Below are 55,420 nucleotides of genomic sequence, written 5' to 3' on the forward strand. Positions count from 1 at the left end.
TTCACGATCGCCTGGGCGAGCACGGTGGCGGTGGTGGTGCCGTCGCCGGCCGCGTCAGCGGACTTGGAGGCGACTTCGCGCACCATCTGCGCGCCCATGTTCTCGAACTTGTCGTCGAGCTCGATCTCCTTGGCGACGGTGACGCCGTCCTTGGTGATGCGGGGAGCGCCGAACGACTTGTCGAGCACAACGTTGCGGCCCTTCGGACCGAGCGTGACCTTCACCGCATTGGCGAGAACGTCGACGCCGCGCAGCATCTTGTCGCGCGCTTCAACCGAGAATTTGACTTCTTTGGCTGCCATCTGGAGTTTTCCTTAGGTGAGTTTGACTGGAGGGGAGGAGAGGGGCTCTTAAGCCGCCTTCTTCTTGGACTCGCTGACTTCGAGAACGCCCATCACGTCGCTCTCCTTCATGATCAGCAGGTCCTGGCCGTCGATCTTGACCTCGGTGCCGGACCACTTGCCGAACAGCACGCGGTCGCCGACCTTCAGGTCGATCGGGATCAGCTTGCCAGCTTCGTCGCGGCCACCGGGACCAACGGCGACGACTTCGCCCTGGGAGGGCTTTTCCTTGGCAGTGTCGGGAATGATGATGCCGCCAGCGGTCTTCTCTTCTGCGTCGATGCGCTTGACCACGACGCGGTCGTGAAGCGGACGGAATTTCATGCAGTCCTCCTAAGCAATTGCACGTGTTGAGGATTTGGAGATTGTTAGCAGTCGTTGCCCGTGAGTGCTAGCACGGGCGAGCCTGAAATAGGACAGGAATTTTGCGGGAGCAAGGGTTTGTAGCAGAAAAATTAGCAGCCGAAAGCGCGGACTGCCAGAAACCCCTCGCCATCGTTAACCGGGCAGCCGTGACCGTATTAGCACGGAGTCGTCTCTGCTGCTAAAGCATTGAATTTCAACAGCTTGTTAAACTTTTGGGCTTGAGATGAGTTGTCAGTTTGCGTCACATTTCTCTCATGTGAGCGCATCGTTTCCGGGTGGCTCCCCGGGGCACGGACCAAGCCACTCGCCGAATGCGCTCCTGCAAAGGAGGTTTGGCATGGGACTGCGCGTTGGGGGCGTTTCCGAGGAATTCCGGAAACAGATGCTGGGCTACGGGCTGACGACGGCACAAATTCTCTATCGGATGCCGGATCATCCCTCGCTGCTCCAGACCTATGTCTGGCAGAACTACGACATGTTTCCGAAATTCCCCGCGCTGACCGATTTCCTGGCGTTCTGGCAGGAGAAGCTCGACGGTCCCCTCCATTCGGTGACGGTGGCCCATTCCAAGCTGATCAAGCCGGCCGAGCTCCGCGCCGTTGACGGCGTGTTCCGCCTGCATTGAGCAGAGCGCCGGACTCGTAGGGTGGGCAAAGGCGCGCTCTTCGCGCGCCGTGCCCACCGTCTGTTTCCGATTGAGAGAAGTCGTGGGCACGCTGCGCTTTGCCCACCCTACGAGATCACGCAATCAGACGCCGCCGCTGCAATAACGCGTCCACATCGCGCGATAGGCCGCGTCCACCGCGCGTGCATATGAGAGGGGGTTGCCCGCGGCCGCGGCGTTGATCGTTGCGGGCAACCCGCGGCGCAACTTGTCGAGCTCGCCGATCTCGGCCGCGCGGCTGGCCGCGATCTCGACATAGGCCTCCTCGCTGTCGGCGACCCAGTCCGGCAGGCCAAGTGCGGTGAGGATGGCGCCGGCAGCGCGGCCGGGCAGGCTGTTGCCGAGCTTCGCCACCACGGGCACACCCATCTGCAGGGCTTCCCATGTGCTGACGCCGCCGTTCTGCGGAAACGGATCGAGAGCAATATCGATGCGATTGAACGATGCCAGATGCTCGTCCCGCAAGGTGGCCCCGAGCAGATCGACGCGTTCGGCCGGCAATCGGCAAGCCGCAAATCGCGCCAGCAGCTCGTCGCGGACCAGCTGGTCGTCGAGCGCCACGTCCTTGATCAACAGTCGCGAGCCCGGCACCCGTTCGAGGATCCTGGACCAGACTGCCGCGGCCTCGTCCGAGATCTTGCTGATGCGGTTGAAGACACCGAAGGTGACGAAGCCGTTCGAGAGCGCCGGCGTCTTGCCCTGCGCAATCCCGGCCGGCAGCGGCGCCAGCGTCACGAAGCACGGCAGGTCGACCACCGTCTCTGCAAACAGATGCCGAACGTCGTGCGGAATCCCGACCGGATCCGAGAACAGATAGTCGATTGTCGGCAACCCGGTGCCGGTGCCATGGCCCCAGCCGTGCGCCTGGATCGGTGCCGGCTTGCGCGCAAATATGCCGAGGCGGTTTCCTCTGGTATGGCCGGACAGATCGATCAGGATATCGATGCGATCGGCGCGAATCTGGGCGGCGAGGCGATCGTCGCTCCATTGCGAGGCGTCACGCCAGCGATCGGCGATGCCTTGAAATTCGCGTGTCGTCGCGTCCTCCTTCGCCGAGCACGAGTAGCACACGATCTCGAACTGGGCGCGGTCATGGTGTTGCAGGACGGGCTTGAAGATGAACGCAGCCGAATGCGCGTTGAAGTCCGACGAGACGTAGCCAAGCACCAGGCGGCGATCCGGATCGCGGCCGTTGTCATGCGGTGCCGCCGCTTCTGAAGCGATTCTCGCGCCGATCCGCTCCCACCATACGCGTCGCGCCTGCTGATGCCGCTCGACGCTGGCGTCCGGCACAAAATCGAGCGTGAAGATCTTGCTCGAGATCGCGCTCTCGAGATCGGGCCTGATATCGAGGGCTCTGTCGAAACTGGCGAGGGCTTCGTCGACCCGGCCTAGTCCGGCAAGACAAAGGCCCAGCACCAGATGAGCCTGATCGGAATCGGGCGCGATCGCGAGCGCCTTCTCGCAATCGGATAGTGCCTGGGCCACCTGCCGGGTCTGAAGCAAGACATTGGCGCGCCAAAGCCATCCGTTCACGTCGTCAGGGGCGAGGGCGATTGCCCGGTTGCAATCCGCCATGGCCTCGTCGAATCGCTGCAGCTCCCGGAGTGCCACGGCGCGGTTCGCCAGCGCCGCCGCATAGTCGGGCTTGATCGCGAGCGCGCGGTTCAGGCTTGCAAGAGCCTTGTCGTAGTTGCGCAGACGGCAGAGCGTGGAGCCGCGGCCGTTGTGGGCTTCGGCGAGGTTTGCGTCGACGGCGAGCGCCCGATCGTAGCTGTCGAGCGCTTCCTGGTAGCGATCCAGGGCCGCGCTCGCGTTCCCGAGATTGGAGAGAGCGAGGGCGTAGTTGGGCCGCAAGGCGAGCGCCTTGCGATAGCTCTCGCGGGCATCAGCGTGACGTTTCAGCCCGTTCAGCGCGACGCCCAGGCTCATATGGGCTTCGGCCGATCGCGGATCGATGACAACCGCCCGGCTCAGCAGGCTCTCGGCCTGCTGATAATTCCCGGCATCGGACTCCAACGCGCCGAGCATATGCAGCGCGATGAATTGATTGGGCGCGATCTGCAAGAGCTGGCGATAGGCAGCCTTGGCCCCGGGCAAGCGTCCCTTCTTGTGCAACTCGAGCGCTTGCCCGAGCAAGGGCAGCACGTCGGCCTTTTGCCGCTTCTGAAGCCGGGCATTTTGAAATGCACGCTTACCGACATTGCTGCCCATGAATCAATTCCCCCGGATGTCCCGGGCGAGACTAGTTCAGCGCGAGAACGAAGACGAGACGACCCCAGCCCGACGCGCCAGCTTGGGGCAAGCTACGATCCGATACGGTGATCGCGTGATTGGCCTCAGCCTCTTACCCTCCAGGGGAGGGTCCTGGAGGGGGAGGGTGACAGCGCGGATGCGGCACTACTCAACACGACCAGCTCTGCGATTGCTGCCTCGCCCACGACTGGATAAGCTGACCTTCAAGCCATACCGCGCGACGGCGGCTCAGAAACAGGGAGGCAGACAATGGCCAAGCAAAAGGCATCGAGGCCCGCATTGAAGACCGCGGTGAAGAAGCGGAGTGGCGCCAAGGCGGCGACGCGATCCTCGGCACGCAAGGCCGTGAAGGCGAAGGCGCGCACTGCCGCTGCGAAAAAGCCCGCACGTCCGAAGCAGCGCATCGCCGTCAGCCATCACCGCGAGGAAGACTTCAAGGCCGACGGCCTGCGCGCCTACGCGAAGTATCGCGATCTCGGCATCGGCGAGGCGACCCATGGCCTCGCGCAGGCGCATGTGATCCGCCTGCAAGGTCCCTGCAACCCGGCCGAGGTGTCCAAGCTCCACTATCACGACGTCGAATTCCAGATGGTCTACGTGCTCAAGGGCTGGGTGAAGACCTATATGGACGGGCAGGGCGAGACCTTGATGCAGCAAGGCAGCGCCTGGACCCAGCCGCCGAAGATCAGACACATGATCCTGGACTATTCGGACGACGTGGAGCTGCTGGAGGTGATCCTCCCCGCTGAGTTCAAGACGGTGGAGCTGAAGGCGTAAGCGCAACTCTCGATCGCTAAAATGCGGTCGATCCGAGAAACCGGGCGGTCAGCAATCGGGATGATTTCGGCCGCCCCGCAAGCCTGGTGCTAACCAGTCGAAAATACCTCTCGCGTCAACTAAAGGCTGTGTCAATGCGGGAAATGCTTTCATGGCGACCAACACTTTTGGCCGACGCGGCACCGTAGCGCCAGCTCCAAGAGCATCGTTTCAAGCCGCCGCCGCGCCGATCGCCATAGAGAAGCCCTCTTCCAGCGAGGAGACGCTTTTTGCCGACAACAAGCTTCTGGCCGACATCCCCTTCCTCACCATCGGCCTGATCTTCGGTCTGCTCCTGATCTTCGTTCTGCAGCGTAGTCTCGCCATCGACATCGCGCGGGACGGCGACATTGATGTGCGCTCGCTGATCGCTCAGGGGGCGTCCGGCTACGATCTCGTCGTCGGGAGGGGAGAGTGGTGGCGAATCGGCCTTGCGCCGCTTCTGCATGGCAGCGGGTGGCACCTCGTGAGCAACTGCGTGGCGCTGTTCATCGTCGGCGTCAGGCTGGAGTCGCTGATCGGCCGCGGCTGGTTTGCTTTGATCTTCGTTGCCAGTGCATTGGCCGGAGAGGCCGGCTCGCTGCTGGGCAACGGTCCCGGCACGGTCGGCGTCGGTGCGTCCGGCGCCATCACCGGGCTGATCGCCGCGCTGTTCGTGGCGAGCTTCGATCCCGAAGCGGACGCCGATCAGACCATATCGAGGCTGAAGACGTCGCTGTTCTTCGGTGTTCCCGCACTGCTGCCAATGGCCTTTGGCGCTTCCGGCAACGTCAACTATTACGCCCACGCAGGCGGTGCGGTGGCCGGCGCCGCGCTCGCCGTCACGCCGTGGCTCGCCTTCTGGTCCTATGACAGCCTGCCGCGGAGCGCGAGCATGACCTTGCTGGCAGGATCCATCGGATCTCTCATCTGCGCCGGCTTCGCCGCCGCGCATTATTCGGCCTACATGGCCGATGCCGCGCACTATATCCGCGCCTCTGAAGTGCCGATGAAGGGCGACGAGATGGCCAGCCGGTCGCTCGATCTCGTTAGCCGCTACCCGAAAGACGCGCGGGCTCACGTCTACCGTGCTGTCTTCTTCCTGGAACAAGCGGATATCAATGCCGCCGAGAGGGAAGCGCAAACCGCCATGTCGCTCGCAGCTTCGGACGTGGCGGGTGGGCCGGTGCGCTCCGGGGCGCAGGGCTTGATGGCGGTGTTGCTGTGGGTGCAGGGGCGAACCAGCGAGGCGAAGGCGATGGCGGCCGAGCCGTGCCGCGCCAAGATGCCTGAGGTGCGTCGCATCCTGCAGAAGTCGAAATTGTGCGGTTGAGGCAAAGATTCTCGCCGCCGTCATTGCGAGGAGCTCTTGCGACGAAGCAATCCAGACTGTCTCCGCGGACGCATGTCTGGATTGCTTCGCTTCGCTCGCAATGACGCGTGGAAAGAGAGCCTACGCCAACACCCCCACCACCGCTCCCATCAGGCACGTCGTGAGCGTCCCCGACACGATCGACTTCAGCCCCAGCGCATTGATCTCCTCGCGCCGCTCCTGCGCCATCACCCCTAAGCCGCCGATCATGATGCCGAGGCTGGCGAAATTGGCGAAGCCGCACATTGCATAGAGCATGATCAGGCGCGAGCGCGGATCGAGCGTATCGGGCGGCAGCTTCGAGAAGTCGACATAGGCGATCAATTCGTTCAGCACGGTCTTGGTGCCCATCAGGCTGCCGGCAGTGATCGCCTGATCCCACGGCAGCCCCATCAGCCAGCACACTGGCGCCATGACGAGGCCGAGCAGCCGCTGCAGCGAGATCGCGGCCCCGCCGACGTGCGGGAGCAGGCCGAGGATTGCGTTGACGAGATAGACCAGCGCCACCAGCACCAGCAGCATCGCGACGATGTTGATCAGCAGCTCGATGCCCGCGCTGGTGCCTTTCACGATCGCGTCCATCGTGCTGGCGACCTCCATTTGCGGATCCTCCAGCGCGCCGCCGGTGCGCTTGTCGGAGGCTTCAGGGACCATGATCAGGCTGATCAGGATCGCCGCCGGCGCGCCGAGCACCGAGGCGATGACAAAATGTGCGGCGGCGTCGGGAATGAGCGGCGCCAGCAGCGTCGCATAGAGCACCAGCACGGTGCCGGCGATGCCCGCCATGCCGCCGGTCATGACCAGGAACAATTCGCTGCGCGTCATCTGTGCCAGATACGGCCGCACGAACAGCGGCGCCTCGACCATGCCGAGGAAGATGTTGGCGGCCGTCGAAAGCCCGACCGCGCCGCCGACGCCGAGGCTGCGCTCCAAGAGCCAGGCCATGCCGCGGACGATCGGCGGCAGCACGCGCCAATAGAACAACAGCGTCGTGAGCACGCTCATGACCAGCACGATCGGCAGTGCCTGGAACGCCAGGATGAAGTCCGCGCCTGGCGCCTTCAGGTCGAAGGGCAGGGGTCCGCCGCCGATATAGCCGAACACGAAGGCGGAGCCGGCCCGCGAGGCCGCCGAGATCGCGCCGACCGCCTCGTTGATGGCGCCGAAGGCATGGGCGACGACCGGCAGCTTCAGCAGCACGAGGGCGGTGACGAAGGTCGCGGCAAGGCCGATCGCCGCCTGGCGCAGCGACACCGCGCGACGATTTTCCGCCAGCGCGAAGGCGATCAGCAGCAATGCGAAAATGCCGAGTGCAGATTGCAGGCGCAGCATGATGTCTCAAGCCCCTCGATGATTATGGCCGCCCATGCGTTGCAAAGGCAATGCCGGGAGCAGCCGGGAACGACCAGTGTTGACAAGCGGGGCCACCTCGGCCACCCCGGGGGCCTTCGATATCGAGGGAAAGAGCGGTCCGAGCGTGACCGAAGAGGCGATGCCAGAGCAGCCAATATCCGGACATCGACCGGTCACCGCCGGTGAGCTCCTCCGCCATCCCGCTTTCCTGTTCTTCCTGCTCTCGCGCAGCCTGTCGCGCTTCTCCAGCCAGATCGCGGCCGTCGCGATCGGCTGGCAGATCTACGATCTCACCGGCTCGGCGTTCGACCTCGGGATGGTTGGTCTCGTCCAGTTCCTGCCCACCGCGCTTCTGGTGTTCGTCGCCGGCCACGTCGCCGATCGCTACGAGCGCAAGCGCGTCGTCCAGCTCTGCCAGCTGGTGGAGGCCGCGACCGCGCTCTATCTCGGGGCCATCACCTATCTCGGCGCGGTCAGCGAAGTGCAGATCTTCATCGCGACTTTCCTGCTCGGAATCGCCGGCGCGTTCGAGAGCCCGACCACGGCGGCGCTGCTGCCGCTGATCGCGCCGCAGGGCTCGCTCCAGCGCGCCACTGCCGTCTCCAGTGGGGCGGCGCAGGTCGCGACCATCACGGGACCTGCGCTCGGCGGCATCGCCTATGCGGTCGCCCCGCACCTTGCCTATGCCGTGATGGTCCTGTTCTGGGTCTTGGGGATGATCTTGACCGGCTTCATCCGGCCGCGCCCGCAGGCGATCGCGAGGGAGGGGATGGACTCGGACAACATCTTCGCCGGCGTCCGCTTCATTCGCAGCAACCCGGCGATCCTCGGGACCATCTCGCTCGATTTGTTCGCCGTGCTGTTCGGCGGCGTCACGGCGCTGCTGCCGATCTATGCCCGCGACATCCTCCAGACCGGCCCGGTCGGGTTAGGCGTGCTGCGCGCCGCGCCTGCGGTCGGTGCCTTGCTGATGACCATGGTGCTGGCGCGCCACGCGATCTCCCGGCATGTGGGCCTCCGCATGTTCCAGGCCGTGATCGTGTTCGGCCTCGCCACCATCGTGTTCGCGCTGTCGTCCTGGATGTGGCTGTCGGTGCTGTCGCTTGCAATCCTCGGTGCGGCCGACACGATCAGCGTCGTGATCCGCTTCTCGCTGGTGCAGCTGTCGACGCCCGATGAGATGCGCGGCCGCGTCGGCGCGGTGAACTTCCTGTTCATCAACGCCTCGAACCAGCTCGGCCAGTTCGAGAGTGGAGTGGCAGCCGCGCTGCTCGGCGCCATGCCCGCCGCTGTGCTCGGCGGCGTCGCCACCGTCGCAGTGGCGCTGCTCTGGATGAAGCTGTTTCCAGCCCTGCGCAAGGTGGAGAGCCTGGAGTAGGCCCTCCGCTCTCTCAACGTCATTGCGAGGAGCTCGCGACAAAATTGCGTAGCAATTTTGCGCTGATGCGACGAAGCAATCCAGAATCTCACCGCGGCGGCAGCCTGGATTGCTTCGCTGCGCTCGCAATGACGATTGTTGAGATGGCGTGGGGACTTAACTCGCGTCACGCCCGCAGCCCGGCAGCAGCAGGCGCCTCTTGACGCCTACTGTGCATGGGGTTGTTTTCGCGCTTTTTGTTCAGCCCCGCCCGACGAACGGCATCTTGGTCGCCATCACCGTCATGGTCAGCACGTTGGCATCGAGCGGCAGGCTGGCCATGTAGGCCACGGCATCGCCGACTGCTTTCGCGTCCATGCGCGGCTCGTGCTTGGTGGTGCCGTCGGGCTGCAGCACGCCGGGGCCGTTGACCATGCGGTCGGTCATCGGGGTTGCGGCATTGCCGATGTCGACCTGGCCGACGGCGATGTCGTACATGCGGCCGTCGAGATTGCTGGCCTTGGTGAGGCCGGTGATGGCGTGCTTGGTCGAGGTGTAGGCCGCCGAGAATGGCCGCGGCGCGTGCGCCGAGATCGAGCCGTTGTTGATGATGCGGCCGCCGCGCGGGGTCTGATCCTTCATGATGCGGAAGGCGTGCTGGGTGCACAGGAACGGGCCGGTGAGGTTGGTGTTCACCACGGCCTGCCATTGCTCGAGGCTGAGATCCTCGAAGTTGACGGCCGGCGCGCCCATGCCGGCATTGTTGAAGAGCACGTCGAGCCGGCCGTAAGTCGCCTTCACCTTGTCGAACAGCGCGGCGATGGAGTCCGGCTTGGTCATGTCGGCGGTGACGCAGAGGCTTTTTCCCGCGGGACCGAGCTTTGCCGTCTCCTCGAGCATGTCGAGCCGGCGGCCTGTGAGCACCACGGTGAAGCCGGTGTTCATCAGCGCCAGCGACGCCGCGCGGCCGACGCCGGTGCCGGCGCCCGTCACCAATGCGATCTTTTTCGCGTCACTCATCGTTTCCTGCCTTTTCTCTTCTGCTGTCAGGTTTTGGGTTCTTTGTCGTTCTTGTAGGGCGGGCGCGGAATGTTCTGATGCGCCGCGCGCAAGGCCGCCGACCAGCGCGAGCGCAGGTCGTGGAAATAGGGCTCGCCTGCCTCGATGCGGTGGTTGAGATCGGCCTCGCAGGCATCGTTGCGCACCACCAGCACGTCGATCGGCAGGCCGACGCCGAGGTTTGAGCGCATCGTCGAATCCATCGAGATCAGGCCCGTCTTCAGCGCCTCGTAGAGCTCGACGTCGTAATGCATGGCACGGTCGAGCACCGGCTTGCCGTATTTGTGCTCGCCGATCTGCAGGTACGGCGTGTCGGTGGTGCACTCGATGAAATTGCCAGCGGTGTAGACCATGAACAGGCGCATCCGCGCGCCCTTGATCTGGCCGCCGAACAGGAAGGAGACGTCGAAGGACACGTCCTCGGATTTCAGCGCCGGCCCTTCGGTGGCATGCACCGCCCGGATCGCCCGGCCGATGCGCTGGGCGGCCTGGAACATGGTCGGCGCGTTCATCAGCGTCTCGATCTCGCCCGTATTGGGATCTTCGAGGCCCTCGGTCAGCGTCGACAGCACCGACTGGCTGATGGCGAGGTTGCCGGCACTGGCGATCGCCATGATGCGCTCGCCGGGCTTGGAGAAGATGTGCAGCTTGCGGAAGGTTGAGACATTGTCGAGGCCGGCATTGGTGCGGGTATCGGCGATCATCACCAGACCGTCCCGAACCAGGATTCCGCAGCAATAGGTCATTTCCAGTCCCCGAACGCGTTTGCGCGGAATTACTAGCCAATTTCAAGGGCCACTCCAACCCCCGATTAAGCCCGTCATTCCGGGGCGCGACGAAGTCGCGAGCCCGGAATCCATTCCTCCACCAACTCTGCGACCAGATGGATTCCGGGTTCGCGCTACGCGCGCCCCGGAATGACGGTGCGAGACGGCAAGCTAGTCAGCTGCGTCGACCAGAAACGCCTCATCAACCGGCACGCCGAGCGCCGTCACCAGCCGGTTGGTCTCCGCGGCCATGCCGACGATGGCGAGCAGCTCCCCATATTCGGCCTCACTCATGCCCTTGGCCCGTGCCGCGGCCGTGTGGGAGTGGATGCAATAGCTGCAGCCATGCGCGATCGACACCGCGACGTAGAGCATTTCCTTGACCTTGGGATCGAGCGCGCCGGGAGCCATCACCTCCTTGATGCTCTCCCAGGTCCGCCGCAGCGTCTTCGGATCGTGCGCCAGCGCGCGCCAGAAATTGTTGACGAAGTCCGATTTCCGCACTTTACGGATGTCGTCGAAAACGGCTCGCGCTTCAGCCGAGAGTTCATCATCCGAAAGTAGTTTCACAGTCGCCATGGCTACCTCGCGGGTCTGATCCGATCCCGCGATTGTAGCATGCCGAATGTGTTCGGCTGGCGGCTCCTAGCTCTGCCGCTGGGATTGCGATTGCGACTGCCCGCCGCGGCCGGCCTGTTCGACCTTCACCGCCACCGTCAGCGTTTCCGTGCCGCCGCCGTAGCGCGTGCCGCGCACCGGGGCCGCGCCGAGATAGTCAAGCCCGATCGCGAGGCGGACATGCGCGTCGGTAGCGCAGATGCTGTTGGCGGGATCGAAGCCGACCCAGCCGAGATCGGGCACGTAGGCCTCTGCCCAGGCATGGCCGGCGTCCTGGTGCACGGTGTCGTCCGCACGCAGGAAATGTCCGGAGACGAAGCGCGCCGGCACGCCGCCGGCGCGGGCGCAGGCGATGAAGATGTGCGCGTAGTCCTGGCAGACCCCGCGCTTGAGCGTGAACGCCTCCGCTGCGGACGTGCCGCTGTTGGTGGGGTCCTCGTCGAACGTCATGTGATCGGTCACCTGCGTCATCAGCGTGTGCAGGAAGCCCAGCGTGTCGCTCTCGGCCTCGCTGCGCAACTGCCGCGCGACCGCCGTCATCGCCGGATTGACCGAGGTGAGGTCGGTGACGCGCAGGAACATGCCGGGGGGAAAGCGCTCATCGCTGCCACGCAGCACGCCGCCGGTGTCGTGGGTCTCGATCAGCCCTTCGGCAATGATCTGGATGTCGCCGACGGGCCCGCAGGACAGCACGTGGGTGACGTTGCCGAACGCGTCCTCATGCATGTCGAGCTTGGTGTCGGTGGAGACGTCGATCTGCCATTCCGCGACGTATTGCCCGTCATGACTGCCCGGCGTCATGCGCAGGATCTGGATCACGCTGGTGGCCGGCGGCTCGTAGCGATAGGTCGTGGTGTGCTGGATTCGCAGGCGCATGGTGGACCGTGTCGTTTGTTGTAAGGCGTGACTGCCGTCGCAAAGAAGCTCGTCATGCCCGGGCTTGTCCCGGGGCATCCACGTTCTTCCTCGTCGCGCAAAAGCAAGAACGTGGATGGCCGGGACATCTAGCGCGAAGACGCGCTTCGCGCTCTTGCCCGGCCATGACAATATCCCCTGTCGTCAGTCGAGCGACATTAGATCAAATACTGCTTCGTGATGATTTCGCCCAGCCTGGAATTGTCCGCGATGAATTCCTGAATGAATTCATGCACGCCATGCTGGAAAATGTCGTTCATGTTGCTGTGTTCCAGCCGGTTGCGGATGCCGCGGGCGTGGCGCTGGGCCGGGCCCTGGCGGCCATAGGCGACGCCGATCTGGTCGAGGTTGCGCACGAGGTTGCCGTAGCAGCTGGCGAGCGAGCGCGGCAGCGTGTCGTTGAGGATCAACAGGTCCGCGATCAGCCAGGGCTTCAGCGTCTCGCGATAGACCCAGTGATAAGCCGTCAGCGCCGAGACCGAGCGCAGGATCGAGCTCCACTGGTAGAAGTCGAGCGGCCCGCCGACATGCTCCTCCTCGGGCAGCAGCACGTGATACTTCACGTCGAGGATGCGCGCGGTGTTGTCGGCGCGCTCCAGGTGCACGCCCATGCGCGAGAACCAATAGGCGTCGTTGCGCAGCATGGTCCGATAGGCCGAGCCGTCGAAGCGCAGCGAGGTCTCCTGCACGAAGCGCAGGAATTTTGCGAGGTCCTCGCGCGTCGAGGTGCCCTTGCTCCACACCGCCTGAAGCTCGATCCAGGCCGAGTTGATGGTGTCCCACATCTCGCTGGTGAGGGCCGTGCGCACCGAGCGTGAGTTCAGCCGCGCCGCTTCGATACAGTTTCGGATCGAGGACGGGTTGTTCTGGGAGAACGAGAGATACTCGACGACGTTGTGCTCGTTGGCTTCCTCATAGGCCTGATAGAAGCTCGCGGCGACCCCGGCCGTGAGCAGCGCCGAATCCCATTCATTGGTCTTGCCGATATAGGCGGCGGGAAGCGCGGTGACGCGCAGCGTCGCATCGATGGTGCGCGCGAGATATTCGGCCCGTTCGACGTAGCGGGCGAGCCAGTAGAGGTTTTCGGCGGTACGCGACAGCATCTCTCTACTCGTCCAGAATCCAGGTGTCCTTGGTGCCGCCGCCCTGGCTCGAGTTCACCACCAGGGAGCCTTCCTTGAGCGCGACGCGGGTGAGCCCGCCCGGCACGATGGTCGTGCTCTTGCTGCCCGTGAGCACGAAGGGGCGAAGATCGACGTGACGTGGAGCGAGGCCCGACGCCGTGCAGGTCGGGCAGGTCGAGAGCGCCAGGGTCGGCTGGGCGATGAAACCTTCCGGCTCGCGCTTGAGCTTGTCGCGGAACGCTTCGATCGTCGCCTTGGTCGCGGCGGGGCCGATCAGCATGCCGTAGCCGCCGGAGCCGTGCACTTCCTTGACGACGAGCTCACTTAGATTGTCCAGCACATAAGCGAGGTCCTTCGGCTCGCGGCAGCGCCAGGTCGGCACGTTCTTTAGGATCGGCTCCTCGCCGAGATAGAATTTCACGATGTCGGGCATGTAGGAGTAGATCGCCTTGTCGTCGGCGATGCCGGTGCCGACGGCGTTGGCGAGCGTGATGTTACCGGCCGCGTAGGCCGACATCAGTCCGGGCACGCCGAGCACCGAATCGGGACGGAAGGTGAGGGGATCGAGGAAGTCGTCGTCGACGCGCCGATAGATCACGTCGACCCGCTTCAGCCCTTCCGTCGTCCGCATGAACACTTCGTTGTTCTTGACGATGAGGTCGCGGCCTTCGACCAGCTCGATGCCGAGCTTGTCGGCGAGGAAGGAGTGCTCGTAATAGGCCGAATTGTAGACGCCCGGGGTGAGCAGCGCCACCGTCGGCTCGCCGGAGGCGCTTTGCGGCGCGACCGAGCGGAGCGCTGCGAGCAGCTCGTCCGGATAGCGCTCGACCGGCGCCACCCGGTGGCGGGCGAACAGATCCGGAAACAGCCGCATCATGATCTCGCGGTTTTCCAGCATGTAGGACACGCCCGACGGCGTGCGGGCGTTGTCCTCCAGCACGATGAAGTCCTCGGCGTCGACCCGGACGATGTCGATGCCGGCGATGTGCACGTAGACATCGTGCGGCACCTGCTGGCCGTTCATCTCGGGCCGGAACACCGGGTTCTGGAAGATCAGATCGTCGGGCACGATGTCGGCGCGGAGGATGTCGCGGCCGTGATAGATGTCGCGCAGGAACATGTTGAGCGCGCGCACGCGTTGCTTCAGGCCCTTCTCCAGCCGCGCCCATTCCTTGCCGGACATGATCCGCGGAATCACGTCGAAGGGAATTAGGCGCTCGGTGGACTCGGAATCGCCGTAGACCGCGAAGGTGATGCCGATCCGGCGAAACAGCAGCTCAGCTTCCTGGCGGCGATATTCGAGCGCCTCGGGAGGCGTCTCCTTGAGCCAGCGCGCCAGCTCCTGATAGGCGGGGCGGAGGTCCCCGCCGGGAATGTTCATTTCGTCAAACGCGACTGCCATAGATCCCGACTTGTCTCCCCAGGCGTTGCGCCATGCGCCAGTTCGCGTCGGCCTTGATGAGACCGCAACGTCCTGTGGCCATGCGTCAACAGTGCATGACTTTCATGTGGTAGCAAGGGCCGGGCCAGCGCGATAAGCATGGAGAGGGGGCATTTGCCGGCGACGGCCGGCGGCGTGCCTGAAAAAATGGCTGAAGACTGCTTATTTCAGAAGCAAAACCGCGTGACTTCAACGCGTTACCTCGGCAAAGTCGGCGTCACAGGTGAGGGACTTAAGGCATGAGCGAGATCGTCACGGCGGGCATTCTGGTCATCGGAGACGAAATCCTGTCCGGCCGGACCAAGGACAAGAATATCGGCTTCATCGCCGAATACCTGACCAATATCGGCATCGACCTGAAGGAGGTCCGCATCGTCTCCGACGACGAGCCGGATATCATCGCTGCACTGGATGCATTGCGGCATCGCTACACCTACGTCTTCACCACCGGCGGCATCGGGCCGACTCATGACGACATCACCGCTGATGCCGTGGCCAAGGCGTTCGGCGTCGGTATCGACCATCACCCGGAGGTCGTCGCCCGCTTCCGCGAGCGCTGGAGCGAGCAGGACCTCAACGAGGCCCGACTACGCATGGCCCGCATCCCCGACGGCGCCGAGCTGATCCAGAGCGCGACCATCCTCGCCCCCGGCTTCAAGATCGGCAACGTCATCGTCATGGCCGGCGTGCCCTCGATCATGCAGGCGATGATGGACATCGTCTCGCCCAAGCTGAAGTCGGGCGTGCGCATGCTGTCGGACTCCGTCCGTGCCAATGCGCGCGAGGGCGACATCGGCGGGCCGCTGCGGGCGATCGCTGCCGCCCATCCCGACACCATCATCGGCAGCTATCCCTTCATGGACGAGGAGCAGAAGCCCAACACCAATCTGGTGGTGCGCTCGCGCGATCCCGAGAAGCTCGCGGCGGCAATGGCCGCGGTGAAGGAAATGCTGGCGGGATTGAACGTCAACCGCTAGCAGGAATTGCCGGACGAGATTGCAGGAGACAGGCGATGGCTGGTGAAGCACCGGAACTGAGTGCGCAGGAGCGGGCGGGCAAGGCCTTCCCCGTCTCGTGGGACCAGTTCCACCGGGATTGCCGGGCGCTGACCTGGCGGCTCAACGAGGTCGGTCCGTTCCATGCGGTGATTGCGATCACCCGCGGCGGCCTGGTGCCCGCCGCGATCGTGGCGCGCGAGTTAGGGGTGCGCGTCATCGATACGGTCTGCGTCGCCAGCTACGACCACAACAAGCAGGGCGAGCTCCAGGTGCTCAAGGGCATTTCCGAGGCGACCATGACGCTCGGCGGCGGCACCGGCAAGGGCCTGTTGATCGTCGATGACCTCGTCGATACCGGCAAGACCGGCAGGATGGTGCGCGAGATGCTGCCCGATGCGCATTTCGCCACCGTCTACGCCAAGCCGATGGGACGCCCGCTGGTCGACACTTTCATCACCGAGGTCTCGCAGGACACCTGGATCTTCTTCCCCTGGGACACCGCGCTGTCCTACCACCCGCCACTGCGCGACGGCGCGGCGTGAGCAGAGCAAATGGCGAGTAGCGAATGGCGAGTAGCACCGTCCCCACTCGCCATTCCCCATTCGCCACTCGCCCTCTCCAAAACCGCGTCACGCCCACCGGCGACATCATCGCCACGCCGCACCGCGGCCTGTTCACCGGCAATCGCGGCATCATCCACGATCCCGCGACGAAGACGCTATTGAAGAAGCGCTGGTCGACGCCGGCCTGGATCACATGCCTGTGCGAATTCCGCGGCTGGCGGCGGCCGGTGATGGCGCGGCGGAGCTGGACCGAGCTGTTCTTCCTCGACGAGGCCACGGCCTTCGCGGCAGGGCACCGCCCTTGCTTCTTCTGCCGCCGCGACGATGCCAACCGTTTTCGCGCGGCGTGGGAGAAGGGCAATGGTGCGAGCGGCATCAGAGCCAGGGCGATGGATGCCGTTTTGCATCGCGAGCGTCTCGATCGCGGTCGCAAGCGATTGCACCCGCTCCCGATGCCGCTGGCGGACCTGCCCGACGGCGCGATGGTGCAGCAGGGCGAAGACAGCTTTCTGGTGATGCAGGGACGGGCGCTGCTGTGGTCGCCGGCGGGCTACGCGTCGCATGCACCCGTGGTCGATCAAGCGATGTTGTTGACGCCGCCTTCGACGCTGCGCGCCATCATGGCTGGCTATCGGCCCGTGCTGCATCCGACGGCGTCCGCCTGAAGCACCGACGTCCTGGAGCATGATCCGGAAAAGTGCGTAGCGGCTTTCCGAAAAGATCATGCTCAAACAATAACCTAAAGCGCGAAGACGATTCATCCTAATCGCATCGCGCTTTAGGGATTACCCCAGCCTCTCGCGCGCCAGCGCCGCGCCGGCGCCGAGCGCCATCAGCTTGGCTTCGGCGATCTCGCGCCGCATCGGCGCCATGCCGCAATTGGTGGTGGCGATGATGTTGCTCTTCGGCACGAATTGCGACACCGCCTCGATCACCTTCACGACGTCCTCGGCCGTCTCCACCGTATCGCTGGCGACGTCGATGACACCGGCCTGCACAATCTTGTTCTTGAGCAGCGCGAGCAGGTCGAGCGGCACCTTGGAATTGCGGCACTCGATTGCGACCTGCTGGATCGGGCTTGCGTCGATGGCCGGAAAGATCTGCTCGTATTGCCGCCATTGGCTGCCGAGCGTCTCCTTCCAGTCCGTATTGGCCTTGATGCCGTAGCCGTAGCAGATGTGCACGGCGGTGGCGCAGGCGAGGCCCTGTGCGGCGCGCTCCAGCGCCTTGATGCCCCAATCGTTGACCTCGTCCATGTAGACGTTGAAGGCGGGCTCGTCGAATTGCACGAGATCGACGCCGTCGGCCTGCAAGGCCCTGGCTTCCTCGTTCAAGAGCTCGGCGAAGGCAAAGGCCATCTTGACCCGGTCGCCATAGTAGCGGTCGGCAATGGTGTCGATGATGGTCATCGGGCCGGGCAGGGTGAATTTCAGCTGCTTCCTGGTGTGCGTGCGCGCGACGCGCGCCTCGAAGGCATGGACGCGATCCTTCAGCCGCAGCGGCGCGACCACCTGCGGCACCATCGCCTTGTAGCGATCTTTCCGGATGCCCATCTCGACCTTGTGGGCGAAATCGATGCCCTCGATCTTCTCCAGGAAACCGTGCACGAAGTGCTGCCGGGCCTGCTCGCCTTCGGTGACGATGTCGATGCCGGCGTCCTCCTGGAGCTTCAGCCAGATCAGCGTCGCATCGCGCTTGGCGCGGAGCAACTCGTCGCCTTCGGACTTCCAGGGCGCCCAGAGCATGTTCGGCTCGGCGAGCCATTCCGGCTTCGGCAAGGAGCCGGCGATCGTGGTTGGAAACAGCATGGCGGCCCTCCCGGCAGATTGTTGCGCCCCTTCCTGCCATGTCCTAACGTCGAGGTACAGAACAACAAAAGTCGTCATTGGCTGGCGGCAGCGATAGGGACGGCGCAAGGGAAGGCCCATGATCGACCTCTATTACGCGCCGACGCCGAACGGCTGGAAAATCTCGATCATGCTGGAGGAGCTCGGGCTTCCCTATCGGGTGATCCCCGTGAATATCCGCGCCGGCGAGCAGTTCAATCCTGAGTTCCTGGCGATCTCTCCGAACAACCGCATTCCCGCGATCGTCGACCACGCGCCCGCTGATGGCGGCGCGCCGTTCTCGGCGTTCGAGACCGGCGCGATCCTGATCTATCTCGCGGAGAAGACCGGCCGCTTCCTGCCCGCCGATTGGCGCGGCCGCTCCAGCACGATCCAATGGGTGATGTGGCAGATGGCGGGCCTCGGGCCGATGCTCGGTCAGCACGGCCATTTCGCGCTCTATGCGGCCGAGAAGATCCCTTACGCAATCGAGCGCTATCGCGACGAGGCGGCGCGGCTCTACGGCGTGCTCGATCGCCAATTGGCCAGGACCGGCGCCTATGTCGCCGGCGACTATTCCATCGCCGACATCGCCTGCTTCCCCTGGACCATGACCCACAAGGCGCAGGGTTTTACGCTCGACGACTATCCCAATGTGAAACGCTGGTATGCCGAGGTCCGGGCAAGGCCGCAGGTGCAGGCGGGGCTTGCGATCGGAAAATTCGTGAAAGAGCCGTTCGACGAGGAATCACGCAAGATCATGTTCGGGCAACGGGCTAAGGAAGTGCTGGGAAGGAAGTGACTCGTCATTCCGGGACGCGCGAAGCGCGAACCCGGAATCCATCAGGCAGCGTACCGAGAGGCGAAATGGATTCCGGGCTCGCGCCAAAGGGGGCGCGCCCCGGAATGACAGCAAAAAGGAACCCCCATGATCGAATTCTTCTTCGACTGCTCCAGCCCCTGGACCTATCTCGCCTTCCACAACATCCAACCCCTCGCCAAGGAGTTCGGAGCCGACATCACCTGGCGGCCGATCCTGGTCGGCGGCATCTTCAATTCGGTCAATCCGAGCGTCTACGCGCAGCGCGAGAAGCCGGTGCCGCTGAAGGCGCGCTACATGAAGAAGGACCTCGCCGACTGGGCACGTTCGGCGGGTCTTGCCATCAAGATGCCACCGACGGTGTTCCCGGTGAACAGCGTCAAGGTGATGCGCGGCTGCCTCTGGCTCGGTCAGGACATGGTGCCGTTCGCGACATCAGTGTTCGAGGCCTATTGGGGCGAGGACAAGGACATCTCGCAGGACGCGGTGCTCGCGGAGATCTGCAGGAAGGTCGGCATCGACGAGCAAAAGTTCTTCGCCGGCATTGCCGAGCAGGGCATCAAGGACCAGCTCAAGGCCAATACCGAGGAGGTCATCGCACGCGGCGGCTTCGGCTCGCCGACGATCTTCGTGAACAAGACCGACATCTATTTCGGCAATGACCGCCTGCCGCTGATCCGCGAAGCGCTTCAGCGCAGCAAGGCGAGCGCGGCCTGATGGTGCGCGCCGTCGTCTGCCGCGAGCTCGGCGCGCCCGAGCGTTTGCTGCTGGAGGAGTTTCCGCCCCGCGCGCTGAAGCCGGGCGAAGTGCGCGTCGCCATCCGCGCCGCCGGGCTGAACTTTCCCGACGTGCTGATGGCCGCCGGCGAATACCAGCTCAAGCCGGAGCTGCCGTTCACGCCGGGCATGGAAGCGGCCGGCGACGTCACCGAGGTGGCATCGGAGGCAAGCGGCGTTGCCGTCGGCGACAAGGTCATCGTGAAGATGCGCTTTGGTGCCTTCACGGATGAAGCGGTGGTCACGCCGTCGCAGCTCACTCCCATGCCGTCCACCTTCGACTATGCGGAGGCTGCCACCTATCTCGCCGGCCACGGCACGGCCTATCATGCGTTGATCGATCGCGGCCGGGTCACGCCCGGCGAGGTGCTGCTGGTCCACGGCGCCGGCGGCGGCGTCGGCCTTGCCGCCGTCGAGATCGGCAAGATGCTGGGCGCGACCGTGATCGCGACCGCCTCCAGCGACGAGAAGCTCAGAATCGCGAAATCGCGCGGCGCCGATCATCTCATCCGCTACGACCGCGAGCCGTTTCGCGAAGCCGTCAAGCGCATCACCGAGGGGCGCGGCGCCGACGTCGTGTTCGACCCCGTCGGTGGCCAGGTCTTCGAAGATTCGATGCGCTGCATCGCCTGGGGCGCGCGGCTCTTGGTGATCGGCTTCACCGGCGGCATCGGCTCGGCCAAGACCAATCTCCTGCTGATCAAGGGCGCCAGCGTGCTCGGCGTACGCGCCGGCGAAGCGGTGCGGAAGAATCCTGCGCTCGGCGAGGTCCGCCTGAAGACGCTTTTGCAATGGGCGGAGGAGGGCAAGCTGCGCCCCAACGTCTCGCACCGCCTGCCGCTTAAGGACTACGCGAAGGCGATGCGGCTGCTGATCGACCGCAAGGCGATCGGACGCGTGGCGCTGGTGATGCAGTGACGGTGCCGTAGGGTGGATTAGCCGAAGGCGTAATCCACCGCTTCTGTAGCGCGGAGACGAAGGAGGTGGGTTACGCCTTCGGCTAACCCCCCTACGAAGTCTCACTTATACTCCCGCTCCGTCCACCACGGGAAGTAATCCGGCATATCGGTCGACACCTTGTTCTTGAAGTGCGCGGGACGCTTCTCCAGGAACGACACCACGCCTTCCTTGACGTCGTCCGAGCGGCCGCGGGCGTAGATGCCGCGGCTGTCGACCTTGTGGGCTTCCATTGGATCGTCGGCGCCCATCATGCGCCACATCATCTGGCGGATCAGCGCGACCGACACCGGCGCGGTCTTTGCCGCAAACTCCTTGGCGAGCGCTCGGGCGGTCGGCAGCAGATCATCGGGGGCCACGACCTTGCTGACGAGGCGGCCCGCAAGCGCTTCCTGCGCCGGGAAGACACGGCCCGAATAGCACCATTCCAGCGCCTGCGAGATGCCGACGATGCGCGGCAAGAACCAGCTCGAGGCCGCCTCGGGCACGATGCCGCGCTGGGAGAACACGAAGCCGAAGCGCGCGGCCTCCGAGGCGATGCGGATGTCCATCGCGAGCTGCATGGTGACGCCGATGCCGACGGCCGGGCCGTTCACCGCCGCGATCACGGGCTTGAGGCATTTGAAGATGCGCAACGTGACCTGGCCCCCGCCGTCACGCACCTGCGGGTCGCTATAGTCGACCTTGCCGTCGGCAAAACGCTTGACCGGCCCGCGCCGCGCGTCGCGATCGAACGTGTCGGCACCGGAGGAGAGATCGGCGCCCGCGCAAAAGCCGCGGCCGGCGCCGGTGACGATGATGGCGCGGACGTTATCATCCTTGTCGGCGGCGTCGAACGCGTCGATCAGCTCTCCTTGCATCTGCGCGTTGAAGGCGTTGAGCTTGTCGGGCCGGTTCAACGTGATGGTGAGGATCTGATCGGCGACCTCGTACTTGATCGTCTCATACGCCATGGTGGTTTCCTCTTCCTTGGTTCTTTGTCCGTCTGTCTAGCACGTCATTCCGGGGCGCGCGAAGCGCGAGCCCGGAATCCATTTCTCCACACTCCTTGCGGATGAATGGATTCCGGGCTTGCGCCAAGAGGGCGCAACCCGGAATGACGACGGTGCGTTATTGGGCCGGCGGCTTCGGCCAGGGCCGCTGCGGGCCGCGCAGACCTTCGAAGGCCTTGGCCATGCCGAGCACGCCGATGTCGTCGAAGCGGCGGCCGACGATCTGCACGCCGATGGGGAAACCCTTGGCGTCGAAGCCGCCGTTGAGGGAGATCGCCGGGTTCTCCGACATATTCCACGGCACGGTATAGGCGATGTGCTCGAACGGCTTCATGGGATCGTTGGTCGGCGACGCCCATTCCGCCGGAAAGTTCACGTTCGGCGCGGTCGGCGAGATCACATAGTCCAGCTCGCAAAAGAGCTTCGCCGCAGCCGCGCGGATCGCCATGGTCTGGTTGAAGCCGCGGATGACGTCGACGCCCGAGAGCTTGGCCCCGGACTCGCCCCACTTGAAGATATAGGGCAGCACCTTGGCCTGCTCGGCCGGCGTCAGCTTGGACAGATCGTCCCACATCCGCGCGCGCCAGAAATTGTCGAGACCGTCGAGCATCTCGCGCGTGAGGATGCCGTCGACCTCGGTGACGACGCTGCCTGCGGACTCGAATGCCTTCGCGGCCTTCACTGCGACCTCGCGCACCGGCTTCTCCAGCGCCAGGCCGCAGCCGGGATCGAGCATCAACCCGATGCGTAGTTTTCGCGGAGATTTCTCCAGCCCCTTCCAGTTCAGCAGCTCGGCCGGCAGGCTCATGCCGTCGCGGCGGTCGGGCTTTGCGATCGCGCTCATCATCAGCGCGCAATCGTCGACCGTGCGGGTCATCGGGCCTGCGACACGGCCGACATAGGTGGGGTCGATCGGCACCCGGCCAAAACTCGGCTTCAGGCCGACGAGGCCGCACCAGCCGGCGGGCAGGCGAACCGAGCCGCCGATATCGGTGCCGAGATGCAAGGGCCCGTAGCCGGCCGCGGCGGCGGCGCCTGCGCCGGCGCTGGAGCCGCCCGGGTTCTTGCTGAGATCCCACGGGTTGCGCGCGAGCGCATGGAACGAGGAGAGCCCGGAGGACAGCATGCCGTAATCGGGCATGGTGGTCTTGGCGAAGATGATGCTGCCGGCCTCACGCAGCCGCGCAGCGGGCGGCGCGTCCTTCTCGGCCGGCACGAGCTTGACGCTGGCTGCCCCCAGCGGCACCGGCACGCCCTTGGTCGCGATGTTGTCCTTCACCGTCACGGGCACGCCGTCGAGCGGCCCGGAGGGCTCGCCGCCGGTCCAGCGCGCGGTCGAGGCCTTTGCGGCCTCGCGCGCGCCATCGGGGTCGAACGCATAGAGCGCCTTCAGATGCGGTTCCCACGCCGCGACATGCGCGAGCACGTCCTCCAGCACCTCGCTCGGCGAGAACTGCTTGGCACGATAACCCGCGATCAGGTCGACCGCGGACAGATCGTGCAGCGAGGTGATCGCTTCCTCGACGCTCTTTTTATGCATTGCCACCCACCGGCATGCGCGTCTCGACGATGCGGGCGAACATGCTGGCACCGATCGGCAGGATCTTGTCGTCGAGCACGAAGCCGGGATTGTGCACGGGCACCGAGCCGTCATGGCCGACCCAGAAGTAAGCGCCGGGAATCGTCTCCAGCATGTCGGCGAAATCCTCGCTGCCCATCTTCGGCTGGATGCGGGTGATCACGTTGGCGGGATCGACGATGGTGCGCGCGACCTCCTCGACCACCTTGGACTGCTCGACCTGGTTGACCAGAACGCCGAACGTGTCGCGGATGTCGGCTTCGATCGTGCACTGATAGGCGGCGGCGATGCCGGCGCAGATGGTGCGGATGCGCTCGGCGATCAGGGCGCGGACTTCGTTCGAGAAGGTGCGGATGGTGCCGCACAGATGCGCATCGCCCGGAATGACGTTGTAAGCCGAGCCGGCATGGATCTGGGTGATCGAGATCACCGCGGCTTGCAGCGGGTCGACGTTGCGGCTGACGATGGTCTGGATCGCCTGCGCCAGTGTGGTCGCAATGACAACCGCGTCCTTGGAGCGCTCGGGCATCGCGCCATGCGCGCCGTAGCCGGTGATGCGCAGGTCGAAGAAGTCGGCACTGGCCATGGCCGGGCCCGGCAGGATCGCGATCTCGCCATGGTTGAGGTCGGGCGCGTTGTGCAGGCCGTAGAGCTCGTCGCAGGGAAATTTCTCGAACAGCCCGTCCTTGATCATGGCGCGGGCGCCGCCGAGGCCTTCCTCGGCCGGCTGGAAGATCAGATGCACGGTGCCGTCGAAATTCCGGGTCTCGGCGAGATAGCGCGCGGTGCCGAGCAGCATGGTGGTGTGGCCGTCATGGCCGCAGCCGTGGAAGCGGCCGGGGATCTTCGAGCTCCACTTCAGATTGGTGTTCTCTTCCATCGGCAGCGCGTCCATGTCGGCGCGCAGCCCGATGCGCTTGCTGCCGGTGCCCTTGCCCTTGATGACGCCGATCACGCCGGTGCCGCCGAGGCCGCGATGCACTTCGATGCCCCAGCTCTTCAGCTTGTCGGCGACGATGCCGGAGGTGCGCACTTCCTCGAAGCCGATCTCGGGATGGGCGTGGAGGTCGCGCCTGATTGCGGTGAGCTCGTCGGCGTAGCCGTCGATGCGATCGATCGTGGGCATGTGGTCCTGTCCGGTTAGCGTGAGGGAGGCGTGAATACGGGGCCGTTCGGCTTGATGCGGATGCCCGGGCGCAGGCGCGTCCAGGGTAGCGAAGCGGTGTCGGCCGGCATCGCACCGGGCGCGGCACAGATCATCAGCTTCTCGGCGATCGGCTCGAAATCGGCGCGGAAATGCACCGAGCTCTTGTTGACCAGGATTTTCTGTTCGGTCGGCTCGATGCCGACATAGCGGTACATCGCCTGGTCGGCGAGCTGGGCCTTGTGCGAAGAGACGACGATGCGGACATCGCCGATGCGCAAGGCTGCGGACGGGCCCATCTCCATCTCGCGGCCGCCGTAATAGGGACCGGGCGCGATGAAGCGGCCGTCCGAGAGCTGCTCGACCACGAAGGTCTCGCGATAGGGCTCGTCGCCGGGGATGCCGGACTTGCCGCCGAGCGACAGCGTCACGGTGGCGCCGACGCCGGCTGCGTGCGCGGCCTTGGCCGATTCCGGATCGTAGATCGCGCCGGTTGCGGCACTCGCCTTGTTGCGCACCAGCGCGCGCAGCATGCCCGTGGTGTCGGAATCGCCGCCGGCGCCCGGATTGTCCTGGGTGTCGGCGATGATGATCGGCTTGCGCGCGCCCTTGGCAAGTTCCATGGCGTGGCGCACGCCGTCGTCGGGCGTCCAGATCTTGCCGTCGAAATCGTTCTCGTGGCTTTCGATCAGCTTCAGAAGCGCGTCGGCCGCACGATCGGCGTCGTGTTGCGTCTTGCCGTAGGCGAACACGCTGGGGCCGCAGTCGCGGAAATCGGCGGCGGGAAAGCCGGGCGCGAAAGAGAGGGTGGGGACGGCATCGCTCTCCAGCGCGGCGAGTCTTTCGTAGATGCCTTTGGTGGGCTGGTCGTTGGTGCATTGCCAGCTGATCGGGATCAGGAACGGCAATTGCCGGAAGGCCTTTGCGAAGCGCTGCTTCGTCTGCAGCAGCAGCGCGAGATGGCGCGCGCAGGCGCGGCCGGTCTCGGCCATGTCGACATGCGGATAGGTGCGGTAGGCGATCAGCGCGTCGGCATGCTCCATCATCTCGGGCGTGACGTTGGCGTGGAGATCGAGGCTGGTGACCAGCGGAACATCCTTACCGATGACGCGGCGCACGCGCGCCAAGATCTCGCCTTCGCCGTCGTCGAGATGCTCGGTCACCATGGCGCCGTGCAGGTCGAGATAGACGGCGTCGATCGGGCCGGCGGCGGCGATGCCGTCGACCATGACCTTCACGATGCGCTCGAATGCGTCTTCGGTGACATGCGCCGACGGGCTCGCGCCGCAGGCGATGGTCGGAATGAGTTCCCAGCGGTTCGCCTCGGCGCTGTCGACGAAACCGGCGAGCCCGACATTGATGCGGCGCATCACCTTCAACACGTCGGCACCTTCAGTCATCGCCGGCCAGCCGCCGCCATGCTGGAAGTCGGCGAATGTCGCCTTCGTCGGAGCGAAGGTGTTGGTCTCGTGCAGGAAGCCGCCGACGGCAATACGTGTCATTCAGTTCAGTCCCAATTGAAAGTGCGCGACGTTAGCCTTGCCCTTGCGAGGAGGGCAAGGTGAGGAAGCACTCGCGACGTGCATAGGGTCAAGACGATTTGGGAATGCTGCGCCCCATACTCCGCCGTCATTCCGGGGCGCGCCCTCTTGGGCGCGAGCCCGGAATCCATCGTGCGACAGAGTCCGCGGCTAAATGGATTCTCAGGTGCGCAATTGCGCACCATAGCTCATCGCTTCGCGATGCCCCGGAATGACAGAGGAGAGAGCTACAGTGTCGCCCCCACGCCCTCGGCCACCGGCCTGAAGTTCGCAAAATCCCAACCCCGCCCGGGCGCCGCATCCAGCAGCGCCTTGGTGTAGGCCTCCTTAGGATGCGTCAGCACTTCGGCGGCCGGTCCCTGTTCGACGACGCGGCCGTGCTGCATCACCACGACCTCGTCGCAGATCTGGGCTGCGACGCGGAGGTCGTGGGTGATGAACAGGATGGCGATGCCGAGCCGCTTCTGGATCTCGTCGAGCAGCTCCAGCACCTGCGCCTGCACCGAGACGTCGAGCGCGGAGACCGCTTCATCCGCGACCAGCACGTCCGGATCGAGCGCGAGTGCCCGGGCGATCGCGATGCGCTGGCGCTGGCCGCCGGAGAATTGGTGCGGATAGCGCGACACCGCATCCGGCGGCAGGCCGACCAGCTCGAGCAACTCGCGCGCCCGCTTCATCGCATCAGTGTGCGCCACGCCGTAATTGACCGGGCCTTCGGCGATGCTCTCGCCGACGGTGACGCGCGGATTGAGCGAACGATAGGGATCCTGGAATACGATCTGGATCTTCTGCCGATGCGGCTGCAACAGGCGGCGCGAGATGTCGGCGATCTCGCGGCCGGCGAGGCGCACGCCGCCGGAGGTCGGATCGATCAGGCGCACGATGCAGCGCGCAACCGTCGACTTGCCCGAGCCGCTTTCGCCGACGATGCCGAGCGTGCGGCCCTTGCGCAGGGTCAACGTGACCTTGTCGGCAGCGACGACCTCGCGGCCTTTGCCGAAGAAGGCGCGCTCCTTGTAGACCTTGCCGAGCTCGTTGGCCTCCAGCACCACGGGCTCGCGGGTTTCCTCGCGCGGCGGGCGCGGCACCAGGCTCGGCACCGAGGAGAGCAGGTTGCGGGTGTATTCCATGGTCGGATTGCGCAGCACGGTCTCGAGCGGACCGGTCTCGACCAGGCGGCCCTGCCGCATCACCGCGACGCGATCGGCAATCTCGGCCACCACGCCCATGTCGTGCGTGATGAACAGCACGGCGGTGCCGTGATCGCGCTGGAGCTCGCGGATCAGGGACAGGATCTGCTTCTGCGTGGTGACGTCGAGCGCGGTGGTCGGCTCGTCGGCAATGAGCAGCTTCGGCTCCAGCACCAGCGCCATCGCGATCATGATGCGCTGGCGCTGGCCGCCGGAGAGACGGTGCGGGTAGGAGGCGAAGATGCGCTCGACCTGGGGCAGGTGGACCTGCTCCATCATGTCGAGAATGCGCTTCCTGCGCGCTTTGGCATCGAGTTTGGTGTGTGCGCGGAGCACCTCGTCGATCTGGCGGCCGACCGGCACCACCGGATTGAGCGCGGTCATCGGCTCCTGGAAGATCATCGCCATCTTGGTCGCGCGGAGCTGGCGCAGGCGGCGGTCGGTGGCGGTGAGCAGCTCCTCGCCGACCAGCTTCACGCTGCCGCCGGTCGGCACCAGGGTGCCCTTCGGCAACAGGCCCATCGTGGTCAGCGAGGTCACCGACTTTCCCGAGCCGCTCTCGCCGACGAGGCACAGCGTCTCGCGCTCGCGCACCTGGATCGAGATGCCGTCGATGATGTTGGCGCCTTTCGGCTGCTTGCCGATGGAGACGACGAGATTGTTGATGTCGAGGATGGTGTCGGTCACGTCAATTCTCTCCGTCATTCCGGGGCGCGACAAAGTCGCGAGCCCGGAATCCATCGGGCCGCAGCACGCGTGGTGAAATGGATTCCGGGCTCGCGCTACGCGCGCCTCGGAATGACAACGCTACTCGCATCACTTCCCCTCCCGCTGCTTCATGCGCGGATCGAGGGCGTCGCGGGCGGCGTCGCCGATCAGGTTGATGCTGAGGATGGCGATGGAGAGCAGCAGGCCCGGCCAGAAGATCAGCGATGGCTTGATCTGGAAGTACTGGCGGCCCTCGGCCATGATGTTGCCCCAGGTCGGCGTCTCCGGCGAGATGCCGGCGCCGAGGAAGGAGAGGATCGCCTCGGTCAGGATGGCGCTGGCGCAGATATAGGTGCCCTGGACGATCAGCGGCGCGATCGTGTTCGGCATCAGGTGGCGCCACATGATCTTCGGCAGGCTCGAGCCGACCGAGATCGCGGCCTCGACGTAAGGCTCCTCGCGCGCCGACAGCACGACCGAGCGGACCAGGCGTGCAACGCGCGGAATCTCGGGGATCGTGATCGCGATCAGCACGGTCCAGAGGCTGGCGCCGGACAGCGACACCACGGCGATCGCGAGCAGGATGCTCGGCATTGCCATCAGGCCGTCCATGACGCGCATCATCACGGAATCGACCAGCTTGAAGAAGCCGGAGACGAGGCCGATCGCCAGCCCGATGGCGATCGACAGGATCGCCGCACCGATGCCGATCAGAAGCGAGATGCGGCCGCCATAGATCACGCGCGACAACACGTCGCGGCCGTAGGCGTCGGTGCCGAGCAGGAACTGTGCGGAAGATGGCTTGAGCCGCTGCGACGGGGCGAGCTGGATCGGATCATGCGGCGCGATCAGCGGCGCGAGGATCGAGACCACCACGATCAGCGCGAGCAGGCACGTCGCGGTGGCGATGATCGGGGTCGAGGTGAGGAATCCGAATCGCGGCCGCAGCGGCGACGTGATCGGAATGGAGGACTGGGGAAGGGTATCGACCGACATTTTGTTCTTGTCCTTGCCTCAGTACCGGATCCGGGGATCGAGCAGGGTGTAGGCGACGTCGATGAGAAGATTGACGACGACGTAGATCAGCGAGGTCAGCAGGATCATCGCCTGGATCACCGGATAGTCGCGCGCCAGCACCGCATCGACGGTGAGACGCCCGATGCCGGGGATGTTGAACACGCTCTCGGTGACGACGACGCCGGAGATCAAGAGCGCAAAGCCGGTGCCGATCACGGTGATCACGGGCACGGCGGCGTTGCGCAGAGCATGGCGCATCATCACCGCAACCTCGTTGATGCCCTTCGCGCGCGCCGTTCGCACGTAGTCTTCGCCGAGCACGTCGAGCATCGCCGCACGCGTCATGCGCGCGATCAGTGCGACGTAGATGAAGGACAGCGCGCAGGTCGGCAGGATCATGCGCTCGAAGAACGGGCCGAAGCCGTTGAAGATGCTACGGAAGCCCTGCACCGGCACCCAGCGCAGCTCGATCGCGAAGACCTGGATGAGGACATAGCCGACCACGAAAACCGGCACCGAGAAGCCGAGCACGGACAGACCCATCACGAAACGGTCGATCCAGGTGCCGTGCTTCCACGCCGCGATCACCCCCAAGGGAACTGCGACGATGACGGCGAGGATGATGGTGCACAGCGCGATCGAGATCGACGGCTCGACGCGCTGGCCGATCATCTTCATCACCGGCAAATTGGAGATCAGCGACGTCCCGAGGTCGCCGTGCAGCAGCTTGTTCACCCAGGTGACGAACTGCACGATCAGCGGCTCGTTGAGGCCGAGCGATTCGCGGATGCGCTCCAGCCGTTCCGGGGTCGCGTTGTCGCCGGCGAGGATCGCGGCGGGATCGCCGGGGGTGAGGCGGAGCAGGAGGAAAACGAACAGCGCGACCACGCCCATCACGGGCACGGCGGCGAGAATTCGGCGAATGAGATATCCGAGCAAGTTGGATCCGTCAGTTTAGAGTCAAATTGGGCAGGGCTCTTCGGCCAGCCTGCCATCAGCCTAACATTTCAGCAATTCCCGTGCCACGAGGGCCACAGTTTTTGCGGTGCAGCCAATCTTCGTAGGGTGGGCAAAGCGGAGCGTGCCCACCTGCTTTCGGTCGGGAAAACGGTGGGCACGGCGCTTTGCGCCTTTTGCCCACCTACGGGATCGCTTCGCGATCACTCCAGCGTCGCCAGCAGCCCCGCCATCAGCCGTCCTCGCTCAGCGAGACTCTCGACTTCGATATACTCTTCGAGCGTGTGGACATTGCCGCCGCGCACACCGAGGCCGTCGAGCGTGGGGATTCCCATCGCGCCGGTGAAGTTGCCGTCCGAGCCGCCGCCGGAGCTTGCATGCGGTAATTCCATGCCGAGAGATTTGGCAATGCCGCGGGCCTTCTCGTACAGCGCCATGGTGCCGGCATTGGGCTCCCAGACCGGCCGCGTCACGCCGCGCGTGACCTTGAAGCTGACGTCGTTGCTGGTCCCGGACAACGCCAGCATCCGCTCGACGCCGCGGTCGAGATCGGCCTGGCGCTTGGCCATCGACAGCGCTTCGCCGGTCGCGGTGGTGGCGACGCAATTGACCCATTGGCCGCCATGCACGACGCCGACCGAGAAGGTGCAGTCCTCCGTCGTCATGGCGTCGATGTTGAGAATCTGCCTCGCCATCTCGCGGATCGCCGAGCGTCCCGCCGACAGCGTGGCGCCGGCGTGGCTCGGCCGGCCCGTCGCTTCGAGGTTGAAGCGTGCGATGGCGTAACGTCCGGTGGTGACGCCGTTGTCGGCGCGGCCGGGCTCCGGCACCAGCACGTATTTGTTGCGCGCGGCCTCGGCCTCGATGATGTCGCGTGTCGAGGGCGTGCCGACTTCCTCGTCCGGCGTGAACAGCACGGTAATCGGCAGCGGCGTGGTGAACGATGCGCGCGCCAGCTGCCGGATCGCTTCCAGCGAGAGGTAATTGCCGCCCTTCATGTCGTAGATGCCGGGGCCGTAGCACTTGTTGCCTTCGCGCCGCCATTTCAGCTTCTCGATGGTGCCGACCGGGTGGACGGTATCCATGTGTCCGGCGATCAGGATGCCCGGCTCGCCCTGCTTCGGGTGGGGAAAGCGCGCGCGGATGACCCCGCCGAAGCCCTGGCGGCCGGCGATGCGCTCGATCGTCGCACCCATGATCGCCATATCTCGCGCTGCGATATCGAGCATGCGGTCCACGGCACCGGCATCCCAGGTGGGGCTTTCGCATTCGATCCAGCCGCGCAGGCCTTCGAGCATGGCCTCGGAATCAAAGGGAAGATTGGCAGGATTCATCTCAATGTCTCTCAAGCTTGGAAAGATGGAACGCGCATTGCATTGGCGCGGACGGGACAAGCGGAGGGTGTTGTAGAGCCAAACCGATCTTTGTGGAGCCCGTGCGCGCGCCGCAAGGGCTTGCACCGAAACCGGATTGACGCGCTTCACCCTGTCTGCAAGTCTCGAAAGACGAAGGCATTGCATGAGGTTAGTTCGCCCAACGAACGAACCTCATGCTCAATCAATAACCTGCCTTTGAACAGTTTCACGTCAGGAGAACTTTCTATGTTCCACTTCATGCGCCGGGGGCCTCGCGCGTTCGCCTCCACACTTGCGCTGTCGGTCGTCGCGCTTTCGACCGCGCTGGCCTCGCCGGTGCTCGCGGCCGGCAAGACTCTCACGGCGGTGCTGCATTCGGATTTGCGCATCATCGATCCGATCTTCACCACGGCCTACATCACGCGTGACCACGGCTACATGGTTTACGACACGCTGGTGGCCACCGACTCGAATTTCAAGGTCCAGCCGCAGATGGCGGACTGGAAGGTCTCCGACGACAAGCTCACCTACACGTTCACGCTGCGCGACGGCCTGAAGTGGCATGACGGTGCGCCGGTGACGGCGGAGGACTGCGTCGCTTCGCTGAAGCGCTGGGCTGCGGTCGACGGCATGGGACAGAAGCTCATGGACTTCACCGCCAGCATCGAGGCGACCGACCCCAAGACCATCACGCTGAAGCTGAAGGAGCCCTACGGCCTGGTGCTCGACTCCATCGGCAAGCCGTCCTCGCGCGTCGCCTTCATGATGCCGAAGCGCCTTGCGGAGACGCCGCCGGACAAGCAGATCCCCGAGCAGATCGGCTCTGGTCCGTTCAAGTTCGTGCAGGGCGAATTCCAGCCCGGCGTGAAGGCGGTCTACGTCAAGAACACTGACTACGTGCCGCGCAAGGAGCCGGCGAGCTGGACCTCCGGCGGCAAGGTGGTGAAGGTGGACCGCGTCGAGTGGATCACCATGCCGGACTCGCAGACCGCGGTGAACGCGCTGCAGTCGGGCGACATCGATTTCATGGAGAACCTGCCGTTCGACATGCTGCCGGTGCTGGAAGGCAACAAGGAGCTCACCATCGAGGTTCTGAACAAGTTCGGCTTCCAGACGCTCGGCCGGATGAACTTTCTGCATCCGCCGTTCGACAACGTGAAGGTGCGGCGTGCTGCCTTGCTGGCCCTGAACCAGAAGGACGTGCTCGACGCGCTGGTCGGCAACGCCAAATATCAGAAGATCTGCGGCGCGTTCTTCATTTGCGACACGCCGCTCGCAACCGATGCGGGCTCCGAGACCCTGGTCAAGGGGAACGGCATGGCGCAAGCCAAGAAGGCGCTCGCCGAGTCCGGCTATGACGGCACGCCGATCGTCATCATGGCCCCTGGCGACGTCACGACGCTGAAGGCGCAGCCGATCGTTTCGGCCCAGCTGCTGCGCGAGGCCGGCTTCAAGGTCGACCTTCAGGCGACCGACTGGCAGACGGTGGTGAGCCGCCGCGCCAGCCAGAAGCCGCCGAAGGAAGGTGGCTGGAACATGTTCTTCACCAACTGGGTCGCGGCCGACGTGTCCAACCCGATCGCCAATCTCTCGATCGGCGGCCAGGGCAAGAAGGGCTGGTTCGGCTGGGCGGAGGACGCCAAGATCGAGCAGCTCAAGGACGCTTTCGTCCGCGCGGCCTCGGTCGACGATCAGAAGAAGATCGCCGCCGATATCCAGAAGCAGGCCTATGAGCAGGTGATCTACATTCCGCTGGGGCAGTATCTCATCCCGAGCGGCTGGCGCAAATCGCTGACGGGCGTGCTCGACGGCCCCGCGACGCCGGTGTTCTGGAACATCGACAAGAAGGAATAAAGCATGATCCGGAAAAGTGCGAAGCGGTTTTCCGGAAAGATCACGCGCAAACAACAACCTAAAGCGCGATGACGATCGTCCGAATCTCATCGCGCTTTACGCGCCGCGCGCCTTGCATGTGAATACGAACGGCGCCGCAGTTTCCTGCGGCGCCGTTTTCTATGAGGCGGTCTGTGATCGCGCTCGTCTAGCAGTGGCTGTCGCGCAGCTGCTCGAGCCCTTCACTCACGAATGCCAAGCTCGAGTCCATTCGTTCATCGGAACGAGGCTGCGAAATCGGCCGTTCGATCTCGGACGCGGGCTGATCCGATCTGTTCTCTTGTTCCATCTCGCCAATCCTCTGAATTGCTGCAGTACAACATCGCGAGGGGCGGGAAGTTCCTAGCTGATCGGGCGATGATGCGGCCTGAACAGCCGCCCTTTCTCCACCACCAGCACGATCGCGAGCGCGGCGAGCGTCGACAGGAAGAAGCCGATCGAGAACGGCAGCAGCGTGCCGTCGAAGCTCTGCCCGATTGCCATGCCGACCACGATCCCGATCAGCGTGGTGATCGAGCCGTACAGCGAGGAGGCGGTGCCGGCGATGTGGCCCTGCGGCTCCATCGCCAGCGCGGTGAAGTTGGCGACCATCATGCCGAACGAGAACATCATCAGGGCGGAGAGCGCCATGAACAAGGCGAGCGGCAGCACGCCGAGGCTTTCCGTCAGCAGCATCACGCCGGCCACGGCCGTGTAGAGCGTCAGCGCGCCGTGCGAGATCACGCGCATGCCGAGCCGGCCGACCAGCCTCGCATTGAGGAAGCCGGCGATGGCTGTGCCGGCGGCAATCGCGGCGAAAGCCAGCGGGAAATATTGGCCGAGATGATAGATGCCGGTGAAGACCTGCTGGGCGCAGAAGACATAGGCGAACAGCGCGCCGATGACGCTGCCGGCGGCGGTGGCATAGCCGACGGTCTGGCGATGGGTCAGGGTCTGCCGGAATGCCGAGAGCACGTCGGAGGGCGCCAGCGACCTGCGCTTCGACTCGGGAAGCGTCTCGGGCAGCCGCAGCACGCACCATGCGAGCGCGAGCAGGCCGTAGAGCATCAGCACCACGAAGATGCCGCGCCACGCCGTCACCAGCAGCACCGCCTGTCCGAACGAGGGCGCGACCACGGGCACCGCGATGAAGATCATCATGGCGAGCGACATCACGCTCGCCATGCGGCGGCCGACATAGCAGTCGCGCACGATCGAGGTCGCGATCACGCGCGTCGCCGCGGTGCCGAGCCCCTGGAGCGCACGCGCCAGCAGCAGCGTCTCGAACGAGGGGGCAATGACCGCCAGCACGCTCGCCACCGCATAGACCGCCATGCCGCCGAGCAGCACCGGTCGGCGCCCAAAACGGTCCGACAGCGGACCCATGACGAACTGACCGGCGCCGAAGCCGATCAGGAAGGTCGACAGCACCAGTTGCAGGTGGTTCTCGACGGGAATCTTGAAGGCGGCGCCGATATTGGGCAGCGCCGGCAGCATCATGTCCATCGCGAGCGGGTTCAGCGCCATGATGGACGCGATCACGATGACGAACTCCGGAAAACCCATTGGGCGGTGTCCCGCGGACACCCAACCGTCGGCATTGACGTCGGACAAGAAGCTTACCCCTGCAATCAAGCGACTTATCTAGCCCTGGTGCTGCGTTGCACAACCCATGTTTCGGGATGGCTGGCAGGCGGGGCAGGAGCGTCAAAAACGGGTGAGGGCCCATCGCCGGCCTGATGGCCATCCGCGACCGCGTCGCCGCGCACATCGAAGAGTTTTCGGAAGCCGCATCGCCGGAGGGTTGGGCCTGCAACCAGGGATTCACCATAAGATCGGCGCGGCACGCCGGGGAGATGAATCGGCAACCCGTCCTGTCCATTGTGGTCGGACCGGCTGCCGCAACGGCGCCGCGAGAAGCCAAACAGGGTATCGCCCGTGTCCGACATATCAGGTGCAGCACGATGGTTGGCGCCTGCGGCCAAGGCTGCCAGGCGCAACGTCTGGCTTGCCGGCGTGGTCACGCTGACCGCGCTGCTGGTGCTCGGTAATCTCGCCAACGATGCCTCGCTCGACCTGCCGTATGGCTGGGACGTCCGGGTCAATTGCGCGGCGGTCGATGCGCATGCCGACGGGCTCGATCCCTACTTCGTCAAGAACCTGAAGGGCACCACCTATTCTTATCCCTATCTGCCGGTGACGCTGGACGTCTTCCGTCCCCTCTGCGCGGGCGGCGTTCTGCTCGATCATTACCGAAGCATCTTTCTCGTCCTCGCCGTGCTCTGCGCGCTGCTTCTGCCCGGCCTTGGCCGGACGCGTGCCAGCGCGCGCGATGCTGGCTTGAAGGTGCTCTGCGCGCTCGGCGCGTTCGTCGGTTTCGAATTCGTGGTGGCGTCGGGGAATTTTGCGCTGCTGAGCGGAGTGCTGACCGCGATCGCGCTGAAGCTCCTGCTACGCCCGCTCGCATCCGAACAGAATTCGAACTTTTCCTGGCGCATCGCCGGCGCTGCGCTGCTCGGCCTCGTGACCTCGTTCAAGCTGGTGTTCGTCCCGGTGCTGGCGGCGCTCTATTTCCTGCCGCTGCCGCGTGGCCGCAAGCTGGCCTTGATCGCGGTGGCCGTGTTCGCCTTCGCGTTGCCGCTCGCGCTGTCGCGGTTACTCTATCCAGATCTGTTCGCGAGCTGGCTGCTCGCGATCGCAGGACAAATTCCCGGCCAGCATGCCGTCGGTCTCGTGGAGACCAATCCGTCGCTGTTGCTGCTGGCGCGCGACCTCATGGCCCAGGCCGGCTTCGGTGACGGCAAGCCGTCGATGTTGGCGGCCTACGCGTTCGCGGCACTCGCGCTCGTGCTCGTGCCGTTCGCGCTGTCCGTCCTGCGCGCGACCGCGAGCGGATCGGTGCGGGCAGGGGCATCGCTGCTGACGCAGCTCGATCGCTGGCTGATGGATCACCCGCGCATGCGCATCACGGTGCTCGCCATGTTCGCGCTCTATCTCAGCTCGCCGCGTCTGAAGGAATATGCCTTCTTCGAGCTCGCGCTTCTTGCCGCGATCCTCATCGTCGATCTTCCGTCCCTGGCGCTCGCCGCCATCCTCGGCATCGGCCTCGCCTTTCCGGCACTGGTCTCGCTTCTGGGCGCGCCGATCGAGGGCACCTTCATCCTCCTCGTCATCGCGCTGATCTGCTTCTGGATCGTGCTGCTCGATTTCCGCGCAGAGCCCGAGCGCCTCGAGCAAGGGTGATACAAGCTAGTGGTGCGGGCAGCCGGGGTCGAACCGGCACAGCGCTTGCGCACCGAGGGATTTTAAGTCCCTTGCGTCTACCAATTCCGCCATGCCCGCTTGATCCAACGAGATCAAACACTTAAGTCCGTTCCGGCGGTCTGGAATTGGCGCGTTCGCCGCCGGAGGGACGGTTCTTCCTTAAGCGAGCCGGGGGCACAAGGCAAAGCCTCAATCCGGACATCTGTTGCTGCTTTAGGCATTCTCAATCCACGGGGGCTATTCATTCGGCATGGCTGCTTCGTTTTCCTTTTCGCTGCGCGGCTTTGGCGCGCTGTTCGCGCTGCTTGCGGCTGGCCTCGCGCTGTCCGGCTGCGCCGGCGTGAGCGAGACGATCGCACCGGCTTTTGCCGATCCCGCCAAATACGAATTGTACGATTGCAAGCAGCTCGAGACCGAGCGCAAGGACCTCGCCAAGCGCACCGCCGATCTGCAGAGGCTGATGGAGAAGGCCGAGACCGGGGCCGGCGGGGCCGTCGTGTCCGAACTCGCTTATCGCAACGATTATATCGCCGTGCGCGGGCAGGTCCAATTGGCCGAGGATGCCTGGCGCCGCAACAGATGCCGGGAGACGCCGCCCGAGGCGCCGCCGCCTCCGGCATCGCCCGCGGCCAGCGCCAAATCCGCGTCGAAATCCGGCAAAGCGGCCCGCTGAGGCGCCGCGCCGGCGGCGCGCCGCATCAAGGCCGCCAGCCGTAGATCCAGTCCTGTCGCGCCAGCATGCGCTGCGGGCCGAGCGCGCGGATCGCAAGATCGCGTGCGAGCGCGAGCGGCCCATTGAGATGATAGATGCGGCCCTGCTGCCGCGCGGTCCGCTGCACCCGCCGCACCCGTGCCTGCCGTGCCCGGCCGTATTGCGTCAGCGCGGCGGCAACCGCTTTGCTGCTCTCGGCGGCCTCCAGGCTCAAATGCCGGGCGAGCACGGCGGCATCCTCGATCGCCATGCCGGCCCCTTGGGCTGCGAACGGCAGCATCGCGTGCACGGCATCGCCGAGCAGCGCCACCGAACCCTTGCTCCAGGGGCAGCCGTCCGGCACGCCGAACAGCGCCCATTTGCGCCAGCTGTCGACCGCGGCGAGCAGCATCCGCGCCGCCGGCGGCCAGCGCGGGACGGCAAAGGCGTCCATCACCTCGCTGATATCGCCGGGCGTGCTCCAGCCCGCCCGGTTCCAGGTGCCCGGCAGCACCGCGACCACGTTGATCTGGCGCCCGCCCGCAATGGGATAGGCGACCAGATGGGCGTTCGGTCCCATCCAGAGCTGCACCCGGCGCGCGGTATAGTCCTTCGGCAATTGCGTGGCATCGAGCGTGCCGCGCCAGGCGATCAGGCCGGAAAAGCGCGGCTGCACCTCGGGAAACAGATGCTGGCGCACCGTCGACCAGATGCCGTCGGCGCCGATCAGCGCGCTGGCGAGATCGCTGCGGCGGATCGTGCCGCTGCGATGGACCACGGTCAGGCCCTTGGCGTGAGGCGCGACGTCCTCGAAGGTCGCGCCCAGCTTCAGGTCGATGTCGGGATGGTCGGCGACGGCGCCGGCGAGGGCCGCTTGCAGGTCGGCACGGTGCACCACCCAATAGGGCGCTCCGGCGCGCAGCGAGGCGGCTTCGCCGAGCGGCATGCGCAGCAGCTCGCCGCCGGCGCGCGCGCTCATGATCGAGAGCGCTTCCGGGGTGACGGCGCGCAGCTTGAGGCGTTCGGTGAGGCCGAGCTCGACCAGCACGCGACTGGCATTGGGCGAGAGCTGCAGGCCGGCGCCGACCTCCTCGAGGCGTTCGGCCTTCTCCAGCACGACGATGCGGAAGCCGCGGGCGGCGAGCGCGAGCGCGGCCGTCAGGCCACCGATGCCGGCACCGGCGACGACGATCGTTCGGGAGAGCGCCACCCCTTAACCGATGGACGCGGTCAGGCCACCTTGTCCTTCAGCACACATTCCGGCGGGCGGGCTTCGCCGGGCTTCAGGTCGGTCGCGAAGCGGTACAGCGTCGAGCAATAGGGGCAGATGATCTCGTTGTCGTTGCCGAGGTCGAGGAAGACGTGCGGATGGTCGAACGGAGGATTGGCGCCCACGCACATGAACTCTTGCGAGCCGATCTCGATGACGGGGACACCGGCATCGTTATGGAAGTGCGGGACGACATGGTCGGACATCGAAGTTCATCCTGGAGTGGCAATGGCGGCAGATACAATCACGAACTTACGCGGCATCTTTGAGGCGCTGCGGACCATACTGGCGGGTACAGGTGATTGCTAGTCCAGCGGAACCGAAAAGCTTCGCAAGCGCCCCATGCTCATTTGCTCATGCAAATTCGACACAATCTTGCGCCCCTAGAGAAGCCCTTCTTTCGTCGGGGACGTTGTGTCGCAATTTTGGCATACTATCTCTGTGGTTGCGTGAAACCGGGACGAAAGACGTAGTGTTCCGCGCAAGCGATCTCAGGGCATCCGGGCTTTTCCACATGAAGTGGCTGCGAATCAGTACGGCGTTGGCGGGAATGGCCGTGTGCGGCTTCGTGCTCGCGCAGGTGGCGCCGCATGCCCGCGAGGCCGGCGCGATCCTGGCTGCCCAGGACGATCCGGTCGCGCTCTCCGAGCTGAAGCTCGATGCACTGCTCCGGCACAACGACCGCCTGGTTCAGGACAATATCGAGGCCGCGCTCGCCGCCGGCGATGCCGATCTCGCCGACAGTTTCGTCACGCTGGCGCGCGAGCGCAACATCGCGCTTCCCGACGACCTCTTGAGCCGCGTCACTGATGCCGTGAAAGCGGAGAATTCCACCGCGCATTTCGCCAAGCGCTTCGCCACCGGTCTCGTCACCGGCAACGCGGACGACGTCGCCAGCCTGTCCGGGACCGTGGCCGGCGATCTCTTCGTGTTCGGCGACATCAGGGACGTGGTGCGCGAAGGCAAGCACCTCGCCATGGGCGAGGACACCGACCGCCTCGTGCTCTCCCTTGCGGCGGCCGGCCTTGCGGTGACGGCGGCAACCTACATCTCCGTCGGCGGTGCCGCGCCGGTGCGCGCAGGACTGACGCTGGTGAAGGATGCGCGCAAGCTCGGACGGCTCGGCGAGGGGCTCGCCGCATGGGCCGGCCGGTCCGCGCGCGAGGTCGTCGACGCGCCGATGCTGCGGAACGCGGTGGCATCGGGCTCGGTGCTGCGCCCAGGCCAGACCGTGAGCGCGATCAAGGCCGCGTTCCGGGCCGAGAAGGCCGGTGCGCTGGTCCGGCTCGGCAAGGACGTCACGCGCGTCGCCGGAAAGACCGGCACGCGCGGGGCCATGGATACGCTCCGCATCGCCGAGGGCCCCAAGGACGTCGCGCGCGCCGTGCGGCTTGCGGAAGCGCAAGGCGGCAAGACGCGCGCGATCATCAAGCTGCTCGGCCGCGGCGCGCTGCTGCTCGTCGGCGGCGCGTTCGATCTGGCGATGTGGCTGTTTGGCGCGGTCGTGACGCTGTTCGGCCTGCTCTCCTCCATCAAGGCGACGACCGAGCGCCTGACCCAGGCCTGGTGCGATCGCAGGCGGGCGCGGCGGCTGCGCCGCGCCCAGATGGCGGCCGACGCTGCTTTGGCTAACGCGGCCGCGACGGCCTGAGGCGCGATCCGCTTCGGGCTATTGTTTGAGCATGATGTTGCCGGAAAACCGCTGCACACTTTGCCGGATCGTGCTCTAAGATCGAGCTGTCCCCCACAAGATCCCACGGAACTGCTGATGCCGAGCTTTCACAACGGCGCCGTTGAAATTGCCTATCTCGACGAAGGCGAGGGCGATCCGATCATCCTGGTGCACGGCTTTGCCTCCAGCAAGAACGTGAACTGGGTCTATCCGACCTGGGTGTCGGAGCTGCGCAAGAACGGACGCCGCGTCATCGCGCTCGACAATCGCGGCCATGGCGAGAGCGCAAAGCTCTACGAACCCGCGCAATATTCTATACCCGTAATGGCCGGCGACGTGCTCGCACTGATGGATCACCTCGCCATCCCGCAGGCCGACATCATGGGCTATTCGATGGGCGGGCGGATGACGGCCTGGCTCTCCCTCAACGAGCCGCAGCGCCTGCGCTCGGCGATCCTCGGCGGCATCGGCATCGGCGGCCTGATCGAGGGCAGCGGTCCCGGCGAGAACGTCGCCAAGGCGCTGGAGGCGCCCGCGCTGGACGACGTCACCGATCCCGTCGGCCGCACGTTTCGCGCGTTCGCCGACCAGACCCGCTCCGACCGCCGTGCACTCGCCGCGTGCCTGCGCGGCACGCGCGATCTCATGACGAGGCAAGAGGCCGCGCGCATCGAGGTGCCGGTGCTGATCGCGGTCGGCAGCGCCGACGATGTCGCAGGAAGCGCCAGCGCGCTCGGCGCGATCATACCGGGTTCCGAAGTGCTCGATATTCCCAATCGCGACCACATGCGTGCAGTCGGCGACAAGGTTTACAAGACCGGCGTGCTCGACTTCCTGTCACGCCGCGGCTGAGGCGACATTGCATGGCCTATCGGGTACGTGGCGCATCGCCGCGCTCCGCCGGGCCAAAGGTCATCACCCAATCGCGCTGCTCATCCGTGTCCGGCACGATCAAGCCCCGCGAAGCTCCAATCAGCTCAAGAGCTTCCTTCGCTTGGATTCCGGAACAGATCAGTGCGCAAGCTGCAATTACCGAAGATCGGCCGATCCCCGCGCGACAATGGATCGCCATAGAACGACCATCTCGCAAGCCGCTGGCTAATAAGCGAGCGATCTGCGATGCCTCCGGTCGCGATTCTGGCAATCCCCGATCCGGAATCGGAAAAGAGATGAAGTCGATTCCGTTAGAACGACAAACCTCGTCTTCACGCTGTAACCCAAGCTCTGAAACCTCCTCGCGCTCGAGAAGGCTCACTACCAGATCGACTCGGGCGTCCTTCCACTCAATGACTTCCATCTCCAACCACTCGTCGGCGCGAGGACGCGCCATAATCGCTATTCGTCCAGCCGCTTGAATCTCGATCCAATGTAATCGGGACATCTCAAACCCTTGGTTGATGCAAGACGGGATCGCATAATCCACACCTCACCGGCAGCCGCCGCCTGGAGCTCATTTTCCTGGCGACCGAATGTCGGTGACGACCGCTGCTTCACACCGCCTTGTCGCTGAACGCGGCGGGAAGCGTGTTGAGGAACGATATGACGCGCTGTGTGCGCAGGGGCGGGCGGCGGCCGGAGGTGCGGAGCATCCATAGGGGTTCCCCAGGCGCGCGCCAGGGCGCAAGCACCTCGACCAGCCGGCCGGCGCGAAGGTCTTCGCCAACGAGCCACGCTGGCCCCCAGCCGATCCCGAACCCATTCGCGATCAGAGCCAGCGAAGCGTGCGCGTCGTCGCAAATGTGCTTGGGCTTGGGCGTGACGCGAATGGGTCCTTTGCCGCGCGGATCGGCGAAGCGCCATGTCAGGATCTGACCGCTCGCGGGATTGCGGAAGCCGACGTGCTCGTGCGCGGAAAGCTCGAAGGGAGTGGCCGGCGCGCCGCGCGCTTTCAGATAGGCAGGCGAGGCGCAAGCGATCCAGGAGAACGTGCAAAGCCGCCGCGCCTGATGACCGGGCGCGCGATCGAGCGGCCCTGTGCGGATCGCGATGTCGACGCCTTCCGCCGCGAGATCGAGAATCTCGTTGCGGAATTTGACCTCGATCTCGATTTCCGGCCGTTCCCGCAGGAACGCGGGCAGCCGTGGCAGGATGCAGGCGCGCGCGAACGAGGCGGGGGCGGTCACGCGCACCCGTCCGCCATCGTCGCGCGCGACTTCGCCGAGCGCGGATTGGACACGGGCGAGGCTTTCGGCCAACGCGCGTCCCGCCGACATCAGCCGGTCGCCCTCTTCGGTCAGCGCCAACGAATGGGTGGAGCGATGCAAAAGCCGCAATCCGTGAGCCTGTTCGAAGCGGGCGACCGCCTTGGACATCGCCGATGTGGTCGTCCCCGCCCGCCGCGCGGCTTCGGCGAAGGAGCCTGCCTCGACGACGCGGACGAAGGCGAGGAGGCGCGAAAGGTCGGGAGGCAAAGTCGTTGTGGACATGAAGTCCACATAGCCATGGCCAGACGGTCACTACAAGACCCATTCGAGAACGGCTAATCGGGGAGTATCAGCACGCATTCTGCGGCGCTGGAAACGCGGGACGTCCGATGAACCCTATCGAAATTACGCTGCAAGCCCTCGACGCCGCCGAGCGGGCGATTCCATCCGGCCAGCCGGTTTATATGCTCAATCTGCTGCGCTACCGCGCGCAGGCGCGTTACGAGGACGGCTTTGACGCCGCGCCCTGCTCGGGCCGTGAAGCCTTTCATGAACGCTACAGGCCGGCATTCCGGCGTCTTGCAGCCGGCAAGCCGATCGCGCCGACGTTTTCCGGGCCGATCCTCGCGAGCCTCGTCGGCTCGCCAAGCGAACGCTGGGACGAAGCGGCGCTCAATAAGTACGGTGACTTTGCCACCTTCCGCTCGATCGTCGACACCGAGACTTACAGGCGCGAAGTGGCGCCCCACCGGCACGCGGCGCTTGAGGATTTCCGGCTGTTCGCGCTCGCCAAGGCGATGTGAAACTATGGCGACAGTGCCAGGCGCCGTCGCTCAACGGCGTCACCGATCTCGGGCCCTATTGTTTCGGTGCTCTGATTTCCCGGACGGTGATTTCGGCCAGAGCGACAGCGTCAGTCACGCCGCGCATGTGAATGTCGATCATCCTCTTGGCGAGAAGATCACAGATCGGATCGCTTCGATCCACCAGGTCGAGCTTGCGCAAGGCATGGTTGAAGGCGAGTTCAAGAACATGTTCCTGTTCGCGGGTGAGATCGACATTCGCAATCAGCCGTAGAATCGGCATGACGCTGCTCCCTGTTGGAGTAGGGCGGGAGCACAACCGGTCTCTCTGTCACCGATTGAAGCCACGGACCGGGCGGTGATGGAACACACTGTTCCTCAACGGCTTGGCAGTCAATGCCGTCAGAGTGCCAAGCAAGCGATATTGCAACTTAATCAGCAGGGCTGCGCTTTTGAGCTTCGAGGTAGTCGGCGCGCAAACGGTATTCTTCGGCGATCTCTAGCAGCGCAGCCTTGGTGCGCCCGTCAGCCGACAGTGCTGCTTGCTCGCGGGCGGCATGTTCGAGGCGGCGGAATTCTCGGTCCATGCGAACAGCCTACCTGACCGAGACGGCTGCCGCATTAAACTGTGCAAATGTGTACACATCGTCCACTCCCTCAGGAGATTGGGAGCGATGAGGCTTCACCCCGATCTCATCCTGCTTTGCCGTCCTCGCCCAGCCGCCGCCCCACGGCCATCAGCACCACGAACGTCGCGACCCACACCATGCGCGCGCCGTAGCGGTCGTGGGGCCCTGAGATCACGCCGCAGATGAAGGCGTTGCCGAGCAGCGCCAGCGTCACCGTCCCAGCCAGCAGCGTCAGATCGTCCAGCCGGCGCCTTGCCAGCGCATGGCCGAGCAGCGCGAGCAGCGCCAGCATCGAGGCCAGCGCGACCGGGACATGCAGCCAGTTCACGACATCGAAATTGACACCCCAGTTCTGCTGCCGCGCCGCGCGCATCGGCGCGGCCTGTGCGGGGATGTAGCGCTCGATGATGCCGCGGGTGTGCGGGATCCAGCCGTTGGTGCCTTCGCCGGTCGCCACGTGCAGCAATTGCTGTCCCATCGCGCGAAGCGCCGCGCCGGCCTGCCAGGCTGGATAATCCTTCAGCGACTGCACGACGATGGTGCCCATCTCCTCATTCATGCCTGCGAAACGGCCGAGCGTGTTGAACACGCTCTTGCCCCACAGGAATTCGTCGGCGCTCGCCGGCAGCTCGTTGCGGTAGGGACAAAGCTTGTAACGTTCGCGCGGGCAACGGTCGTTGAGATATTGCGCGACGATGCCGTCCTGCATCATGCGGCCGAAGGCGACGCCGTAGCCGCCGGGCGTCCAGGCCAGCTTGCCGGACAGCGCATAATTCGCCGACACCAGCATCAAGCCGCCCGCGACGATGGTGAGGCTCGCCTGCAGTAGTCCGGCCAGCGGCAGGCGCGCGCCCAGAAACGGCCGCGCCATCCAGCCCGCGGCGCACAGTCCGAGCAGCACGCCGAGCGTGGCGCTGTGGGTCGCCGCGGCAAAGGCGTTGAAGACAAACAGCGAGATCTTCTCGATCGCCGAGGTGCGGTTTGCGCCGACCACCAGGAGGAACAGCGACAGCACCGCGAGCCCGGCAAAGATGTCGGTGAGCAGCATGCTCGCAAGCCAGGGCAGCGCGGTCGACAGCATCAGCGAGAGGCTGATTGCGACGAAGCGGAAGGTCTGCATCAAACTCAACACGCGAAGAGTGAGCTGCAGCAGCCATAGCGTCGCCAGCGACTGGGCGGCGAGGTTGATCCAGAAGCCGAAACCCTCGCCATAGTGCAAATAGAGGCCGAACACCGTGGAGCGGCTGGGGACGAGATAGCCCTCGTACCAGCGCGCGAGATAGCCGCCGGTATCCCATTGCAACAGCGGATAGCCGTTCCAGACCGCCGGCGCGATCATCAGGAGGGGTAGGGCCATTGCGGCCAGCCGCAGCCAAAAAGAGCCCGCGGCGCGCGCGCGCAGTTGATCGGTGGTGATGGTCAAATCGGCTCTGCCCCCGCTCGGATCATGCCCGCAATAACGGTTGGAGGCGAATTCACCAATAGTTTGACGCCGCCCGGCTTGAATTTGGCGAAACTCTGACCACCTTGAGCCGACCTTGCCGCTCGGGGCGTCAGAAGAAAGTCTTGTTTATCAATGGTTTGGCTTGATCTCCGAGGCAGGGCACTGTTCACTCTCAGGCAAGCCCGTCAGGACTTTGTCGCCTAGACTGTGCTATAGAGCCAACAAAATCAGCCAATTCGAAAGAGCAGATCCCATGGCAGTGCATCAGGTCAATCCGGGAGGAAAGCTCGCATCGCTCGATCCGATCTGGGACCGGATCCGCAGCGAAGCGGAGGACATCGTCCGCCGCGAGCCGGAGCTTGCGACCTTCATCTATTCGGCGGTGCTGCATCACGGCCGGCTGGAGGATTCGGTGGTCCACCGCGTCGCCGACCGGCTCGATCATTCCGCGCTGTCGGGCGACCTCGTGCGCCAGGCCTATATCGAGGCGCTGCGCGACGACCCCGATCTCGGCAACGCCTTCCGCGCCGACCTCGTCGCCGTTTACGACCGCGATCCCGCGACCTCGCGCTTCATCGATCCCTTGCTCTACTTCAAGGGCTTTCATGCCATCCAGACCCATCGCCTCGCGCACTGGCTCTATCTGAGGGGCCGCAAGGATTTCGCCTATTACCTTCAGAGCCGATCCTCGGCGGTGTTCCAGACCGACATCAATCCCGCCGCGCGCATCGGCCGCGGCATCTTCCTCGACCACGCCACCGGCTTCGTCTGCGGCGAGACGGCTGTGATCGAGGACGACGTCTCGATCCTGCACGGCGTCACGCTCGGCGGCACCGGTAAGGAGAACGAGGACCGTCACCCGAAGATTCGCCACGGTGTGCTGATCGGCGCCGGCGCAAAAATTCTCGGCAATATCGAGATCGGCCATTGCGCGCGCATCGCCGCCGGTTCGGTCGTGGTCAAGCCGGTGCCGCACAACGTCACGGTCGCGGGCGTCCCGGCCAAGATCGTCGGCGAAGCCGGCTGCGCCGAGCCGTCGCGCACGATGGATCAGATGATCAACGCGATGGGGCTCTGAGAGAGCCTTGTTGCTGCGAAGGGTCGGATTCTCCGGCCCTTTTCTTCGCCAAATTCTTTGACAATTCGTGCTGGCGGTTCGCCGCATCTCGTCCTAAAACCCGCCGACCATTTTCGATCGGAGACTTGCCGTGGACGTCAAAGAAGTCAGAAAGTTAGATGCGTATCTGAAGCGCGTATTCGGCAATCCGAAGATCCGCGTCGTGCCGCGGCCGAAGAAGGACGATTCTGCCGAGGTCTATATCGGCGAGGAATTCATCGGCGTGCTCTTCGTCGACGACGAGGACGACGATCGCTCGTTCCAGTTCCAGATGGCGATCCTCGAGGACGACCTGGTCGATCAGGAGTAATTGTTGTCATGCCGTCGTGCGCGAGGGAAGCGGAGCCTTCGCCTGCGCGGCGCTCTCATGTCCCGGATGCACTCCAACGCTCCATAAGCGCGTTTACGTGCGTCTTCGGCTCGCTATGGCCTTGCAGTGCAGAGCCGGACCCAGAAGCCACACGCCGCATCCAGCATGGGCCCTGGCTCAGCAGCGCACCGTCCAAGTGACGCTGCGCTGCGTCCAGGGCACGCATTGAGATCGAGGCGCGCTCTCTCAACACCCGTCATTGCGAGCGAAGCGAAGCAATCCAGGAAATTTTCCGCGGAAGGATTCTGGGCTTTACGTGCTCAATTGCAGATTTCGGCGTTACCAGCACCGATGTTGTTGGTCCTTCCAATTCCTGTCCCCGCCTCAAGTCGGCAGCCCGGCCGGACTGGACGACAGCCCGCGCTGCTGCAATAGATTTGTCCCGTGGCCTGAGGCTTCGAGGGCGTGGCCTCAACCTTCTTGCGCTCGTCGTCCCGCGGTTTAGCGTCTTCGCGCGTTGCCACAGGCTTTTTGTCGGGCACCTTCTCGCATTCATTGTCGTCATTGATGCGATAGCCCGTGCGGCAGGTGATCTTGACGCAAGTGTCGCCGTCCGCCTTGAAGCCGTAATTGCATACCAGCGGGCAGACCCGGCCCGGCTTGGCTTTGATCGCATCGAGCGCCTCGAAGCTCGCGAGCTTGGTGTCGAATTTCGTTCCCGCATATTTGTTGAACAGCGTCAGTGAGCGCTGTGATGACGCATTCCAGTCGCCGTCCGCATTGCTCGCGAGGCATCCGACTCGACGGAGTTCTGACTGCACGAGTTTGGCCGTCTCCTGCGGCGACACACTCGGCGCCGATTGAGCAGGGGCCAGGGCCGCGACCTTCTGCTCAGCGTCGCGCTGAACCTTCTCTTTGGCGGCTAGCTCAGCCGCTGCCTTTTCGCTGGCGATCTTTTCGGCCAGCGCCTTTTCGGCAGCCTGCTTGTCGGCCAGTGCCTTGGCAGCTGCTTCTGCATCTTTCCTGCGCTGCTCGGCGGCCGCCGCCTTGGCCTCTTCGATCTGCTTGGCCTTCTCCGCGGCGATCCGAGCATCTTCGGCAGCCTTGGCCGCTGCTGCGGCTTTCTCCTGTTCGGCCTTCTTGGCCCGTTCGGCGGCAAGCTTTGCCTTCTCCTCCTCGGCCGCCCGCGCCTTCTCGGCCGCTGCAGCGCGGGCGTCTTCGGCAGAAATCCGGTTGAGTTGAGCCTTGGCGAGATCGGTATAGAAGCCGCTGGGATAACGATTGAGGAATGCGGTCCAAACGTCGCGCGTGCCGAGTTGGAGCGCCAGTTCGTAGTCGCGCCGGATTTCGCTGTCCGAGTTCGCCTGCGGTCCGGTCGCGACCGGCTTGGCCGGAACCAGGGCCACGTCGTCGCCGCCGAGCGAGCCGTACACAAATGGCTCCTGCTTGTAGCCGGTATTCTTGAGCACGTCGTCGCGCACGAAGCCGAACGCCTTGCGCAGATCGAGCCCGGGCGTCGGCAGACGTTCGACGAGAGCCGCCGCGAACGGGCTATTCTTGGAGTCGCCGTCGGACGCCGTCGAGCCCGCTTTCGCCGCGAACGCGATCATCGTATTCGGGCTGGTTGGCTCGACCTTGGCGAGGCCGCGGCCGATGGCACGCGAGGCGATGGTACGCTTCATCGTCTTGGCAAACGGGTTGTCGCGACATGCATCGAGGATGATCAGGCGCAGCTGCTTTGCAGGTTCGACCGCGAACAGCGCGCGGTCCAGCGCGATCGTTTCGTCCAGCACGTCGCTGTCGGTCTCCAGCGTCGCGTCGGTCGGGATCAGATAGTTGACACCATCCAGTTCGATGCCATGACCGGCGTAATAAACCACCGCGACCCCAGCATCCCGCGCCTTGCCGCCGAAGTCACGCAGCGCCCGGCGCATCTCCGAACCGTTGAGGTCGAGCTTGATGTCGACGGTATCGAACCCGGCCTTCCTGAACATGCCGCCGACCAGGGTGGCATCGTTCGCCGGGTTCGCCAGCCGCGCCACGTTCTTGTAGGCCGAGTTGCCCATCACCAGCGCGACGCGCTTCTCAGCCAGCGCCGGGCCCGCTCCCACGCAGATCGCAAACATCAACAAAACAAACAGCCGAAGCCGCATTCCAGCCCCCGAATGCAATAGCGTCAGATTATTCGCAGCATGGCCAATCGCAATCTATGCTCAGTGATATCAGTCACACATCCATGCGCCATCCGGGCAACCCCGTGCCAGGCATCACGGCCATCATGCCCTGTTTTGGCCCGATGGGTCAATCATTATTCGAAAAAAACGAAAAGACTCGATGCTGCCAACGCTTGGCTACTGTGCATGGGGTTGTTTTCGATTTTTTGGTTTGGAGGCTCCAGCCGACAGTAAGCCGACCGCCCTTAGCCCCGCGGCCCGCGCAGCTGCGCGGTCAGCCTCTCCATCGCCTCGGCCACCTCGCGCCACTGCGACAGCCAGCTCCGTGGAAAGCGGAAGGTGAGGTCGGCGCCGCCGACGCGGCGCTCGGCGAGGCACATGCCCGGCGTCGCTGCATCGCGCGTGCAGCGCGCGGTCAGCGCGGGGCTTGCGGCCGAATAGAGGTCCTCGTTGCCGTAGGGCGTGTCGGTGCGGAACATGCGCATCGTCAGGCCGTCCGCTGGGCTTGCCGCGGCCGGGTCGAGATAGCGCGGATAGATCGTGGCCGTGCGCTGCTCGGGCGAGAGCGCATCGTGATGGGCCGCGATCGACAGGAAGATGCGGTCGATCGACTGCAGCGCCGCTTCCGCCGTGTCGGAGGTGACGTGCTTGGGCGCGCCGGGCGGCTCCAGCGAGGGATAGAGGAAGTCGAGATCGATGCGCTCCTGCGGCCCCGAGTGCCGCTGGATCTTCATCCGGATCGCGGTCACCGGCAGGTTGAACAACGTGCCGCCGACGCTCACCGGCAGCTTGTCCGGCGCGTTCGCGCCCCGGCTGCCCCAGGTCGGCCACAGCAGATAGGCGACGAGCGCGACAGCTGCGACCGCCGCCGCGCCGCCGAGCACGATCGGCACGACATGCGCCCGGGTGCGCGTGCGGGGGGACCTGAGGGGAGCTGCCGAGAACAATGCCATGAATTGTGCGAGGTCGACCGGAGGTCGGCCGATGGCCGACGAATCAGCGCGAATATGCCATGCGACGGCGCTTTCGCGCAGCGTTCCCGGCCGCTTGGATCGGGGACGGCCCCTGCACGGGACGGCCGGCCGCGTTAACCTTTCCTTAAGGATAATGTAGCGTTAACGGGCTCTGTTTGTCACAGGAAGGCACGCGCGTTGTGTAAGGGCGGAGCACTTCCGATGACACCTGAAGCTCTCAACACCTTCTTCTCGATCGGCATCGGTTTCGCGCTCGCGGGCGCGCTCGTGAACGGATACCAGGCGCTGGCGCAGCGGCCCGCCGGCTTCGGCCTGCTGCAGGACGGCGTGGCCCCGAAAACCTTCGCGGCAGTTCCCTTCCTGGTGTTCGCCGCGCCCTTCATCATCATGCGCAACACGCTGCGCGGCGTGCGGGTGGAAAGCCGCCGCATGGAATTCGTGATGATGGCAACCGTCATCGCCGCCTTTTGGAGCATGATGAGCGGCACCTTCTTCCTGATGACGCTGCGCGCTGCCGGCATTCTGGTCTGATCCGAAGTGCCTCGAGCGCGGCCGGCCCTTTGCGTCGCGGCTGCCGTTTGGCTATGCCAGTCGTCAATGCGACAGGAGACAGCCAATGGCCATCTACGAGCTTGACGGGCAGGCGCCCGACCTTCCCGCCGACGGCAATTATTTCATCGCCGAGACCGCGACCGTGATCGGCCGGGTGCGCTTGAAGCCGGGCGCGAGCGTCTGGTTCGGCGCGGTGCTGCGCGGCGACAATGAGTGGATCGAGGTCGGCGAGGGCGCCAATGTGCAGGACGGCTCGACCTGCCACACCGATCTCGGCTTTCCGCTTGTCATCGGCAGGAATTGCACGGTCGGCCACAACGTCATCCTGCACGGCTGCACCATCGAGGAGGGCGCGCTGATCGGCATGGGCTCGATCGTGATGAACGGGGCAAAGATCGGCCGCAACAGCATCGTCGGCGCCGGCTCCGTCATCACCGAGGGCAAGGAGTTCCCCGAACGCTCGCTGATCATCGGCTCGCCCGCGCGCGTGATCCGCACCCTCGACGACGCCCAGGTGCAGAAGATGGGGAGCGCGGCCCGGTTCTACGTGGCCAACGGTCCGCGCTTCAAGCAGGGCTTGAAGCGGATCGGCTGACCGGCCCGCCCGGCCGCGCTTCGCCTCAGCCGTGCCACGGCATACCATAAAAATACAGCCTGACGCCTTAATCCTCTGCTAGCGCGATCACGCTTATCATCCAGCGTTTTCAACCAGGAGGAGCGGCGCCATGGGAGCTGCGGCGCTGGAATCCGGCTTCAGTGCCGGAACCAAATTCTTGAAGAAATTGGTCCGTTTCGTGCGCGGCGCCCACACGCTGACGGTCGCGGAGAAGGTCTACAGCATCGCCGCCTTCCTGGCGATCGTCACCACTTTCCTGCTGGTGATGTCGGTCCAGTCAGTGCGCCTGCAGACGACGTATCGCCACCTGCATGCCACCTCCGCCGACGCGGCGGTCGGCGTCGGGCGCATCAACGCTCTGATCTACGCCGTCGTGATGGAATCGCGCGGCATCTACATGTCCGCCGATCGTGCCGCGATGAAGCAGTTCGCGGACGGGCTGGTGCGGCGCAACCGCGAGCTCGCCGAGGCCGTGAAGAGCATGGAGCGCACGGTGGGCGACGACGACGCCGAGCTGTTCTCTTCCTTCCGCCAGCGCATCCAGCAATTCATCGACTTCCGCCAGGAGCTGGTGCGCCGCGGCGTCGAGATCAGCCCGGCCGCGGCCCGCGAGTGGGGCGACAACGACGCCAATCGCACCCTGCGCAGCAAGCTCAACAGCGATCTCGAAGCGCTCGAGCGCATCTACGAACAGCGCGCCCGCGAGGCGGACGAACTCGCCGACAGCCACCGCTACGCAGCCGCCTATCTGTTCGCGCTGGGGCTCGCGGCGCTGATGCTCGCGGCGTTGAACGTCGTCGTCATGCGGAACTCGGTGATCGGCGCGCTCGCCGATATCACGCAGGCGACCGACCGGATCGCGCAGGGCGACGTCAAGAGCGAGGTGCCGCATCTGCGCCGTCACGACGAGATCGGGCGCCTTGCGCGCGCGGTGCAGAATTTCCGTGACGCGGTGGCGCGCATCTTCGAGCTCGAGGAGCTCGAGCTCGGCACTGCGCAGGCGCGCGACGCGGCGATGACCGAGCGCGACAAGTTCAACGACAAGTACCAGGCCAAGAAGTGGCAGCTTTCGGCAGCGATCAACAACATGCCGCAGGGGCTGATCATGCTCGACGGCAAGGCCAATGTGGTCGCGATGAACGCCAATTACCGCAGGATCTACAATCTGCCTGAGACGATCCAGACCGGGTCGAGTCTCGAGGAGATCCTCCAGCACAGGGTCGAGAGCGGATTGTTCAGCGGCGACGTCACGAAATACGTCGCGGCGGTGCTCGACCGCATCGCCAAACGCCAGCCGACGTCGTACGAGATCGCGCTGAACGACGGCCGCATCATCAAGATCTACGAGCGCCCGATGGACGGCGGCGGCTGGGTGTCGGTGCAGGAGGACGTCACGGAACAGCGCCACCGCGAACGCATTCTCGAACGGATGGAGCGCTTTCTCGCCACCATCATCGAGAACGTGGCCGAGGGCATCATCGCCAAGGACGCGCGCAATCTGCGCTACGTCTTTGTCAACAAGGCTGCCGAGAAGATGATCGGCATGTCGCGCGGCGAGATCATCGGCAAGACGGCGCGGGAAATGTTCTCCGTGGAGGCTGCCGAATTGATCGAGCGGCGCGACCAGCAGTTGCTCGCACAGCGGCAGCAGCTCGAGCCGATCATCGATACCATCGATAATCCCGTCCGCGGGCGCCGCGTCATCTGCGCCCGCCGCATCCAGGTGGGGGGCGCCGGTGAGGAGTCCCACATGTTCGTAACCATGGTCGAGGATCGGACCGAACGGCCGGCAGCGGCGGCATAGCGGCCGGCGGCAGCTCGCATCTGCCGCGGGCTGCCGATGCTCGCGCGGAAGTGAGACAGTGTGGCTGTCACGAATGACCGACTGACGGTAGCTTGGTCCTGCTTTGAAGCGTGGAGCAACCTCCACGCGGAGGATCGAGTGATGTTACGCAGTATGATGATGACGGCGCTGGCCGTGGCGGCGGTCGGGCTGTCGGCGCCACAAAAGGCCGAGGCGGGCGGCGGTTTCGGACGTGGTGGAGGCTTTCACGGCGGTGGCTTCCATGGTGGCGGCTTCCATGGCTGGGGGCACCGTCATTGGCATGGCGGCGGCTTCTGGCCAGGGATCGGGATCGGGGTGGGTCTCGCCGGCGCCGGCTACTACGGCGGTTATTACGGCTACGGCTACCCCTATTACGGCGGCCCCACCTATTATGGCGTCGGCTACAACGACGGTTATGGCGGCTGCTACGTCGTGCGCAAGCGCGTCATGACCCCGTCGGGATGGCGCTACCGCCAAGTCGACGTCTGCGAGTGAGGCGAAATAGCTGTTAAAAAACAAGGTCGTTGACGCAGTATACCGTCAACGACCTTGCCAGCCCCGGATATTGAAATCGGCTCACGCCATCCGGTAACGGCGAGCATCGCGCGGAATCATACCGGCGAATGTGATCCAGTTCACAAGTGGCGAAAATAAAGTTCCCGCACCGTGCCCGGCTCAGCCGCCCGAGCGCTTGCGTGCGCTGGCGTGGCGGTGCCGCGCCGGTTTCCTGCGGGTAACCGATGGAGTCTCGACCTCGGTCGCCCGTGCACTGGCAAAGGACTGCCGCAAGCCGTCGATGGATTCGTTCAAGGCCGTAACCTGCTCCGACAGGCGCTTGGTGTCGGCCTGTTGCGCCGCCAGCAGCCGCTTCATCGTCTGAAGCTGGTCCTGCACCACCTGGAGCTGGTCGATCGATTCCTGCTGGGTCGCCTCCAGCCCCTTGGTCTTCTCGACCAGCTGCTCGGAGGCCTGGGCGGTGCGGGCCTGAAGCTGCCGCGAGGCCACCACCCGGTCGCTCTCGGGGGCGGCACCGGTATAGGCCCGCCAGATTGCGATCGACGTCACGCCCGCGATCAGCAGCAGGAGGGCTGCAGCAGTCAGCGCGATCGGCTGGGCGCCAAGGCGAAGGAGGGTGTTGGACGGCCTGTCCTGGGCGAGATCGATCATCGCTGACAAAACCCAAATTGAAACTTGGTGAGTGGCGAAGACCGGCAACCCAGAGGGGTCACCGGGGCGTCCCGAAAGCCTTACGTTTCGGCAAGGAATGGGACCAAAAAGAGGCTGAGCGGCAAAAAACCAGTGATCAGCGGCTCTTGCAGCCCGGGAGCGCCGCGCAGGGGGCAGGGATCAAGGCTGAAATTGCGAGAACGGCCCGGAATAGCTCTTTGGGCGCGGTGCCGCATAGGGCCCGAGCCGGGAGGTCCTCAGTCCAAGTCGCACCAGTGATTCCGCTAGCGTCACCGCGGCCGCGACGCCGTCGACCACGGGAAGGCCGTGCGTCGCGGCGAGCTCGCCTGCGAGATCGGCCATGCCGGCGCAGCCGAGCACGATCGCTTCTGCCCGGTCGTCACGGATGGCGGCGGTGATCTCCGCCGAGATCTTGCCGAGCGCATCAATGTTGCGCTCTTCGAGCGCCAGCACGGGGACCTCGGCGGCACGGACGCGGGCACAGCGTTCGGCCAGGCCGTACTTGCGCAGATTGTGCTCGATCGGCACGATGGAGACGCCGAGCGTGGTCACCACGGCAAAGCGCGCCGCGATCAGGCTCGCGAGGTGGAAGCCGGCCTCGCCGATGCCGATCACAGGCGCTTTGGCGGCGGCGCGCGCGGCATCCAGGCCGGTGTCGTCGAAGCAGGCGATGATGTGTGCGTCCGCGCCGTCGCGATCGGCCTCGCGAATGCAGCCGAGCATGCCGGGCACCGCGAAAGCTTCGTCGTAAAACCCCTCGATCGAGACCGGGCCCATCGCCGGCTGACGCGCATCGATCACGGTGTCGGCGAGGGCAACGCTGCGCGCGGCAGCGGCGATCTTCGCCGTCATCGACGCCGTTGTGTTGGGGTTGACGACGTGAAGCCGCATTGGAACAGACGAGTCCTTATCTCAGACGAGTCCCTTGCCGGCGTCCGAGCCCTTGGCCGCCTGCCGCTTGTTGAGCACGTGAATGGTGCCGAGCGCAAGCGTGATGACCGTGAACGAGACCGCCGAGATCACGGTGCCGAGCGCGTAGATGTCGGGGTTGGTCACGGTGGTGGTGAGGCCTTGAAGATCCAGCGGCAACGTGTTCACGGCGCCGATCGCCTGGCTGGAGCGTGCGAGCTCGTCCCAGGACAGCGTGAAGCCGAACAGGCCGATGCCGATCACCGAGGGCAGGATGATCGGCAGCACGACATGACGAAAGGTCTGCCACGGTGTCGCGCCGAGATCGCGCGCGGCCTCTTCCAGCCGCGGATCGAAGCGGTTGAAGATCGCGAACATGATGAGCAGCCCGAACGGCAGCGTCCAGGTCAGGTGCGCGCCGAGCCCGGACGTCAGCAGGCCCATCGAGGTCTCGAAATTCTCGTTCCAATGCGCCTTGATCAGGTCGTCGATGATGCGGAACTCGAGCGAGATGCCGAGCGAGGTGATGATCGAGGGCACGATGAGGCTGGCGATCGCCGAGTAGAACAGGATGCTCTGCGCCTTGAACTTGCGCCGGAACGCCATGCCGGCGGCGACCGACAGCACGACGGTGACGATCATCACGACGATGCCGAGCAGCAGCGAGCGGCGGAAGGCGGCACCGAGATCGACGATGCCGGTGCCCTGGAACAATTTTGCGATCCAGAAGGTCGATACGCCGTTCATCGGGAAGGTGAGGCCGCCCTGCGGCCCCTGGAACGACAGCACGTAGATCGCGATCATCGGCCCATAGAGAAACAGCACATAGGCCGCGAAGAAGATCGCGAGCACGTAGAACGAGCGCGGGCGTCCTTCCTTCATGCTCTAGAGCTCCTTCTTGATGTCGACGATGCGCGACATCATGGTGATGATCAGGAAGGTGATTGCGAGGAGGATCACGGCATTGGCCGCGGCGGCGGGGAATTGCAGCGCGTTGACCCGCGTCTCGATGATCTTGCCGGCGGCGGCGATCTGCTGGCCGCCCATCACGCCGATGGTGATGAAGTCGCCCATCACGATGGTGATGACGAAGATCGAGCCGATCACGATGCCGG

Annotated in this window: 55 protein-coding genes and 1 tRNA gene (1 of these 56 running past the window's edge); 22 read left to right on the forward strand and 34 right to left on the reverse strand. The window is 64.9% G+C overall.

All coding sequences use genetic code 11. The features are described 5' to 3' along the window. Positions 1-302: TCP-1/cpn60 chaperonin family protein (locus XF30_RS16010; RefSeq protein WP_283811141.1), on the reverse strand; the 302-nt coding region annotated here is incomplete at its 3' end. A gap of 48 nt (positions 303-350) precedes the next feature. Beyond that, positions 351-665, reverse strand: a complete 315-nt coding sequence (locus XF30_RS16015) for a co-chaperone GroES (protein WP_025037205.1) — start codon at positions 663-665, stop codon at positions 351-353. Between the two features lie 379 nt (positions 666-1,044). Here XF30_RS16015 and XF30_RS16020 point away from each other — a divergent pair, with 379 nt between their 5' ends. Next, positions 1,045-1,332 (forward strand): usg protein, encoded by a 288-nt coding sequence (locus XF30_RS16020; RefSeq protein WP_036015394.1) that lies wholly within the window; start codon positions 1,045-1,047, stop codon positions 1,330-1,332. A 123-nt stretch (positions 1,333-1,455) separates the two neighbouring features. Here the strand turns inward: XF30_RS16020 and XF30_RS16025 are convergent, their stop codons facing one another. After that, positions 1,456-3,585, reverse strand: a complete 2,130-nt coding sequence (locus tag XF30_RS16025) for an O-linked N-acetylglucosamine transferase, SPINDLY family protein (RefSeq protein WP_109143275.1) — start codon at positions 3,583-3,585, stop codon at positions 1,456-1,458. A gap of 291 nt (positions 3,586-3,876) precedes the next feature. Here XF30_RS16025 and XF30_RS16030 point away from each other — a divergent pair, with 291 nt between their 5' ends. Further along, positions 3,877-4,404: a cupin domain-containing protein gene (locus tag XF30_RS16030; protein ID WP_109143276.1), complete on the forward strand. Its 528-nt coding sequence runs from the start codon at positions 3,877-3,879 to the stop codon at positions 4,402-4,404. A gap of 151 nt (positions 4,405-4,555) precedes the next feature. After that, positions 4,556-5,755, forward strand: a complete 1,200-nt coding sequence (locus tag XF30_RS16035) for a rhomboid family intramembrane serine protease (RefSeq protein WP_244608960.1) — start codon at positions 4,556-4,558, stop codon at positions 5,753-5,755. Between the two features lie 120 nt (positions 5,756-5,875). On the opposite strand, the gene XF30_RS16040 is transcribed toward XF30_RS16035, so the two are convergent. Beyond that, on the reverse strand, positions 5,876-7,126 hold the full coding sequence (locus tag XF30_RS16040; RefSeq protein ID WP_109143277.1) for a NupC/NupG family nucleoside CNT transporter: 1,251 nt from the start codon (positions 7,124-7,126) through the stop codon (positions 5,876-5,878). 160 nt (positions 7,127-7,286) lie between these two features. Here XF30_RS16040 and XF30_RS16045 point away from each other — a divergent pair, with 160 nt between their 5' ends. Then, entirely contained in the window at positions 7,287-8,525 is a 1,239-nt protein-coding gene (locus tag XF30_RS16045) for an MFS transporter (RefSeq protein WP_192893419.1), read from the forward strand. A 240-nt stretch (positions 8,526-8,765) separates the two neighbouring features. On the opposite strand, the gene XF30_RS16050 is transcribed toward XF30_RS16045, so the two are convergent. The 6 genes from XF30_RS16050 to XF30_RS16075 all read right to left on the reverse strand — a co-directional run bounded on the left by XF30_RS16050 (position 8,766) and on the right by XF30_RS16075 (position 14,389). Continuing rightward, on the reverse strand, positions 8,766-9,524 hold the full coding sequence (locus XF30_RS16050; protein WP_057029541.1) for an SDR family oxidoreductase: 759 nt from the start codon (positions 9,522-9,524) through the stop codon (positions 8,766-8,768). Positions 9,525-9,550: 26 nt separating this feature from the next. Then, positions 9,551-10,309, reverse strand: coding sequence for a proteasome-type protease (locus XF30_RS16055; protein ID WP_036015360.1), 759 nt, complete (start codon positions 10,307-10,309; stop codon positions 9,551-9,553). A 192-nt stretch (positions 10,310-10,501) separates the two neighbouring features. Then, entirely contained in the window at positions 10,502-10,909 is a 408-nt protein-coding gene (locus XF30_RS16060) for a carboxymuconolactone decarboxylase family protein (protein ID WP_109143279.1), read from the reverse strand. A 66-nt stretch (positions 10,910-10,975) separates the two neighbouring features. Beyond that, a complete protein-coding gene (locus tag XF30_RS16065; protein ID WP_036015358.1) occupies positions 10,976-11,824 on the reverse strand; it encodes a transglutaminase family protein in 849 nt (282 codons plus the stop codon). Between the two features lie 197 nt (positions 11,825-12,021). After that, complete coding sequence (locus tag XF30_RS16070) at positions 12,022-12,966, reverse strand: alpha-E domain-containing protein (protein ID WP_036015356.1); 945 nt, start codon at positions 12,964-12,966, stop codon at positions 12,022-12,024. A gap of 4 nt (positions 12,967-12,970) precedes the next feature. After that, positions 12,971-14,389 (reverse strand): circularly permuted type 2 ATP-grasp protein, encoded by a 1,419-nt coding sequence (locus XF30_RS16075; RefSeq protein ID WP_036029797.1) that lies wholly within the window; start codon positions 14,387-14,389, stop codon positions 12,971-12,973. Between the two features lie 278 nt (positions 14,390-14,667). Between XF30_RS16075 and XF30_RS16080 the strand changes: the two genes are divergently transcribed. From XF30_RS16080 to XF30_RS16090, 3 genes are read left to right on the forward strand one after another with little or no spacing between them, the layout of a single operon-like run. After that, a complete protein-coding gene (locus tag XF30_RS16080) occupies positions 14,668-15,405 on the forward strand; it encodes a competence/damage-inducible protein A (RefSeq protein WP_036046217.1) in 738 nt (245 codons plus the stop codon). A 35-nt stretch (positions 15,406-15,440) separates the two neighbouring features. Then, complete coding sequence (gene gpt, locus XF30_RS16085; RefSeq protein ID WP_036015348.1) at positions 15,441-15,968, forward strand: xanthine phosphoribosyltransferase; 528 nt, start codon at positions 15,441-15,443, stop codon at positions 15,966-15,968. 23 nt (positions 15,969-15,991) lie between these two features. Further along, a complete protein-coding gene (locus tag XF30_RS16090; RefSeq protein ID WP_109143280.1) occupies positions 15,992-16,654 on the forward strand; it encodes a hypothetical protein in 663 nt (220 codons plus the stop codon). A gap of 120 nt (positions 16,655-16,774) precedes the next feature. Here the strand turns inward: XF30_RS16090 and XF30_RS16095 are convergent, their stop codons facing one another. Beyond that, entirely contained in the window at positions 16,775-17,797 is a 1,023-nt protein-coding gene (locus XF30_RS16095) for a methionine synthase (protein ID WP_109143281.1), read from the reverse strand. Between the two features lie 118 nt (positions 17,798-17,915). Here XF30_RS16095 and XF30_RS16100 point away from each other — a divergent pair, with 118 nt between their 5' ends. The 3 genes from XF30_RS16100 (at position 17,916) to XF30_RS16110 (ending at position 20,329) form a co-directional block, all read left to right on the forward strand. Next, positions 17,916-18,617: a glutathione S-transferase N-terminal domain-containing protein gene (locus XF30_RS16100; protein ID WP_109143282.1), complete on the forward strand. Its 702-nt coding sequence runs from the start codon at positions 17,916-17,918 to the stop codon at positions 18,615-18,617. A 126-nt stretch (positions 18,618-18,743) separates the two neighbouring features. Continuing rightward, positions 18,744-19,352 (forward strand): 2-hydroxychromene-2-carboxylate isomerase, encoded by a 609-nt coding sequence (locus XF30_RS16105; RefSeq protein ID WP_109143283.1) that lies wholly within the window; start codon positions 18,744-18,746, stop codon positions 19,350-19,352. Beyond that, the gene (locus XF30_RS16110) at positions 19,352-20,329 is read left to right on the forward strand and encodes an NADPH:quinone oxidoreductase family protein (RefSeq protein ID WP_109143284.1); all 978 of its coding nucleotides are present in this window, start codon (positions 19,352-19,354) and stop codon (positions 20,327-20,329) included. Before XF30_RS16105 ends, XF30_RS16110 begins: the two co-directional genes overlap by 1 nt. Positions 20,330-20,430: 101 nt before the next feature. Here the strand turns inward: XF30_RS16110 and XF30_RS16115 are convergent, their stop codons facing one another. From XF30_RS16115 to XF30_RS16150, 8 genes are all read right to left on the reverse strand, one after another. Further along, on the reverse strand, positions 20,431-21,321 hold the full coding sequence (locus tag XF30_RS16115) for a crotonase/enoyl-CoA hydratase family protein (protein ID WP_109143285.1): 891 nt from the start codon (positions 21,319-21,321) through the stop codon (positions 20,431-20,433). A gap of 157 nt (positions 21,322-21,478) precedes the next feature. Next, the gene (locus XF30_RS16120; protein WP_109143286.1) at positions 21,479-22,900 is read right to left on the reverse strand and encodes an amidase; all 1,422 of its coding nucleotides are present in this window, start codon (positions 22,898-22,900) and stop codon (positions 21,479-21,481) included. Then, positions 22,893-24,065 (reverse strand): M20 aminoacylase family protein, encoded by a 1,173-nt coding sequence (locus XF30_RS16125; protein WP_036015333.1) that lies wholly within the window; start codon positions 24,063-24,065, stop codon positions 22,893-22,895. The genes XF30_RS16120 and XF30_RS16125 overlap by 8 nt, the downstream gene beginning before the upstream one ends. Before the next feature lie 14 nt (positions 24,066-24,079). Next, the gene (locus XF30_RS16130) at positions 24,080-25,585 is read right to left on the reverse strand and encodes a M81 family metallopeptidase (protein WP_036045893.1); all 1,506 of its coding nucleotides are present in this window, start codon (positions 25,583-25,585) and stop codon (positions 24,080-24,082) included. Between the two features lie 266 nt (positions 25,586-25,851). Next, positions 25,852-27,501 carry an ABC transporter ATP-binding protein gene (locus tag XF30_RS16135; RefSeq protein WP_109145731.1) on the reverse strand — a complete coding sequence of 550 codons (1,650 nt, stop codon included), beginning with the start codon at positions 27,499-27,501 and terminating at the stop codon, positions 25,852-25,854. Positions 27,502-27,630: 129 nt separating this feature from the next. Continuing rightward, positions 27,631-28,518, reverse strand: a complete 888-nt coding sequence (locus XF30_RS16140; protein WP_036029754.1) for an ABC transporter permease — start codon at positions 28,516-28,518, stop codon at positions 27,631-27,633. 18 nt (positions 28,519-28,536) lie between these two features. Then, complete coding sequence (locus XF30_RS16145; protein ID WP_192893163.1) at positions 28,537-29,478, reverse strand: ABC transporter permease; 942 nt, start codon at positions 29,476-29,478, stop codon at positions 28,537-28,539. Positions 29,479-29,699: 221 nt separating this feature from the next. Next, positions 29,700-30,830: a M20/M25/M40 family metallo-hydrolase gene (locus XF30_RS16150; RefSeq protein WP_109143287.1), complete on the reverse strand. Its 1,131-nt coding sequence runs from the start codon at positions 30,828-30,830 to the stop codon at positions 29,700-29,702. A 267-nt stretch (positions 30,831-31,097) separates the two neighbouring features. On the opposite strand from XF30_RS16150, the gene XF30_RS16155 reads away from it, so the two are divergent. Then, positions 31,098-32,705, forward strand: a complete 1,608-nt coding sequence (locus XF30_RS16155) for an ABC transporter substrate-binding protein (protein WP_036015319.1) — start codon at positions 31,098-31,100, stop codon at positions 32,703-32,705. 381 nt (positions 32,706-33,086) lie between these two features. Here the strand turns inward: XF30_RS16155 and XF30_RS16160 are convergent, their stop codons facing one another. Further along, positions 33,087-34,289: a multidrug effflux MFS transporter gene (locus tag XF30_RS16160; protein WP_425248805.1), complete on the reverse strand. Its 1,203-nt coding sequence runs from the start codon at positions 34,287-34,289 to the stop codon at positions 33,087-33,089. A 372-nt stretch (positions 34,290-34,661) separates the two neighbouring features. Here XF30_RS16160 and XF30_RS16165 point away from each other — a divergent pair, with 372 nt between their 5' ends. Then, positions 34,662-35,966, forward strand: a complete 1,305-nt coding sequence (locus tag XF30_RS16165; protein ID WP_109145732.1) for a hypothetical protein — start codon at positions 34,662-34,664, stop codon at positions 35,964-35,966. Between the two features lie 10 nt (positions 35,967-35,976). On the opposite strand, the gene XF30_RS16170 is transcribed toward XF30_RS16165, so the two are convergent. Beyond that, positions 35,977-36,065, reverse strand: a tRNA-Leu gene (locus tag XF30_RS16170). Positions 36,066-36,237: 172 nt separating this feature from the next. Between XF30_RS16170 and XF30_RS16175 the strand changes: the two genes are divergently transcribed. After that, the gene (locus XF30_RS16175; protein WP_036029720.1) at positions 36,238-36,660 is read left to right on the forward strand and encodes a hypothetical protein; all 423 of its coding nucleotides are present in this window, start codon (positions 36,238-36,240) and stop codon (positions 36,658-36,660) included. A gap of 25 nt (positions 36,661-36,685) precedes the next feature. On the opposite strand, the gene XF30_RS16180 is transcribed toward XF30_RS16175, so the two are convergent. Beyond that, positions 36,686-37,888 carry an FAD-dependent monooxygenase gene (locus XF30_RS16180; RefSeq protein WP_109143289.1) on the reverse strand — a complete coding sequence of 401 codons (1,203 nt, stop codon included), beginning with the start codon at positions 37,886-37,888 and terminating at the stop codon, positions 36,686-36,688. Between the two features lie 20 nt (positions 37,889-37,908). Further along, a complete protein-coding gene (locus XF30_RS16185; protein ID WP_038959577.1) occupies positions 37,909-38,154 on the reverse strand; it encodes a zinc-finger domain-containing protein in 246 nt (81 codons plus the stop codon). 308 nt (positions 38,155-38,462) lie between these two features. Between XF30_RS16185 and XF30_RS16190 the strand changes: the two genes are divergently transcribed. Both XF30_RS16190 and XF30_RS16195 read left to right on the forward strand, forming a co-directional pair. Further along, complete coding sequence (locus XF30_RS16190; protein ID WP_036015306.1) at positions 38,463-39,599, forward strand: hypothetical protein; 1,137 nt, start codon at positions 38,463-38,465, stop codon at positions 39,597-39,599. A 117-nt stretch (positions 39,600-39,716) separates the two neighbouring features. After that, positions 39,717-40,472 carry an alpha/beta fold hydrolase gene (locus XF30_RS16195; RefSeq protein WP_036015305.1) on the forward strand — a complete coding sequence of 252 codons (756 nt, stop codon included), beginning with the start codon at positions 39,717-39,719 and terminating at the stop codon, positions 40,470-40,472. Positions 40,473-40,488: 16 nt separating this feature from the next. On the opposite strand, the gene XF30_RS16200 is transcribed toward XF30_RS16195, so the two are convergent. Together XF30_RS16200 and XF30_RS16205 are read right to left on the reverse strand one after the other, a co-directional pair. Beyond that, positions 40,489-41,043, reverse strand: coding sequence for a protein-tyrosine phosphatase family protein (locus XF30_RS16200; RefSeq protein WP_146207711.1), 555 nt, complete (start codon positions 41,041-41,043; stop codon positions 40,489-40,491). 67 nt (positions 41,044-41,110) lie between these two features. Beyond that, complete coding sequence (locus XF30_RS16205) at positions 41,111-42,046, reverse strand: LysR family transcriptional regulator (protein WP_109145733.1); 936 nt, start codon at positions 42,044-42,046, stop codon at positions 41,111-41,113. Between the two features lie 107 nt (positions 42,047-42,153). Between XF30_RS16205 and XF30_RS16210 the strand changes: the two genes are divergently transcribed. Further along, on the forward strand, positions 42,154-42,567 hold the full coding sequence (locus tag XF30_RS16210; RefSeq protein ID WP_109143291.1) for a hypothetical protein: 414 nt from the start codon (positions 42,154-42,156) through the stop codon (positions 42,565-42,567). A 55-nt stretch (positions 42,568-42,622) separates the two neighbouring features. On the opposite strand, the gene XF30_RS37770 is transcribed toward XF30_RS16210, so the two are convergent. The 3 genes from XF30_RS37770 to XF30_RS16215 all read right to left on the reverse strand — a co-directional run bounded on the left by XF30_RS37770 (position 42,623) and on the right by XF30_RS16215 (position 44,619). Further along, positions 42,623-42,850: a hypothetical protein gene (locus tag XF30_RS37770; RefSeq protein WP_146207712.1), complete on the reverse strand. Its 228-nt coding sequence runs from the start codon at positions 42,848-42,850 to the stop codon at positions 42,623-42,625. Between the two features lie 148 nt (positions 42,851-42,998). Beyond that, entirely contained in the window at positions 42,999-43,154 is a 156-nt protein-coding gene (locus tag XF30_RS38145; RefSeq protein WP_156447197.1) for a hypothetical protein, read from the reverse strand. Between the two features lie 106 nt (positions 43,155-43,260). Further along, entirely contained in the window at positions 43,261-44,619 is a 1,359-nt protein-coding gene (locus XF30_RS16215; protein WP_192893164.1) for a hypothetical protein, read from the reverse strand. A 274-nt stretch (positions 44,620-44,893) separates the two neighbouring features. On the opposite strand from XF30_RS16215, the gene cysE reads away from it, so the two are divergent. Both cysE and XF30_RS16225 read left to right on the forward strand, forming a co-directional pair. After that, entirely contained in the window at positions 44,894-45,718 is an 825-nt protein-coding gene (cysE, locus tag XF30_RS16220) for a serine O-acetyltransferase (protein ID WP_036015299.1), read from the forward strand. Between the two features lie 130 nt (positions 45,719-45,848). Then, complete coding sequence (locus XF30_RS16225; protein ID WP_007602550.1) at positions 45,849-46,067, forward strand: DUF3126 family protein; 219 nt, start codon at positions 45,849-45,851, stop codon at positions 46,065-46,067. Positions 46,068-46,387: 320 nt separating this feature from the next. On the opposite strand, the gene XF30_RS16230 is transcribed toward XF30_RS16225, so the two are convergent. Continuing rightward, on the reverse strand, positions 46,388-48,220 hold the full coding sequence (locus tag XF30_RS16230) for a caspase family protein (RefSeq protein ID WP_109143292.1): 1,833 nt from the start codon (positions 48,218-48,220) through the stop codon (positions 46,388-46,390). A gap of 266 nt (positions 48,221-48,486) precedes the next feature. Beyond that, positions 48,487-49,194 (reverse strand): hypothetical protein, encoded by a 708-nt coding sequence (locus XF30_RS16235; RefSeq protein ID WP_109143293.1) that lies wholly within the window; start codon positions 49,192-49,194, stop codon positions 48,487-48,489. A gap of 222 nt (positions 49,195-49,416) precedes the next feature. On the opposite strand from XF30_RS16235, the gene XF30_RS16240 reads away from it, so the two are divergent. The 4 genes from XF30_RS16240 (at position 49,417) to XF30_RS16255 (ending at position 52,703) form a co-directional block, all read left to right on the forward strand. Next, complete coding sequence (locus tag XF30_RS16240; protein WP_109143294.1) at positions 49,417-49,746, forward strand: DUF6949 family protein; 330 nt, start codon at positions 49,417-49,419, stop codon at positions 49,744-49,746. An 85-nt stretch (positions 49,747-49,831) separates the two neighbouring features. After that, positions 49,832-50,362 (forward strand): gamma carbonic anhydrase family protein, encoded by a 531-nt coding sequence (locus tag XF30_RS16245; RefSeq protein WP_036044000.1) that lies wholly within the window; start codon positions 49,832-49,834, stop codon positions 50,360-50,362. A 130-nt stretch (positions 50,363-50,492) separates the two neighbouring features. Continuing rightward, entirely contained in the window at positions 50,493-52,187 is a 1,695-nt protein-coding gene (locus XF30_RS38520; protein WP_109143295.1) for a PAS-domain containing protein, read from the forward strand. Between the two features lie 141 nt (positions 52,188-52,328). Next, complete coding sequence (locus tag XF30_RS16255) at positions 52,329-52,703, forward strand: hypothetical protein (RefSeq protein WP_109143296.1); 375 nt, start codon at positions 52,329-52,331, stop codon at positions 52,701-52,703. A 180-nt stretch (positions 52,704-52,883) separates the two neighbouring features. Here the strand turns inward: XF30_RS16255 and XF30_RS16260 are convergent, their stop codons facing one another. The 4 genes from XF30_RS16260 to XF30_RS16275 all read right to left on the reverse strand — a co-directional run. Next, positions 52,884-53,375, reverse strand: a complete 492-nt coding sequence (locus XF30_RS16260; protein WP_036015282.1) for a hypothetical protein — start codon at positions 53,373-53,375, stop codon at positions 52,884-52,886. A 180-nt stretch (positions 53,376-53,555) separates the two neighbouring features. Continuing rightward, positions 53,556-54,287 carry an aspartate/glutamate racemase family protein gene (locus XF30_RS16265; protein ID WP_109143297.1) on the reverse strand — a complete coding sequence of 244 codons (732 nt, stop codon included), beginning with the start codon at positions 54,285-54,287 and terminating at the stop codon, positions 53,556-53,558. Positions 54,288-54,308: 21 nt separating this feature from the next. Then, on the reverse strand, positions 54,309-55,187 hold the full coding sequence (locus XF30_RS16270; protein WP_025037151.1) for an ABC transporter permease: 879 nt from the start codon (positions 55,185-55,187) through the stop codon (positions 54,309-54,311). Between the two features lie 3 nt (positions 55,188-55,190). Next, positions 55,191-55,420 carry the final stretch of an ABC transporter permease gene (locus XF30_RS16275; protein WP_036015279.1) on the reverse strand. Its footprint extends 724 nt past the window's final position, so the window shows 230 of its 954 coding nt (coding positions 725-954); its start codon lies beyond the right edge, outside the window; it ends in the stop codon at positions 55,191-55,193.

This window comes from Bradyrhizobium sp. SUTN9-2 (assembly GCF_003122645.1).
GTDB classification, from domain to species: Bacteria; Pseudomonadota; Alphaproteobacteria; order Rhizobiales; family Xanthobacteraceae; genus Bradyrhizobium; species Bradyrhizobium yuanmingense.

Excerpts from the sequence above, each read along its gene's own strand:
- XF30_RS16105 (WP_109143283.1), top strand. The coding sequence starts at position 18,744 with ATGATCGAATTCTTCTTCGACTGCTCCAGCCCCTGGACCTATCTCGCC.
- XF30_RS16050 (WP_057029541.1), bottom strand. The coding sequence starts at position 9,524 with ATGAGTGACGCGAAAAAGATCGCATTGGTGACGGGCGCCGGCACCGGC.
- XF30_RS16080 (WP_036046217.1), top strand. The coding sequence starts at position 14,668 with ATGAGCGAGATCGTCACGGCGGGCATTCTGGTCATCGGAGACGAAATC.
- XF30_RS16175 (WP_036029720.1), top strand. The coding sequence starts at position 36,238 with ATGGCTGCTTCGTTTTCCTTTTCGCTGCGCGGCTTTGGCGCGCTGTTC.
- XF30_RS16260 (WP_036015282.1), bottom strand. The coding sequence starts at position 53,375 with ATGATCGATCTCGCCCAGGACAGGCCGTCCAACACCCTCCTTCGCCTT.
- XF30_RS16210 (WP_109143291.1), top strand. The coding sequence starts at position 42,154 with ATGAACCCTATCGAAATTACGCTGCAAGCCCTCGACGCCGCCGAGCGG.
- XF30_RS16100 (WP_109143282.1), top strand. The coding sequence starts at position 17,916 with ATGATCGACCTCTATTACGCGCCGACGCCGAACGGCTGGAAAATCTCG.
- XF30_RS16130 (WP_036045893.1), bottom strand. The coding sequence starts at position 25,585 with ATGACACGTATTGCCGTCGGCGGCTTCCTGCACGAGACCAACACCTTC.
- XF30_RS16120 (WP_109143286.1), bottom strand. The coding sequence starts at position 22,900 with ATGCATAAAAAGAGCGTCGAGGAAGCGATCACCTCGCTGCACGATCTG.
- XF30_RS38145 (WP_156447197.1), bottom strand. The coding sequence starts at position 43,154 with ATGGACCGAGAATTCCGCCGCCTCGAACATGCCGCCCGCGAGCAAGCA.
- XF30_RS16265 (WP_109143297.1), bottom strand. The coding sequence starts at position 54,287 with ATGCGGCTTCACGTCGTCAACCCCAACACAACGGCGTCGATGACGGCG.
- XF30_RS16230 (WP_109143292.1), bottom strand. The coding sequence starts at position 48,220 with ATGCGGCTTCGGCTGTTTGTTTTGTTGATGTTTGCGATCTGCGTGGGA.
- XF30_RS16195 (WP_036015305.1), top strand. The coding sequence starts at position 39,717 with ATGCCGAGCTTTCACAACGGCGCCGTTGAAATTGCCTATCTCGACGAA.
- XF30_RS16185 (WP_038959577.1), bottom strand. The coding sequence starts at position 38,154 with ATGTCCGACCATGTCGTCCCGCACTTCCATAACGATGCCGGTGTCCCC.
- XF30_RS16150 (WP_109143287.1), bottom strand. The coding sequence starts at position 30,830 with ATGAATCCTGCCAATCTTCCCTTTGATTCCGAGGCCATGCTCGAAGGC.
- XF30_RS16030 (WP_109143276.1), top strand. The coding sequence starts at position 3,877 with ATGGCCAAGCAAAAGGCATCGAGGCCCGCATTGAAGACCGCGGTGAAG.
- XF30_RS16140 (WP_036029754.1), bottom strand. The coding sequence starts at position 28,518 with ATGTCGGTCGATACCCTTCCCCAGTCCTCCATTCCGATCACGTCGCCG.
- XF30_RS16205 (WP_109145733.1), bottom strand. The coding sequence starts at position 42,046 with ATGTCCACAACGACTTTGCCTCCCGACCTTTCGCGCCTCCTCGCCTTC.
- XF30_RS16095 (WP_109143281.1), bottom strand. The coding sequence starts at position 17,797 with ATGCTGTTTCCAACCACGATCGCCGGCTCCTTGCCGAAGCCGGAATGG.
- cysE (WP_036015299.1), top strand. The coding sequence starts at position 44,894 with ATGGCAGTGCATCAGGTCAATCCGGGAGGAAAGCTCGCATCGCTCGAT.
- XF30_RS38520 (WP_109143295.1), top strand. The coding sequence starts at position 50,493 with ATGGGAGCTGCGGCGCTGGAATCCGGCTTCAGTGCCGGAACCAAATTC.
- XF30_RS16020 (WP_036015394.1), top strand. The coding sequence starts at position 1,045 with ATGGGACTGCGCGTTGGGGGCGTTTCCGAGGAATTCCGGAAACAGATG.
- XF30_RS16125 (WP_036015333.1), bottom strand. The coding sequence starts at position 24,065 with ATGCCCACGATCGATCGCATCGACGGCTACGCCGACGAGCTCACCGCA.
- XF30_RS16110 (WP_109143284.1), top strand. The coding sequence starts at position 19,352 with ATGGTGCGCGCCGTCGTCTGCCGCGAGCTCGGCGCGCCCGAGCGTTTG.
- XF30_RS16045 (WP_192893419.1), top strand. The coding sequence starts at position 7,287 with ATGCCAGAGCAGCCAATATCCGGACATCGACCGGTCACCGCCGGTGAG.
- XF30_RS16235 (WP_109143293.1), bottom strand. The coding sequence starts at position 49,194 with ATGGCATTGTTCTCGGCAGCTCCCCTCAGGTCCCCCCGCACGCGCACC.
- XF30_RS16240 (WP_109143294.1), top strand. The coding sequence starts at position 49,417 with ATGACACCTGAAGCTCTCAACACCTTCTTCTCGATCGGCATCGGTTTC.
- XF30_RS37770 (WP_146207712.1), bottom strand. The coding sequence starts at position 42,850 with ATGCCGATTCTACGGCTGATTGCGAATGTCGATCTCACCCGCGAACAG.
- XF30_RS16115 (WP_109143285.1), bottom strand. The coding sequence starts at position 21,321 with ATGGCGTATGAGACGATCAAGTACGAGGTCGCCGATCAGATCCTCACC.
- XF30_RS16245 (WP_036044000.1), top strand. The coding sequence starts at position 49,832 with ATGGCCATCTACGAGCTTGACGGGCAGGCGCCCGACCTTCCCGCCGAC.
- XF30_RS16035 (WP_244608960.1), top strand. The coding sequence starts at position 4,556 with ATGGCGACCAACACTTTTGGCCGACGCGGCACCGTAGCGCCAGCTCCA.
- XF30_RS16255 (WP_109143296.1), top strand. The coding sequence starts at position 52,329 with ATGTTACGCAGTATGATGATGACGGCGCTGGCCGTGGCGGCGGTCGGG.
- XF30_RS16065 (WP_036015358.1), bottom strand. The coding sequence starts at position 11,824 with ATGCGCCTGCGAATCCAGCACACCACGACCTATCGCTACGAGCCGCCG.
- XF30_RS16025 (WP_109143275.1), bottom strand. The coding sequence starts at position 3,585 with ATGGGCAGCAATGTCGGTAAGCGTGCATTTCAAAATGCCCGGCTTCAG.
- XF30_RS16075 (WP_036029797.1), bottom strand. The coding sequence starts at position 14,389 with ATGGCAGTCGCGTTTGACGAAATGAACATTCCCGGCGGGGACCTCCGC.
- XF30_RS16055 (WP_036015360.1), bottom strand. The coding sequence starts at position 10,309 with ATGACCTATTGCTGCGGAATCCTGGTTCGGGACGGTCTGGTGATGATC.
- XF30_RS16015 (WP_025037205.1), bottom strand. The coding sequence starts at position 665 with ATGAAATTCCGTCCGCTTCACGACCGCGTCGTGGTCAAGCGCATCGAC.
- XF30_RS16160 (WP_425248805.1), bottom strand. The coding sequence starts at position 34,289 with ATGGGTTTTCCGGAGTTCGTCATCGTGATCGCGTCCATCATGGCGCTG.
- XF30_RS16090 (WP_109143280.1), top strand. The coding sequence starts at position 15,992 with ATGGCGAGTAGCACCGTCCCCACTCGCCATTCCCCATTCGCCACTCGC.
- XF30_RS16190 (WP_036015306.1), top strand. The coding sequence starts at position 38,463 with ATGAAGTGGCTGCGAATCAGTACGGCGTTGGCGGGAATGGCCGTGTGC.
- gpt (WP_036015348.1), top strand. The coding sequence starts at position 15,441 with ATGGCTGGTGAAGCACCGGAACTGAGTGCGCAGGAGCGGGCGGGCAAG.
- XF30_RS16070 (WP_036015356.1), bottom strand. The coding sequence starts at position 12,966 with ATGCTGTCGCGTACCGCCGAAAACCTCTACTGGCTCGCCCGCTACGTC.
- XF30_RS16060 (WP_109143279.1), bottom strand. The coding sequence starts at position 10,909 with ATGGCGACTGTGAAACTACTTTCGGATGATGAACTCTCGGCTGAAGCG.
- XF30_RS16270 (WP_025037151.1), bottom strand. The coding sequence starts at position 55,187 with ATGAAGGAAGGACGCCCGCGCTCGTTCTACGTGCTCGCGATCTTCTTC.
- XF30_RS16040 (WP_109143277.1), bottom strand. The coding sequence starts at position 7,126 with ATGCTGCGCCTGCAATCTGCACTCGGCATTTTCGCATTGCTGCTGATC.
- XF30_RS16155 (WP_036015319.1), top strand. The coding sequence starts at position 31,098 with ATGTTCCACTTCATGCGCCGGGGGCCTCGCGCGTTCGCCTCCACACTT.